General features: G+C 40.7%; 51 protein-coding genes and 1 pseudogene (1 of these 52 running past the window's edge). 15 read left to right on the forward strand and 37 right to left on the reverse strand.

The genetic code is table 11. From position 1 onward, the window contains the following. The 6 genes and pseudogenes from K8F54_RS09845 to K8F54_RS09870 all read right to left on the reverse strand — a co-directional run. Positions 1-402: pseudogene (locus K8F54_RS09845) on the reverse strand (subtilisin); the annotation flags it as partial. A 147-nt stretch (positions 403-549) separates the two neighbouring features. Beyond that, the gene (locus tag K8F54_RS09850) at positions 550-1554 is read right to left on the reverse strand and encodes an NAD(P)H-dependent glycerol-3-phosphate dehydrogenase (RefSeq protein WP_290790232.1); all 1005 of its coding nucleotides are present in this window, start codon (positions 1552-1554) and stop codon (positions 550-552) included. 312 nt (positions 1555-1866) lie between these two features. Then, entirely contained in the window at positions 1867-2457 is a 591-nt protein-coding gene (gene nadD / locus K8F54_RS09855; RefSeq protein WP_290790234.1) for a nicotinate (nicotinamide) nucleotide adenylyltransferase, read from the reverse strand. Beyond that, on the reverse strand, positions 2457-3050 hold the full coding sequence (gene gmk, locus K8F54_RS09860; protein ID WP_290790236.1) for a guanylate kinase: 594 nt from the start codon (positions 3048-3050) through the stop codon (positions 2457-2459). The genes nadD and gmk overlap by 1 nt, the downstream gene beginning before the upstream one ends. Next, entirely contained in the window at positions 3050-3907 is an 858-nt protein-coding gene (locus K8F54_RS09865) for a YicC/YloC family endoribonuclease (protein WP_290790239.1), read from the reverse strand. Before K8F54_RS09865 ends, gmk begins: the two co-directional genes overlap by 1 nt. A 128-nt stretch (positions 3908-4035) precedes the next feature. Then, positions 4036-4995 carry an alpha/beta fold hydrolase gene (locus K8F54_RS09870; RefSeq protein WP_290790242.1) on the reverse strand — a complete coding sequence of 320 codons (960 nt, stop codon included), beginning with the start codon at positions 4993-4995 and terminating at the stop codon, positions 4036-4038. 86 nt (positions 4996-5081) lie between these two features. Between K8F54_RS09870 and K8F54_RS09875 the strand changes: the two genes are divergently transcribed. Continuing rightward, positions 5082-5555, forward strand: a complete 474-nt coding sequence (locus tag K8F54_RS09875) for a thioesterase family protein (protein ID WP_363299627.1) — start codon at positions 5082-5084, stop codon at positions 5553-5555. Positions 5556-5568: 13 nt separating this feature from the next. Here K8F54_RS09875 and K8F54_RS09880 read toward each other — a convergent pair whose 3' ends face one another. Genes K8F54_RS09880 through K8F54_RS09895 form a run of 4 tightly spaced genes read right to left on the reverse strand, consistent with a single transcriptional unit; the run spans position 5569 to position 8440 of the window. After that, a complete protein-coding gene (locus K8F54_RS09880; RefSeq protein ID WP_290790248.1) occupies positions 5569-6453 on the reverse strand; it encodes a DMT family transporter in 885 nt (294 codons plus the stop codon). Then, entirely contained in the window at positions 6453-6809 is a 357-nt protein-coding gene (locus K8F54_RS09885) for an ArsC/Spx/MgsR family protein (RefSeq protein ID WP_290790251.1), read from the reverse strand. The genes K8F54_RS09880 and K8F54_RS09885 overlap by 1 nt, the downstream gene beginning before the upstream one ends. Before the next feature lies 1 nt (position 6810). After that, positions 6811-7572, reverse strand: coding sequence for a DUF3298 and DUF4163 domain-containing protein (locus tag K8F54_RS09890; RefSeq protein WP_290790253.1), 762 nt, complete (start codon positions 7570-7572; stop codon positions 6811-6813). 4 nt (positions 7573-7576) lie between these two features. Beyond that, entirely contained in the window at positions 7577-8440 is an 864-nt protein-coding gene (locus tag K8F54_RS09895) for a class I SAM-dependent methyltransferase (protein ID WP_290790255.1), read from the reverse strand. A gap of 124 nt (positions 8441-8564) precedes the next feature. Between K8F54_RS09895 and K8F54_RS09900 the strand changes: the two genes are divergently transcribed. Further along, on the forward strand, positions 8565-9704 hold the full coding sequence (locus tag K8F54_RS09900; protein ID WP_290790257.1) for a cystathionine gamma-synthase: 1140 nt from the start codon (positions 8565-8567) through the stop codon (positions 9702-9704). 69 nt (positions 9705-9773) lie between these two features. On the opposite strand, the gene K8F54_RS09905 is transcribed toward K8F54_RS09900, so the two are convergent. Further along, on the reverse strand, positions 9774-10574 hold the full coding sequence (locus K8F54_RS09905) for a glutamate dehydrogenase (protein ID WP_290790259.1): 801 nt from the start codon (positions 10572-10574) through the stop codon (positions 9774-9776). Between the two features lie 249 nt (positions 10575-10823). Here K8F54_RS09905 and gdhA point away from each other — a divergent pair, with 249 nt between their 5' ends. The 5 genes from gdhA to K8F54_RS09930 all read left to right on the forward strand — a co-directional run bounded on the left by gdhA (position 10824) and on the right by K8F54_RS09930 (position 18830). After that, the gene (gdhA, locus tag K8F54_RS09910) at positions 10824-12167 is read left to right on the forward strand and encodes an NADP-specific glutamate dehydrogenase (RefSeq protein ID WP_290790261.1); all 1344 of its coding nucleotides are present in this window, start codon (positions 10824-10826) and stop codon (positions 12165-12167) included. 154 nt (positions 12168-12321) lie between these two features. Next, positions 12322-14628, forward strand: a complete 2307-nt coding sequence (locus K8F54_RS09915) for a two-component regulator propeller domain-containing protein (RefSeq protein ID WP_290790263.1) — start codon at positions 12322-12324, stop codon at positions 14626-14628. Next, a complete protein-coding gene (recO, locus tag K8F54_RS09920; RefSeq protein ID WP_290790265.1) occupies positions 14628-15344 on the forward strand; it encodes a DNA repair protein RecO in 717 nt (238 codons plus the stop codon). The genes K8F54_RS09915 and recO overlap by 1 nt, the downstream gene beginning before the upstream one ends. Before the next feature lie 5 nt (positions 15345-15349). Further along, the gene (locus K8F54_RS09925; RefSeq protein WP_290790268.1) at positions 15350-17758 is read left to right on the forward strand and encodes a TonB-dependent receptor; all 2409 of its coding nucleotides are present in this window, start codon (positions 15350-15352) and stop codon (positions 17756-17758) included. A gap of 97 nt (positions 17759-17855) precedes the next feature. Next, on the forward strand, positions 17856-18830 hold the full coding sequence (locus tag K8F54_RS09930; RefSeq protein ID WP_290790269.1) for a class I SAM-dependent methyltransferase: 975 nt from the start codon (positions 17856-17858) through the stop codon (positions 18828-18830). Positions 18831-18865: 35 nt separating this feature from the next. On the opposite strand, the gene acs is transcribed toward K8F54_RS09930, so the two are convergent. Genes acs through K8F54_RS09945 form a run of 3 tightly spaced genes read right to left on the reverse strand, consistent with a single transcriptional unit; the run spans position 18866 to position 21922 of the window. After that, a complete protein-coding gene (acs, locus tag K8F54_RS09935; protein WP_290790272.1) occupies positions 18866-20773 on the reverse strand; it encodes an acetate--CoA ligase in 1908 nt (635 codons plus the stop codon). A 10-nt stretch (positions 20774-20783) separates the two neighbouring features. Further along, positions 20784-21326 carry a GNAT family N-acetyltransferase gene (locus K8F54_RS09940; RefSeq protein WP_290790275.1) on the reverse strand — a complete coding sequence of 181 codons (543 nt, stop codon included), beginning with the start codon at positions 21324-21326 and terminating at the stop codon, positions 20784-20786. Continuing rightward, positions 21323-21922, reverse strand: coding sequence for a GNAT family protein (locus tag K8F54_RS09945; RefSeq protein ID WP_290790277.1), 600 nt, complete (start codon positions 21920-21922; stop codon positions 21323-21325). The genes K8F54_RS09940 and K8F54_RS09945 overlap by 4 nt, the downstream gene beginning before the upstream one ends. A 235-nt stretch (positions 21923-22157) precedes the next feature. Between K8F54_RS09945 and ssb the strand changes: the two genes are divergently transcribed. Next, positions 22158-22493, forward strand: coding sequence for a single-stranded DNA-binding protein (gene ssb, locus K8F54_RS09950; RefSeq protein ID WP_290790280.1), 336 nt, complete (start codon positions 22158-22160; stop codon positions 22491-22493). Positions 22494-22561: 68 nt separating this feature from the next. Here ssb and K8F54_RS09955 read toward each other — a convergent pair whose 3' ends face one another. The 6 genes from K8F54_RS09955 to K8F54_RS09980 form a co-directional block, all read right to left on the reverse strand. Continuing rightward, a complete protein-coding gene (locus K8F54_RS09955) occupies positions 22562-25168 on the reverse strand; it encodes a T9SS type A sorting domain-containing protein (RefSeq protein WP_290790283.1) in 2607 nt (868 codons plus the stop codon). 152 nt (positions 25169-25320) lie between these two features. Further along, positions 25321-25791 carry a phage tail protein gene (locus tag K8F54_RS09960; RefSeq protein ID WP_290790287.1) on the reverse strand — a complete coding sequence of 157 codons (471 nt, stop codon included), beginning with the start codon at positions 25789-25791 and terminating at the stop codon, positions 25321-25323. Between the two features lie 30 nt (positions 25792-25821). Beyond that, positions 25822-27327, reverse strand: a complete 1506-nt coding sequence (locus K8F54_RS09965) for a phage tail sheath C-terminal domain-containing protein (protein WP_290790289.1) — start codon at positions 27325-27327, stop codon at positions 25822-25824. Positions 27328-27621: 294 nt separating this feature from the next. Beyond that, complete coding sequence (metG, locus tag K8F54_RS09970) at positions 27622-29691, reverse strand: methionine--tRNA ligase (protein WP_290790292.1); 2070 nt, start codon at positions 29689-29691, stop codon at positions 27622-27624. Between the two features lie 117 nt (positions 29692-29808). After that, the gene (locus tag K8F54_RS09975; protein WP_290790295.1) at positions 29809-31431 is read right to left on the reverse strand and encodes a DUF1501 domain-containing protein; all 1623 of its coding nucleotides are present in this window, start codon (positions 31429-31431) and stop codon (positions 29809-29811) included. A gap of 6 nt (positions 31432-31437) precedes the next feature. Beyond that, positions 31438-32907 (reverse strand): DUF1800 domain-containing protein, encoded by a 1470-nt coding sequence (locus K8F54_RS09980; protein ID WP_290790298.1) that lies wholly within the window; start codon positions 32905-32907, stop codon positions 31438-31440. Between the two features lie 122 nt (positions 32908-33029). On the opposite strand from K8F54_RS09980, the gene K8F54_RS09985 reads away from it, so the two are divergent. Continuing rightward, positions 33030-33926, forward strand: a complete 897-nt coding sequence (locus tag K8F54_RS09985; protein ID WP_290790300.1) for an LD-carboxypeptidase — start codon at positions 33030-33032, stop codon at positions 33924-33926. A 70-nt stretch (positions 33927-33996) separates the two neighbouring features. Further along, complete coding sequence (locus tag K8F54_RS09990; RefSeq protein WP_290790303.1) at positions 33997-34356, forward strand: YraN family protein; 360 nt, start codon at positions 33997-33999, stop codon at positions 34354-34356. A gap of 106 nt (positions 34357-34462) precedes the next feature. Here K8F54_RS09990 and mfd read toward each other — a convergent pair whose 3' ends face one another. Together mfd and K8F54_RS10000 are read right to left on the reverse strand one after the other, a co-directional pair. Next, positions 34463-37807 carry a transcription-repair coupling factor gene (mfd, locus tag K8F54_RS09995; RefSeq protein ID WP_290790306.1) on the reverse strand — a complete coding sequence of 1115 codons (3345 nt, stop codon included), beginning with the start codon at positions 37805-37807 and terminating at the stop codon, positions 34463-34465. 28 nt (positions 37808-37835) lie between these two features. Beyond that, positions 37836-38981, reverse strand: a complete 1146-nt coding sequence (locus K8F54_RS10000) for an aminotransferase class V-fold PLP-dependent enzyme (protein WP_290790308.1) — start codon at positions 38979-38981, stop codon at positions 37836-37838. A 92-nt stretch (positions 38982-39073) separates the two neighbouring features. Between K8F54_RS10000 and K8F54_RS10005 the strand changes: the two genes are divergently transcribed. Then, positions 39074-39502 (forward strand): TerB family tellurite resistance protein, encoded by a 429-nt coding sequence (locus K8F54_RS10005; RefSeq protein WP_290790310.1) that lies wholly within the window; start codon positions 39074-39076, stop codon positions 39500-39502. A 40-nt stretch (positions 39503-39542) separates the two neighbouring features. Here K8F54_RS10005 and fbp read toward each other — a convergent pair whose 3' ends face one another. Then, the gene (fbp, locus tag K8F54_RS10010; protein ID WP_290790313.1) at positions 39543-40547 is read right to left on the reverse strand and encodes a class 1 fructose-bisphosphatase; all 1005 of its coding nucleotides are present in this window, start codon (positions 40545-40547) and stop codon (positions 39543-39545) included. Between the two features lie 86 nt (positions 40548-40633). On the opposite strand from fbp, the gene K8F54_RS10015 reads away from it, so the two are divergent. From K8F54_RS10015 to K8F54_RS10025, 3 genes are read left to right on the forward strand one after another with little or no spacing between them, the layout of a single operon-like run. Beyond that, positions 40634-41113 carry a GNAT family N-acetyltransferase gene (locus tag K8F54_RS10015; RefSeq protein ID WP_290790315.1) on the forward strand — a complete coding sequence of 160 codons (480 nt, stop codon included), beginning with the start codon at positions 40634-40636 and terminating at the stop codon, positions 41111-41113. Next, on the forward strand, positions 41114-42370 hold the full coding sequence (locus K8F54_RS10020) for an aspartate kinase (RefSeq protein WP_290790318.1): 1257 nt from the start codon (positions 41114-41116) through the stop codon (positions 42368-42370). A 48-nt stretch (positions 42371-42418) separates the two neighbouring features. Beyond that, complete coding sequence (locus K8F54_RS10025; protein ID WP_290790321.1) at positions 42419-44233, forward strand: lysophospholipid acyltransferase family protein; 1815 nt, start codon at positions 42419-42421, stop codon at positions 44231-44233. A 7-nt stretch (positions 44234-44240) separates the two neighbouring features. On the opposite strand, the gene K8F54_RS10030 is transcribed toward K8F54_RS10025, so the two are convergent. Beyond that, the gene (locus K8F54_RS10030) at positions 44241-45209 is read right to left on the reverse strand and encodes a YitT family protein (RefSeq protein WP_290790324.1); all 969 of its coding nucleotides are present in this window, start codon (positions 45207-45209) and stop codon (positions 44241-44243) included. Positions 45210-45271: 62 nt separating this feature from the next. Then, positions 45272-46762 carry a carboxypeptidase gene (locus tag K8F54_RS10035; protein ID WP_290790327.1) on the reverse strand — a complete coding sequence of 497 codons (1491 nt, stop codon included), beginning with the start codon at positions 46760-46762 and terminating at the stop codon, positions 45272-45274. A gap of 96 nt (positions 46763-46858) precedes the next feature. On the opposite strand from K8F54_RS10035, the gene K8F54_RS10040 reads away from it, so the two are divergent. Continuing rightward, positions 46859-47611 (forward strand): DUF5995 family protein, encoded by a 753-nt coding sequence (locus K8F54_RS10040; protein ID WP_290790330.1) that lies wholly within the window; start codon positions 46859-46861, stop codon positions 47609-47611. A gap of 82 nt (positions 47612-47693) precedes the next feature. Here the strand turns inward: K8F54_RS10040 and K8F54_RS10045 are convergent, their stop codons facing one another. The 12 genes from K8F54_RS10045 to K8F54_RS10100 all read right to left on the reverse strand — a co-directional run. Further along, entirely contained in the window at positions 47694-48653 is a 960-nt protein-coding gene (locus tag K8F54_RS10045) for an MBL fold metallo-hydrolase (protein WP_290790333.1), read from the reverse strand. Continuing rightward, the gene (locus tag K8F54_RS10050) at positions 48650-49087 is read right to left on the reverse strand and encodes a cupin domain-containing protein (protein WP_290790336.1); all 438 of its coding nucleotides are present in this window, start codon (positions 49085-49087) and stop codon (positions 48650-48652) included. The genes K8F54_RS10045 and K8F54_RS10050 overlap by 4 nt, the downstream gene beginning before the upstream one ends. An 87-nt stretch (positions 49088-49174) precedes the next feature. Continuing rightward, entirely contained in the window at positions 49175-49885 is a 711-nt protein-coding gene (locus K8F54_RS10055; RefSeq protein ID WP_290790339.1) for a hypothetical protein, read from the reverse strand. A 35-nt stretch (positions 49886-49920) separates the two neighbouring features. After that, positions 49921-51444 (reverse strand): tetratricopeptide repeat protein, encoded by a 1524-nt coding sequence (locus tag K8F54_RS10060; protein ID WP_290790341.1) that lies wholly within the window; start codon positions 51442-51444, stop codon positions 49921-49923. Between the two features lie 134 nt (positions 51445-51578). After that, positions 51579-51770 (reverse strand): hypothetical protein, encoded by a 192-nt coding sequence (locus K8F54_RS10065; RefSeq protein ID WP_290790344.1) that lies wholly within the window; start codon positions 51768-51770, stop codon positions 51579-51581. Between the two features lie 84 nt (positions 51771-51854). Next, the gene (locus tag K8F54_RS10070) at positions 51855-52643 is read right to left on the reverse strand and encodes a DUF6090 family protein (protein ID WP_290790347.1); all 789 of its coding nucleotides are present in this window, start codon (positions 52641-52643) and stop codon (positions 51855-51857) included. A gap of 6 nt (positions 52644-52649) precedes the next feature. Beyond that, complete coding sequence (locus tag K8F54_RS10075) at positions 52650-53702, reverse strand: proline iminopeptidase-family hydrolase (RefSeq protein ID WP_290790349.1); 1053 nt, start codon at positions 53700-53702, stop codon at positions 52650-52652. Between the two features lie 23 nt (positions 53703-53725). Then, on the reverse strand, positions 53726-54613 hold the full coding sequence (locus K8F54_RS10080; protein WP_290790352.1) for an ester cyclase: 888 nt from the start codon (positions 54611-54613) through the stop codon (positions 53726-53728). Between the two features lie 96 nt (positions 54614-54709). Then, positions 54710-55285, reverse strand: a complete 576-nt coding sequence (locus K8F54_RS10085) for a Pycsar system effector family protein (protein WP_290790356.1) — start codon at positions 55283-55285, stop codon at positions 54710-54712. 28 nt (positions 55286-55313) lie between these two features. Next, positions 55314-56354 (reverse strand): adenylate/guanylate cyclase domain-containing response regulator, encoded by a 1041-nt coding sequence (locus tag K8F54_RS10090; RefSeq protein WP_290790359.1) that lies wholly within the window; start codon positions 56352-56354, stop codon positions 55314-55316. Positions 56355-56356: 2 nt separating this feature from the next. Next, a complete protein-coding gene (locus tag K8F54_RS10095; protein ID WP_290790362.1) occupies positions 56357-56728 on the reverse strand; it encodes a response regulator in 372 nt (123 codons plus the stop codon). A gap of 6 nt (positions 56729-56734) precedes the next feature. Beyond that, positions 56735-57671, reverse strand: partial view of an ATP-binding protein gene (locus K8F54_RS10100; RefSeq protein WP_290790365.1) — the 3' portion only. It continues 4886 nt past the right edge of the window; only the last 937 of its 5823 coding nucleotides appear in the window; the start codon falls outside the window, past its right edge; the stop codon is at positions 56735-56737.

The raw sequence follows: 57671 nt of genomic DNA on the forward strand, positions 1-57671 counted from the left end.
TTGCAAGCTAGATAGTTTGTAGCCCATTTGTGAAGCCACCGATCTAATCGCTTGCTCGGCAGTTAAACTGGCCGAAGCACTTTTTACTGTTGCCGAAACATTGTTCAAGAAGCTGTTGTGCGAAACGATTACTTTACCAGAGCGGTCAAAATGTACACTGGATTCGGTTCCGTATACTTCCAAGCCATTAATCGCCTGTCGCAAATATACGTGTCTAATTCCACTGGTCCGACTTACATGTTCTGCCGTAATAACATAATCGGCACTTTTTTGTTGAACAAGTTTTGCTAATGAAATTGTTGATGGTTCGACTGCGTTGGACTCACCTTTTTCTGATTTCTGTGCCGAAAGGGGGATACTGCAAAAGCACAGAAACAAACATAGTAGTTTGATTCTTTTCATGATTTTGAAATTCAAATAGTTAGTTGGTCTAAGATATGTTAAAAATTTCTTAAATGAAACGAAGCCAATAAAAAATTCGTCCAAAATATTCACAATTCAGACGAATTATGAATATATGACACTTGAGAACTCTTTTTGTATAAAAAACTAATTGAGTTTTTCGGTTAGTTTTTGAAAGACAAGTTTTGGGTTTTTGTTTTCGTAGAGAATTTCAAACACTGCATTGATAATGGGTGTTTTAGCGCTTTTTTTCCCTTTTTGTAAGTTGAGGTGGTACGCGCTTTTGGTTGCATAATATCCTTCAGCAACCATACTCATTTCCATTTGAGCACTTTTTACCGTATATCCTTTGCCAATCATGTTTCCAAACATCCTATTTCGGCTAAAGACGGAATATCCTGTCACTAATAAGTCACCCAAATAGGCAGAATCATTAATATCCCGCTTCATTTTATGCACTTTTTTCACATAACGTTTCATTTCCCGGATGGCATTACTCATGAGTACGCTTTGAAAATTATCACCATATCCCAACCCATGTGCAATTCCGGCTGCAATGGCATAGATATTTTTCAGCATGGCGGCGTATTCGGTTCCAATAACATCATCACTTATAGAACACCGTATATAATCACTGCTGAGGTAACTTGCCACGAGTTTGGCTTTTTCTTCATCTGCACAAGCAATAGTCAAATAAGACAGTCGCTCCAAGGCCACTTCTTCGGCGTGACAGGGACCCGTAATCACTCCTATATTGTGAAAAGGAACACCTCTATGTGTGTTAAAATGATCTCCTACTATGAGACTGGTTTCGGGGACAATCCCTTTGATGGCCGAAAAGACAATTTTTCCATCGAGAGAGGTGGTGAGTTTGGCCAGTTCTTCGTGCAAAAAGGCAGAGGGGATTACAAAAATAAGATAGTCGGCATAGTCCACCATTTCATTTATATCATTACTTAACCGAAGCTGAGACAACTTAAATTCAACCGAGCTTAAATAGTTGGGATTGTGTTGCTCCTTTTTTATATGCTCCAAGGCATACACACTCCGCATATACCAACCTACTTCTTCCAAATTTTCACAAAGCATTTTTACAATAGCGGTTGCCCAGCTTCCGCCTCCAAACACGGCAAATTTTGGTGTTACTGACATAGATTGGTTTTAGTTATATCAAAATTAAGCAATAAAAATGGATTGTATGCCGCTGAAAAACAGTCATGTGCATTTTCAACTTGGACCGAAAACCCTTACCTACAAATATTTAACATTCGATTATGATTTTTAAGACAATGAAAACTTCGAGTTGTACGTTATCAATGACAACAAGCTTGTATTTTTCTATAATAGCAATTGGATACGTGCCCAAGTGAGGATAGATAATACAAATTATAAAAATATTTAACGCTTTTTGGTTGGTTATTTAGTTGAGACCGCTCCACTAGTTTCTTATTAGTCGGGGCGGTTTTATTTGTAGAAGTTCATTTCATCCAGATATTTCCAAACCTCAAAAGGAAGCATGGGTCGAATATTTTTTCCGGCTTTTATACTGTTTCTAATAAAAGTGGAGGAAAGCTCCATGATGGGTGCATTGATCGTTGTAATCTTAGGATGCTCATTAAATCGCGAAGCTACTGTGCCTTCAGATATTCTTGGATATACATAGATGGCATAGCGTTCTAGGATGACTTCATAATTTTTCCATTTCTCAAAGCTCTTCAGATTATCTTGACCCATGATAAGACAAAAAAGGTAATCGGGAAATTTTTCCTCGAGATAGGTCAGTGTATTCACTGTGTAATTTGGTTGGGGTAAACCAAATTCTACATTACTGGCATTTAACTTTGGGTAGGCTTCCACAGCAATACGAACCATCGATAGCCGGTGCACATCGTCTAAAAGTGTTTTCTTCTTCTTATGTGGGTTGTGCGGGGTAACGACCATCCAAACTTCGTCCAAATCGCTGAACTCTACCATATGGTTGGCAATAATCAAATGCCCTATATGAATAGGATTGAAGGTGCCAAAATAAAGTCCGATGCGTTTATTGGAAGTCATTATTTTATTTCTGAAGTGTCTTTCTGAATAAATGCTGCGACGAGATCATGGGACTGTTGTAACGCCACTTTCAAATCGTTGTTTTCAATGATATAATCAAATTGTGGCGCTGTAGCTAATTCGACCGAAGCCTTTGCAATACGCATATTGATGCGTTCATCACTTTCGGTCTTTCGTTTTTTTAACCGAATTTTTAACTCATCGATACTCGGAGGTTTTACAAATACGGCCAAGGTTTCTTTAGGATATTTTTTCTTGATTCGAAGTCCGCCTGCCACATCAATATCGAAAATTACATTTTTTCCCATCGCCCAAATGCGTTCTACTTCATTTTTCAAGGTGCCATAAAAATTATCGCGATAGACTTCTTCCCATTCCAAGAAATCGCCATTCTTTATGTGTTGTTTAAATTCTTTTAACGAAATAAAATAATAATCCTTCCCATCTTTTTCATGATCGCGAGGGTTACGCGATGTGGCCGAAACAGAAAAATCCAAGTTCAGGTCAGGTTGCTTTAACAAATGTTGTACGATGGTGGTCTTTCCACTTCCCGAAGGTGCCGAAAAAACAATTAACTTTCCTCCTTGTGTCATTACAAAACGTTTAAGGCCTGTTCTTTTATTTTTTCCAGCTCATCCTTCATTTGCACCACCAATTGCTGCATAGGAGCAAAATTGGCCTTGGATCCAATTGTGTTTATTTCACGACCGATTTCCTGTGAGATAAACCCTAATTTTTTACCATTTGAATCGTTGGATTGAATGGTTTCGGTAAAATAATCGAGGTGATTTTTTAATCGGACCTTCTCTTCGGTGATATCGTATTTTTCCAAGTAATAGATCAATTCCTGTTCGAAACGATTTTCGTCTACGGTCTCTGTTAACTCACTTACGGCTTTTCGCAGGCGTTCCCTTACGTTGTCTATGCGCTCCCCATCCATTTCGATGACCTGATTCAATAAAACGGCGATATTTTCGATACGCTGTAAAAAATCATCTTCCAAGACCTTGCCCTCGTCGGTACGATAGGCTGTAATACCAACAAGTGCTTCGCCTATGGCCTTGAGAATGGCGGCAAACTCCTCCTCGTCAATTTCGTCGCGTTCTGTTTTTAATGCATCGGGCATACGGATGGCCATTTTTAATAATTCAACAGGATCTCCATCCACCACCTTAGCAAGTTGTTTGATGTATTGTTTGACCACCGTTTCATTCACTTCGGTGTTGGTAGCTTCGCCGGTAATTTCAACAAATAGGTTAAAATCTACCTTTCCACGGACCAATGATTTGGCAAGGATATTTCGCATATCCAGTTCCTTTTCGCGATAGGAAGAAGGGACGCGTGCATTCAGATCGAGATTTTTACTGTTCAACGATTTGATCTCTACTGTTATTTTTTTGGAAGGCAACTGAATTACAGACTTACCGTATCCTGTCATGGACTGAATCATACACCAATGTTAAAATTGTGGCAAAGGTAGTAAAATTAGGGCAGGTTATCTTGGGTTATCATTTTTGTAATAGTGTCAAACCTGATGCTTGAATGCGCATCTAGGTCCTTTCGGGAACATATGCCAGATCACGCTTCATTTAGAAATTCGAGGGTTCGTTGCTCGCTGTAATAGACAGAGTTAGTAGCGTGAAACCCAACATGGCCACCATATTTGGGAGTTTCGAGATAAATGTTCTTACGTGTTGAAGCAAGCTGGATAGGATAGCAGTCGGGGGAAAGAAAAGTGTCGTTTAGGGCGTTTAAGAGTAGCACCGGTATTTTTATATTGGGAAGAAACGCGGAGCTGCTGTTTTTTTCATAATAGTCAAACGCATCTTTAAATCCATGTGCCGGGGCTGTATAGATCATGTCAAAATCTAACAAGGACTTTATTTTTTTAAGATCGGACGCCTTCATTTTTTCTGGATATTGAAGCATTTTTGTTTTATACTTCTTTTTTAGATCATATAAAAAGGATGTACGATATACCCAGTTGTAGAACTGCCCAAGGGATTCTAACGAACCCTTTAGGCTAAGAGGAGAGGAAATGGCAACCCCTTTTTTTATTTCCCTCGGAAGAGATTCACTTTCCCCTAAATATTTCAGCAATAAATTGCCTCCCAAACTAAAGCCTACGAGTACGATTTCGACATATTGATCTTTTTTCAGAATATGATGTATCACCGCATCCAAATCATCGGTCCTTCCCGCATTATACGATGGATATTTTGAATTGAGTTCCCCACTGCAACCTCGATAATTCACAGCTGCTATGTCCCAATCGTTCTGTTGTAAAACACGAGCCTGCCCTTTCATATAGGTGCGCTGTGCATTGCCTTCAAGCCCGTGTAGCAAAATCGCAACTCTTTTTGACTGTTTTTTCGAAAAGGACCAATCGATGTCCAAAAAATCTCCATCGGGTAAGATCACACGCTCGCGTTCCTGTGCCAATTTCGGATTGGGTCGTAACTTGGCCGAATAAATGGTCGAAAAATGACCGTTTTTAAAGATAGCATATGGAGCATATGTACTTTTTACAAGAGGCATGTTAGTTTGATAATTTTAACAGAATTGAAACAGAAATACGAAGTTCACTAGACGAAAGTAGGTTAAATTTGCAAAAAAAGTTAAAGATGTACACAAAAGAATTTGAAATACGCTGGAGTGATGTGGATGCGAACCGTCATTTGCGAAACAGTGCTTATATAGATTTTATGAGCCATACACGTATGAGTTATTTTCTGGAGAGTGGTTTTGGACAAGTGAATTTGGCAAAACTGAACCTAGGGCCGGTGGCACTTTATGAGCATATGTATTATTTTAGGGAAGTATTCCCCGGCAAACCCATTCGTGTAAGCTTGCAGTTAAAAGGAATTTCCAATGACGGTCGTTTTTTCCAATTTTCACACAATTTCTACGATATACAGGGGCGTAATCTAGCACGTTGTGAAATGCTGGGTGCCTGGATTGATCTGAGCACGCGAAAATTGACTTACCTTCCGGAAGAACTTTTTGCAAAAATGAAAGCACTCGACAAAACAGATGACTTCAAGATTTTGACCAAGGAAGACACACGAAAGCACAGTCAATTTCCGAAAGATATATAATAGGCCAACTATTTTATCTGGGTTTTCGCGAAGAGAGAAAGACCCCTGTAAAAATTAGGACTGCGGCCAAAATGCGCAGCGGAGTAATAGTATCGGCTCCTGCCATGACAGCAATAAAGGCGGCTAACAACGGTTGTAAGTACATAAAGGCTCCAATGGTCGACGGACTTAATTGTTTCAACGCATAAATATTGAACAAATACGTGAGCACGGTTGTCGCAATGACGACGAACGTAAGCCTCCAAATCGCACTGAATTCTAAGGTTGTCCAGGAAACATCTGTAAATTCTTGAATTCCAATAGGTAAATTCATTACGAAGGCAAATAAAAAGAAGAATTTCATCAGCGTAATTGAATTGTACTTCGCCACCAAGGGTTTAACCAAAATGAGGTATACCGAATAAGATGCTGCGTTCACTACAAATAATAGATTTCCCAACGGAATATTAGGGGCATTGGGTTGTGTTTTTAGGCCAAACAGTATAAGTGCTAATGCCCCGGAAAGACCCAAGCCTATCCCTATGGATTTTAACCAGGTGATCTTTTCTTTTAAGAATATGGCCGATAAAACAAGTAATAAAACGGGTGCGACCGTTATAACCACTGAGCTATTTATTGGAGTGGAAAGACTTAAGCCCTTGAAGAACATAAGCATATTGAGCACCATTCCAAAAAAGGCACAGGCTAAAAAACGAAACCAATCCCTTCGATCTACCTTTTCGGAAGGCAGGAAAAGACTTATAAACCAAAAGACAAAGGCCGCACCCGAAACCCGCAATAGAATAAATCCGAAGGGTTGTATTACATCGGGCATGAGTCCTTTTGCGATGGTGTGGTTAGCCCCATAAATAGCACTAGCCGCTGTGGCTGCTAATAAGGCGAGGACTCTTTTATTCATTAGCTTTGGTGGATTGCTTCTTTTGCAGCTGCGACTACTTTTTTACTATTTCCTATAAAGATTTTGTCACCACTTACAATGACAGGGCGTTGCAAAAAAGTGTAATGCTCCAACAGCAGTCTTTTAAAATCGCGTTCGGTCAAAACTTCATCTTTCAAGCCGCGTTCTTTGTATAACTTTGCCCGCTTGCTAAACAATGCTTCATAACTACCCGCCATTTTTGCCAAGGCATCGAGTTGTTTTACAGTAAGCTCATCTTCCTTTATTTCCTGTTTTTCGAATTCCGACGGCAGATCAAGCGCTTTTATGATGCGTTTGCAAGTGTCACAGCTAGCTAAATAATAAATTTTCTTCATACTATTTGACCGTTAAATAGGGTAGTGCTTCTTGGAGTGGTATTTCCAATTCTATGGGGCCGTCGGCATAACTGGCAATATCGTATTGATTGTATCGAAGAATGACATTTTCTTCTGTAAAACCTATTGTTTCGGGTAAGGAAAAGACGTCGTCTTCAAACCAGAACCCTGTATTGTTAATGGGCTCGTCTTCCCCAATTTGATAGGCCTCCCGAAACTTTTTTTCGGCAAAAGCGGTAAACGCTGTCTTGTCTTTAAATAATTTTTCGGTTGGGATTTCTTCGCCCGACAGCGGGTTAATATTCATAAAAATAGTACTTCCGTATCCGTGAGCCCCTCCGGTGAAGAGATAAGTCCGCATTTCGAAGGATATAAGCATATCGCTTACATAATCTTCTCGGACACTGACTTCGGCAAAATATTCGCCAACCATATCCGGAAACTCGTCCTTGTCGGTACGATACATTTCAATAAACCCGGAAATGGCTTCGGTAATTGAAGTTGCTTGTGGATCATTTTCCTCATCTCCTAAGTACAATGCATTGAGAATATAGGATTTGATCTTTGTATTTATTTTTTCTGAAATGATTTCATCCCCAAATATTTCAACATACGAAACTGTCACTTCGGGACAAGAAACATTTTTACATATAGCCATGTCCGCTTCAGTAATGGTTTCCGAAGCAAAAGACATGGGAGTCTCTTTTTTACAACTAAGCGCAAAAAGGAGCACGAATGATAAAAGTAGTATTCTATTTGTCATATAGTTAGATACTTATTTTTTTAGGACTTGTATAGGTGATCACTTGACTTCTCGCTATGGGTAGGTGCATAAAATGAGGAATTACTTTTTCTAGCTGAAATGCAACTCTTCTAAATTTTCTATTCCATTTTCCATTGGGCAGTAGCCTATGAAAACGTTGTATTCCGCCGATTGGTACCACAGCGACTTCCGAAAAAAAATCTTTTCCGAAGGTTTTGTAGTGCTTTGACGAATTATCCCTAGCAGGATGCGGATCCTTTGCTTCCCATGCTTTGAACTTTTTCTTAAGTAGTTTCGATGGTCGTCCGGGAACAGGAATTATCCATCGAATTTCATCTAACAGCCTGCTATTGACGGCAGGTTCAAAATATCGCACTATGCCATTTGGCTTTAAAAGCTGTACTATTTTTATTGTAAATTCTTTTTCTTGATGGTAGGTTAGATGATGGACAAATGCTTTTCCTACAATAAAATCGAAAGCGTTGTGCTCTAAATCGGCTTCTAGAAAATTCCCTTCAACGAAAGTGAGGGGGTATTCAAATTCAAAGTTTGTATTTAACTTTCGAATAATAGAACCACTTACCTGCGAAATATCATTGGCGTACACCTTAGCTCCTAGAGCGGCCATCACAGCTGCATTGGTGCAGTCTCCACAGCCTAATTCTAGAATTTTCTTACCCTTGATCTTTTCAGCAAAATTATCTTGATAAAAACCTACCCAGCTCGTATCGGTCTTAATGGCGTCTTCAAAAAAACGGTCGAAATTATTAAGTTTTTTTAGAATCCCATTGATATTCACATTCGCGTATAATTTATCGTAATGTGCCTCATTCTTTATAGCATTTTGAAGGGTACTCTCGGTTCTCATTAACAGCAGATTATTTGCAAAAGTAACTATAAATATTCACAGGAATTGGCAGGGCGAACAGTTCTCTTTAATTATCCCAATAATTGTAGAAAAGAATTACTTTTGTTGCTCAAAACAAGACTTCATGAAATTCAATACGAAAACCATACACGGCGGACAAGAACACGACAAGGCCTATGGTGCCGTCATGCCACCGATATATCAAACATCAACCTATGCGCAAACCACTCCGGGAGGGCATAAGGGATTTGAATATTCTCGCACACACAATCCCACTAGAGCCGCATTAGAACGATCTTTTGCGAGTTTGGAGAACGGAAATTACGGCTTGGCCTTTGCCAGTGGTTTGGCCGCGATAGATGCGGTCATCAAATTGTTGAAACCCGGTGACGAGGTGATTTCCACAAACGATCTATATGGAGGAAGTTATCGTCTTTTCAGGAAAATATATGAAAATTTTGGTGTAAAATTTCATTTTATAGGAATGGAAAACGCCGCGAAGATCGAAGATTATGTGAATGCCAACACAAAACTCATCTGGGTTGAAACTCCCACCAACCCTATGATGAATATCATCGACATAAAAGTATCGGCGGCCATTGCGAAGAAGCACAATATCATATTGGCTGTAGACAATACCTTTGCGACTCCTTATTTACAGCGGCCCTTGGATTTGGGAGCCGATATTGTTATGCACAGTGCCACCAAATACCTTGGGGGACACAGTGATGTTGTGATGGGTGCATTGGTGGTAAAAGACAAGGAGCTGGCCGATCGATTATACTTTATCCAAAATGCGAGCGGAGCGGTTTGTGGGCCACAGGACAGTTTTTTGATGCTACGCGGTATTAAAACATTGCATGTACGTATGCAACGTCATTGTGAGAATGGTAAGAAGGTAGCCGAATTCTTGGCGAATCATCCTAAAATTGAAAAAGTATACTGGCCAGGGTTCCCCAGCCATCCCAATCATGAAATAGCGAAAGCACAGATGGATGATTTTGGAGGAATGATCTCTTTTGTGACCAAAGGTAATAACTATAGCGAGGCCATACGCATTGTTGAAAACATGAAGTTGTTTACACTGGCAGAAAGCCTAGGAGGTGTTGAAAGCCTATCGGGACATCCGGCAAGCATGACACACGCAAGTATCCCAAAGGAAGAAAGGGAAAAGACGGGCGTTGTGGATGCATTAATTCGATTGAGCGTTGGTATTGAAGATGCCGATGATCTTATCGCCGATCTAAGGCAGGCAATAGGATAGAAAAAATATGATGTAACAAAAAGACCCGAGCTAAAACTCGGGTGTTTTTATTTATTCAATGTATAGAATTTAATCTAGATAATAGATATATCCAAGATTCAACCAGTAGATCCAGTCGTTCGCCTTGTTTTCGGGTACGGGAACCGTACCATTGTTCTCCAATGAAGGATTTAAACCATCCACCCAATTCGAGAAATAATATTGCCAGCGGCTATCAAGCATTAAATCACTCAGCGGAGATAATTTATATCGAACACCGATACTTCCCACCACAGACCAGGTGGAGTCACCCTCTAACTGAAATGAGTTGATATATTTAGGGGGTGTTGTAATAGGAGTGTTCAACGGTCCTAGTTCACTATATGCATCCGGGTCGAAACTTACCCAATGTACACCAAGACTTATAAAAGGTGCTAAACTTCCTGGACGTGCGGCAAAATCTCGAATACTTAGAGGGAAATACTCCAATTGCGATCCTATGTCAAAAACCGTAGTAGATCCTTTCATAGCTCTTAATTGATCGGCCGTAATGCTAGTTCTATCCGGATCTACCCACTTTCCTAAGTGCTCCAGATTGGTTTTGTGATAGTCAATTTCATTACGGATCTTAAAGTGATCGTTAAAAAAAGTATCTCTGGTATAACAATTACAATCGGCTCTATATGAAAAGTTAAGGTAGTGGATCAATCCAACACCAAAACCAACATTTCCGGAGTTTGTTTCGATATCATTTCGAACCCCATAATCCGAATAGAATGCCACGGGTCCCGTGATAATTCCTACTTCATGTGAAAAGCCAAATTGACTGTAAACATCTTGTTTGGCACAAATCAGAAAGAAAAATACCAACAGCAATAATCTGGTATTCATTGTATTTTAGGTTTAGATTGAGACGTAACAAATATATAAAAACATATCTAACAGCGAAATATTCTCTTGTTTTTTAGTGTATTCAAAAAAAAACTGCGCTGTTTTTTACCATATAAACTATATTTGTTCCCTAAATAACGAAAACCTATAAGTTTAAGTATCAATTTGGTTAAAAAACGATGTTGAGCCAACTTCTTAAGGATTTAAATTTATAGACACGATTCATTTAATTATAACTAAAATAAACAGATGAAACAAAGTATTAAGGACTTCATTTCTCAAGTTGAAAAGTCGAACCCAAATGAACCTGAATTCATGCAGGCAGTTACTGAAGTGGCTGAAACAGTGATCCCATTTATAGAAGAGAACGAAAAATACCAAGGGAAAAAATTACTGGAACGAATGGTGGAGCCGGAGCGCAGCTTGATATTTCGGGTGCCTTGGACAGACGATAAAGGAGAAATACAGGTGAACCGCGGGTACCGAATAGAATTTAACTCGGCTATTGGTCCATATAAAGGAGGGTTGCGTTTTCACCCCTCTGTGAACCTGAGTATTCTTAAATTCTTAGGCTTTGAACAAACGTTTAAAAATAGCTTAACTACACTGCCAATGGGCGGTGGTAAAGGGGGATCCGACTTTGATCCAAAAGGAAAGAGCGATGCCGAAGTAATGCGATTCTGTCAGAGTTTTATGACGGAATTGTCAAGACATATTGGGCCTAATACAGATGTACCTGCGGGAGATATAGGCGTAGGAGGAAGAGAAATTGGTTTTATGTTTGGTCAATACAAACGAATTCGAAATGAATTTACAGGTGTGCTTACTGGGAAAGGGCTGTCGTATGGTGGGTCTTTAATACGCCCGGAAGCAACAGGATATGGAAATGTATATTTTGCTAAGAATATGTTAGCAACAAAAGGGGAGAGCTTCAAAGGAAAGACAGTGGTGATTTCCGGATCCGGAAACGTTGCACAATATGCAGCACAGAAGGCCATGGAGTTTGGTGGGAAAGTGGTTACTTTTTCAGATTCAGGAGGGTATATTTTGGATGAAGAGGGAATTTCTTCCGAAAAACTTGCCTTCGTTATGGAGCTTAAGAATGAAAAAAGAGGACGTATAAGTGAGTATACGGCTAAATACCCTTCAGCAAAATATATTGCCGGTGAACGGCCATGGGGAGTACCTTGTGATATTGCATTGCCTTGTGCCACTCAGAATGAGTTAAATGAAGCAGACGCAAAAATATTGGTTAAAAACGGTTGCAGCTGTGTTGGTGAAGGGGCTAATATGCCATCTACTCCAGAGGCAGTTACCGTATTCCAAAACGCAAAGATTCTTTTCTCTCCTGGAAAAGCGTCCAATGCAGGCGGAGTTGCAACTTCTGGATTGGAAATGTCTCAAAACTCATTGCGACTAAATTGGACGGCTAAAGAGGTAGATGAGAAATTACATAATATCATGAACGATATCCATGCTGCTTGTGTAAAATATGGGAAGGACGGAGATGGATACGTGGACTACGTCAAGGGTGCCAATATTGCAGGTTTTGTAAAAGTTGCTGAAGCGATGCTAGCCCAAGGGGTAGTTTAATGGACAATGAATTTGAAAATTTCACCTCCTAAACAGGATTAAAAATGCTCAATTCTATAAAAAAAGGTTGTCTCAAAAAGACAGCCTTTTTTCGTTCCAATCCTGCAATAAATAGTATTTTAGCGTGTTATACTACTTGAAAAAACAACTCTTAATGAAGCAACTGGCAGCTACCTTATTATTCTTGCTCTCTGTAATAAGTTCGGCACAAAATTTTGAAAACCAATGGGACGGACATTTCTCATACACTTCGGTAAAAAGTATTTCTCAGGGGAATGACAGGATATATGCCGCTGCTGAAAATGCGGTGTTTACCTACGACTTAAGCACGCAAGAGTTGAATACTATCTCGTCTATTAATGGTCTTTCGGGGGAATCCATCACGACGATCTACTACAGTGAAAATTATAATTTGCTTGTCATTGGGTATGAAAATGGACTTATTGAGATTGTTTTAGACGGCGAAGAAAATATTTTGAAAGTAGTTGATATATTGGATAAGCAAACCATCCCCCCCGATGGAAAACGAATTAATCACTTCAATGAATTCGATGGGAAGTTGTACATCGCTACGGGCTTTGGAATATCTGTGTATGACCTGGCCCTGCTAGAATTTGGAGATACCTATTTTATTGGAGATTTTGGATCGCAGATCAACATCACGCAGACAGCGGTTAAGGAGCCTTTTATCTATGCAACCTCTTCGCAGCAAGGGGTTTTTAGGGCCGAAGTGGCGAATCCCGATTTAATTGATTTCGCTGAATGGACCAATGTGGTAGGAGGTAATTATCGAGGGATTCAGACCTTGAATTCTGAAGTATATGCACTAAAAAGTAGCGGAGAAGTATATCGCGTGCCAGATGCTGGCGCGTTTGTATTGGTGACTAATTTTTCTGAAGCGGTAGTAGATTTCCTAGTAAAGGGGAACACACTTACAATTACAACTACCAACACTATTCAGGCTTATTCCGAAGGATTTGTTCAATTGGCTTTTGTAGGAAGTCTTCCAAATTTTGAATACGAATTGCAATCGGGTCTTACGTTTAACAATACTTTCTATTTAGGTACTACAGAGATTGGGATGCTCATTGTCCCGTTTGGGAGCAATCAAGGAGAGCAAATTCTCCCGGATGGACCGCTACTAAATCAGCCGTTTGCAATCGATGCCTCTCCTGGGCAACTGTGGGTGGGCTATGGCGATGTGACTGTAAATTTTAACCCATATCCGTTGACAAAAAGGGGAATAAGTAATTTAAGGGACGATACTTGGACGAATATATCCTATGATGAATTAGAAGCAGCCGTTGGCGCGGAGGTTACGGATATCGTAAAAGTAAATATTAACCCGAAAGACCCAAATGAAGTTTTTATGAGCTCTTTTGAAAAGGGCCTATTAAAAATTATAGACCAGACGCCAACCATTTTATACGATGAAACCAATAGTGGGCTCACGCATGCATTTGTTCCTCCCAACAATGGGGACGCAGGAATTAGAATTTATGGATCCGATTTTGATAGAGAAAACAATCTCTGGTTTGTTCAGGCCTTTAAGGATGAAGCCTTAATAAAACGCACCCCGGGAGGTCAAATTCAGTCTTTTGATGTCTCAGACGTCGTTGAGGGAACCAACGAGCCGGGATTTAGTGATCTAAAAATTAGCCGAGAGGGTTTTGTTTTTTTTGGTGCTTCAAGACATGGTTTGGTGGGGTATAACCCATCAACGAATGCATTTAATATTATAACCGACGGTGGTGTAGGGAGTGGAAATTTGCCAACTAACAATATTCGGGCACTTGCATTTGACAACCAAAACAGATTATGGATAGGTTCATTAAATGGGCTTCGGGTATTATTTAGCGTGGGAAGTTTTTTCGAAGAAGGCGCTAATACCGATGCTCAGGCAATTATCATCTTAGATGGTGATGTCCCGCAGGAGCTCTTATTCGAACAGTCTATTACCGATATAGAAGTGGATGGCTCGAATAATAAATGGATTGCTACGGCTACTTCAGGGGTGTTTTATTTGTCTTCGAATGGACAGGAAACCTTACTTCGGTTTACCAAGGATAATTCACCACTTCCTTCAAATAATGTACAGGATATTGCCATAGACAATTTAAACGGAACCGTATATTTTGCTACAAAGAACGGATTGGTGGCTTATAATGGAACTTCAACAGCACCAAGAGACAATCTGGAAGGGGTTTATGTTTTTCCAAATCCGGTACGCCCGGGGTTTATGGGAAATGTAACTATAGACGGCCTCACCGCAAAGGCGAATGTAAAAATTACCGATATTGAAGGGAATCTGGTGTTTGAAGATACCAGTGAGGGAGGAAGTATTATATGGGATACGACAGCATTTGGCAAGTACCGTGTTGCTTCAGGGGTATATTTAGTGCTAATTACAACAGACGATGCATTAGAAACCAAGGTTTCCAAAATAATGATCATTCGTTAATGGAAGTTACTACAAGGGCATTGGTTTTTTCAGCAGTAAAGTATGGAGAAGCCGATCTTATTATCAGCTGTTTTACGGAAAAAGAGGGCCTCAAAAGCTATTTGCTGCACGGGATATTAAAATCGAAAAAGGGAAAGCTTAAAACTTCTTATTTTCAGCCACTAATGCAATTAGAGTTGGTAGCAAGTCACCGGAATAAAGGAGGATTGGAGCGTATCAAGGAGGCAAAAGTGGTGTCACATTACAACACATTGCATACACAAGTGTTAAAATCGGGGATGGTGTTATTCTTAGCGGAAATGCTAAAAACTTCAATTAAAGAAGAAGAATCAAATCCTACTTTGTACAGTTATTTAGAGCAATCACTTTTCTGGCTGGACCAACACGAGCAGATTGCCAATTTCCATATTTTTTTCCTGTTAAAACTCACTGCCTATTTGGGGTTCTATCCGGATGCGTCAAACAGTGAGGGTGAGTACTTTAATTTAATGGAGGGTAATTTTCAGGAAAGACCGTTCGGGGTTTACTGTGAAAAAGGCGCCAATGTTGCTGCTTTAAAGCGTTTTTTCGGCATAGATTTTGATGCCATTCCGCAGATTAAATTAACCAAAAAAGTACGTTTAGAAACCTTGGATTTGCTCTTGAAATATTATCAATTGCATATTCAGGGATATCGAAATCCGAAATCTCTTTTGGTACTCAACCAACTATACTAATTAGAATGAAGTTATCATTACTACTCACATTTTTTGTGCTAATAGGTCATCTAGTCTCGGCGCAATCCATTCAAGTTTTAGAAGAAAATTCAAATGAGCCAATAATTGGAGTTGCTCTTTTTAACGCTGATCAGTCAAAGAGCGGGGTTACCGATTTTGATGGAAAAGTTGATATATCGGCCTTTTCGATGGATGAAACCATCCATTTTCAGCATATATCGCATGTCAAAAGAGCTTTGTCTAAGAGAGATATCTTGGATGCCGGTAATAGGGTGTATCTTATGGTGGATGCCAGCGCATTGGATGAGGTAGTGCTCTCCGTGTCTAAATTCGGACTTAAAAAGAAAGACATATCTCAGCAAATAGTAAGTGTCTCGGCAGCTGATATACAGTTTGAAAACCCACAAACGGCTGCAGATCTGCTTCAAAACAGTGGACAAGTATATGTCCAAAAAAGTCAGTTAGGAGGCGGAAGCCCCATGATTCGTGGATTTTCAACAAACCGATTGCTAATGACCGTTGACGGTGTGCGCTTTAATACCGCTATTTTTAGAAGTGGAAATGTACAAAACGTTATTAGTATTGATCCATTTTCTATAGATCGTACCGAAGTCATTTTAGGGCCAGGAAGTGTTGTTTATGGGAGTGATGCAATTGGTGGTGTCATGAATTTTTATACAAAAAGGCCAAAATTTTCCTTTGAAAAGGGAATGACGCTAGGAGGTAATGTTTCGGCGCGTTATAGTACTGCCAATGAGGAAAAAACCGGACATGTTGACTTAAATATAGGCGCTAAGGAATGGGCATTTCTTACCAGCATCACCTTTAGTGATTTTGACGATCTGAAAATGGGAAAATACGGCCCGGACGATTACTTACGCCCGGAATATATAGAAATAGTGAATGGAGAAGATGTGGTAGTAACAAATCCAGATCCGAGAGTGCAGGTGTCTACAGGGTATCACCAGATCAACGCTATGCAAAAAGTACGGTATATGCCATCCGAAAAATGGGATTTTGACTTGGGATTGTTTTATACCACCACGGGTGACTATCCTCGATATGATCGCTTAATACGAAAGCGGAATGGTAATTTGCGAGCCGCTGAATGGTACTACGGTCCGCAAGAATGGATGTCGGGCAATTTACAAGCTAAAAACAATGCCTATAACGGAGGGATTTATGATGAAAGTATTATAACAATTTCCTACCAACGCTTTAAAGAGAGCCGACACGATCGAGATTTTGGAAAACCAACACTGTTTGAAACCGAAGAAATTGTATCGGCATATAGTGGGGCATTCGATTTCGAAAAGGATTTTAACAATGGTAAACTATTTTATGGTGTCGAATATGTTTTCAATAAAGTAAACAGTGAAGGAAGTAATACCGATATTACTACAGGGGTTTCTCAACCGGATACTTCTCGTTATCCCGATGGGGCAACTTGGCAATCAATGGCCGCTTATGGAAGTTTACAATACAATTTGGTTGAAAACCTTTCATTTCAGGCCGGACTTCGTTACAATCATATTATTTTAAAAGCTGCTTTCGATAGTCCATTTTATTCATTTCCATTTAAAGATGCCGATATTGAGACAGGAGCGCTAACCGGAAGTGCAGGAATTGCTTGGCAACCTAGTGAAATATTGGGATGGCGATTAAATTTTGGAACTGCCTTTAGAGCCCCTAATGTGGATGACGTAGGTAAGATTTTTGACAGCGAACCGGGGAGTGTTGTGGTGCCTAATCCCGATTTAAAGCCCGAATACGCCACCAACGGTGAGCTTGGTGCAACACTAAATTTCGACAATATAGTGAAGTTGGATGTCGCGGGTTATTATACAGTTTTAGACGATGCATTGGTGCGTCGTGATTTTAATCTGAATGGTGAAACAGAAATTGAATATCAGGGAGAACTGAGTAATGTTCAAGCAATTCAGAATGCCGCCAAGGCTGAAATCTACGGATTTGAAGCCGGAATAGAGGTGAATTTTTGTAAGTCACTACAGCTAACCTCTCAGTATAATATGGTTGATGGATATGAAGAAGAAGACAATGGAGACCATTCACCAATTAGAAGTGCCGCGCCACAATTTGGCAATACCCATCTTAAGTTTACTAACAATAAATGGAAATTCGATGCCTATGTTGAATACAATGGACAATTCGATTTTGAAGACCTCGCAACCAGCCAGGCGGCGAATGACTATCTCTATGCAAAAGACGGAAATGGAAACCCCTATGCTCCTCGGTGGTACACTTTGAATTTCGGCGCACAATATAATCTCACAAAAGCCCTTCTGTTAAATGCAACCCTGGAAAATATCACCAATCAACGGTACCGCCCATACAGTAGTGGAATTGCAGCTGCAGGAACCAATTTGATTGTTTCGGCCAACTATAAATTTTAATCGTGAAGCCTTGAGAGTTAAACAAGCTCCTGCTTCAGAATAAACTCCACAGATTGCGCTATATTTGCCAAAATTAAATGGATTTTTAGGCTGTACTATGCGCTGGATTACTTTAGATGATTTTATTGATGTGTATTCAAAAGTAGTTCAACGTGGAACACACTTTCTTTTTAGCAAATTTACAATCAATTCTAGATCGAGGACTAAAAGCGCCTTTGATAATACCTTTTCACAATCTTCAAATTGGTGGATTATCCCACAGGTGCGGGAACGCTGGAATTTATTAATAACGGGCAAGGCCCACGTGAATTACAAACAACATCTAGCCGAAACCTATTTTAAAGAAAGAAAAGAAGTTCGTGTACTTTCATTGGGATCTGGAACTTGTACCCACGAATTGGAGTTGGCAAATTTTTCATCTTTTGGAGAGATTGTATGTGTAGACATTGCTGAAAACAGATTGCAACAGGCTGAGAAGGTGGCGCAAGAACAGGGATTGAATAACATTCATTTTATTTGTAGTGATCTCAATGCGTACGAGTTTCCGCCAAACTACTTTGATATGGTTTTGTTCAACGCTTCACTACACCATTTTGAACATGTTGAGCAACTTTTATCAACTCAGGTGAAATCTACCTTAAAAGAAGAGGGGATGGTGGTTATCAATGAATATGTAGGCCCCAATCGTTTACAATATCCGAAAGAACAAATTAAGGCGGTTAATAAGGCGCTTAAACTAATACCTCCCCCATATAGGAAACGTTTTAAGACGAATTTATCAAAAAATAGATATTACGGAAGCGGTGTATGGCGTATGATAATTGCCGATCCGAGTGAATGTATAGACTCCCAAGCAATACTACCGGCCATTCATTCACATTTTACTACGGTAGAGGAAAAACCCTATGGAGGCAATATCTTAATGAGTACCTTAAAAGATATAGCACATCATTTTGTAAACCCCAATCCCGAACAGGAAAAGATACTTGAAAGTCTTTTCACCTTTGAAGACACATATCTGCTTCATCATGAGAGTGATTTTGTATTTGGGGTGTATTCAAAAAACAATTAGTTATTTGGTTTAAAGCGTTGGGAGATCCTTATTACTTAGATCGAATTTTCTATAATTTCCTGAACCACTTCAGGATTTAGTAATGTACTGGTATCACCAAGGCTTTCGGTTTCTCCACCTGCGATCTTCCGCAGGATGCGTCTCATAATTTTCCCGCTTCGGGTCTTAGGAAGACCATTGGTAAATTGGATCTTCTCTAGTTTGGCAATTGGGCCAATGTGTTCAGTAATAATCTGATTGATTTCCTTCCGAAGATTTTCATGATTCCGTTGCTCTCCCACTTCCTTTAGGATCACATACCCATATAGTGCATTGCCTTTTACATCGTGCGGGAATCCCACAACAGCGCTCTCGGCCACGGCTGGGTGTTCATTGATTGCATCCTCAATGGGTGCTGTCCCAAGATTATGGCCCGAAACAATAATCACATCGTCAACGCGACCGGTAATTCTATAATATCCCGTACTGTCCCGTAAAGCACCGTCGCCGGTAAAATAATTATTAGGAAAGGTCGAAAAATAGGTGTCTTTATACCGTTGATGGTCGCCCCAAATAGTACGGGCCATAGAGGGCCATGGAAATTTAATACACAGTCGCCCGTCCACTTGTTTTCCTGAAATTTCTTTACCGTTTTCGTCCATCAAGCAGGGTTGAATTCCCGGAAGGGGTAGTGTTGCGAAGGTAGGGATAGTAGGTGTTGAAAAAGGTATTGGCGAAATAAGAATCCCCCCTGTTTCGGTCTGCCACCACGTATCCACAATGGGACATTTCTTTTTGCCAATATTATCGTTGTACCAATGCCAGGCCTCTTCGTTTATGGGTTCGCCAACCGTGCCAAGAATTTTAAGAGAGGAAAGCTCGTGGTTTTCTACAAAACGCAGTGATTCCTTGGCGATAGCTCGAATGGCCGTTGGGGCTGTATAGAATTGTGTTACTGCATGTTTTTCAACAATCTCCCAAAAGCGACCATAATCGGGATAGGTAGGGACACCTTCAAATAGTACCGAAGTGGCTCCATTTGCCAACGGACCATAAAGAATATAGCTATGTCCCGTAATCCAACCAATATCGGCGGTACACCAATAAACGTCGTTTTCACGGTATTGAAACACATTTTTAAAGGTATAAGCAGTATAGACCATATAACCGGCCGTGGTGTGTACCATTCCTTTAGGTCGCCCCGTGGAACCGGACGTATATAAGATAAATAGAGGGTCTTCGGCATCCATGATCTCTGCCGGGCACATAGAGGAAGCGGCGTCCAGTAAGGGTTGTAACCATAAGTCTCTGTCTTTTTTAATGTTGACAGCACTGTCTATTCGTTTTGCAACTAAAACGCTGGCCACGCAGGGACAATTTTCCAAAGCCTCATCGACGATTCCTTTGAGATCGATTGTTTTATTACCTCTGAAGGCACCATCACTAGTGACCACCATTTTGCATTCACTATCGTTAATCCTTGTCGCGAGTGCAGTTGCCGAAAATCCCGCAAATACGACAGAGTGAATCGCACCGATACGGGCACAGGCCAACACCGAAATAGCCAATTCGGGGATCATAGGAAGATAAATACATACGCGATCGCCTTTTCGAATTCCTTTACTTTTTAAGACATTGGCAAACTTACACACCTGTTCATGTAATTGTTTGTAGGTAATATGTTGTGCGCTTTCCTCCGGGTTATTGGGCTCAAATAAGATGGCCGTTTTATTTGCCCGATTAGTGAGATGTCGATCAATACAATTTTCTGTAATGTTGAGCTTTGCTCCTTTAAACCAAGCTATTTCAGGTTTGGTGAAATCCCATGAGAGAACTTCAGTCCAGCGTTTTTGCCATACAAAATGTTCTTCGGCTATTTCTTCCCAAAAGGCCACAGGTTCGCGAACCGACTTTCGGTATACCTGAAAATACTCCTCTAAATTTTTGATATGATAATTGCTCATAAAGGGGCGTTTAATAGTTTCTTTTATCTTCTTCTAAGATAGCATATTCAAAATTATCGGCCCAACCCGATGATAATGGGAGAATCTTTCGGCAGTGTCCTTCGCGGCTCATCCCCACTTTTTCCAGTATTTTAATAGAAGCTTCATTTTTTGTCGCTACTCCGGCTGTAATTCGGTGTAATTGTAGCGTTTCGAAGCCAAAACTAATTACTTTTTTGACGGTTTCGGTGGCATATCCATTTCCCCAAAATTTGGGTAATAGACTGTAATGAATTTCTGCTTTGCTATATTTTTTTGAAGAAAGGTGCATTCCAATTTCACCGATAAACTCATCAGTGCTATTCAGTTTGATGGTCCAAGCATAAATAGAACGTTCCTTACGTTGTTGATCTTTTAAAATGGGCTGTAACAATTTTTGAGTTACAGAAAGCGTTTTTGGGATCCCAATGGTATTAAATGCTGCGACAGCGGGATGTTGATTCATGTTGTGAATGTGTTTGATATCTTCTGAAGTAATTTCAGTAAGGCATAAACGGTGTGTTTCCAAATTCATAGTTTAATTGTTTCAGCCAGTGTATTTTTTACCGAAGCATACCATTCGTCCTTTAAGATGCTCAACACAATGCTGTCTCGTCTTCCCGAAGCACTTTTGCAATTGCTTCGCAAAATTCCTTCAACGGTACATCCAATACTTTTCATAGCGGCAATACTTCGTAGGTTTTTGGCATCGGCCCGAAATTCTACGCGCTCCCAGCCCATGGTTTCAAATGCGAATTCAAGAAGCAAATATTTACAGTTTTTATTGAGACCGGTTCCTTGAAATTCACTACCGTACCAGGTATATCCTAATTGCGCCGTATTGTGCTGCTCTTGAATATCATAAAATCGAGTACTGCCTACGTATTTGTGATGTCGTTTATCAAATACGACAAAGGGATAAGCTGTTTTTTCTGTTCTTCCTTTTAGGGCTAATTCTAAGTATTTTTTTAAATTTTCCACACCATTGGCAGGTGTGAGTGAATAGTCCCATAGGTGGGGTTCATAAATGGAGTAAATACTTAATTGCTCTAGGTCTTCCATTTTTATAGGGCGGAGTTGTACGGCGTCATTTTCTAGAATATAGGTAGCGGTACTGTCGAAGTTTCCCATTGAATTTTATTAAAAAATGAAGTTACAATTAAATTTTTATAAATGTTTTCAGAAATAGTGCAAATTTGTAAAAGGCCCAAAAACAGATAGATACATGATTACAAATGATTACAAGTAACTATAATCGATAGTAAATACGTAACAACCGATTCGTATTTGGTTTGTGTTTCATATTTGCAGTGTTGAATCATCGTGGTTCAAAGTTCTTAACTGTTTAACATTAAAATTTTGTATTATGAACACACTTAGAAACAAAGTACAGTTGATTGGAAATTTAGGAAATGACCCGGAAATTATCACCTTAGAATCCGGAAAGAAATTGGCCAAATTTAGTATCGCAACAAATGACACTTACAAAAATCAAAAAGGAGAACGCGTTACCGATACCCAATGGCATAACGTAGTGGCCTGGGGCAAGACCGCGGAAATTATTGAATCCTATGTCACCAAGGGAAAAGAAGTAGCCGTTGAAGGAAAATTGGCGCATCGCTCTTACGATGACAAAGATGGCAACAAAAAATACATCACCGAAGTAGTATGTAGTGAGCTATTGCTTCTGGGAAGTAAGTAGTTGTCGATAAAAAAAGGGGAGTTTTAACTCCCCTTTTTTTATTTTTATCTCAAAGACATTGCATTTGACTATCGTACCAAAAGCCTTTTTGTCACCTCAAAATTGTCCCCCTTCAATCGTATGAAATAGAGTCCTGACCTATATTCTGAAACATTAAAAGTAATCTTATGTTTTCCGGCGTTGAATTGACCTTCATACAAAGAGGCCACCTTTTGCCCTAATAAAGAAAATACCGTAACAGAAACATTTCCGAGATCACTTTCAAGAAGCAGGTCCAAATAGACAAGTTCCGATGCCGGATTGGGAGATAGTTTTATGTCTGATACCAAATCAAATTCGGCCACAGCCAAAGGATCGTTTACAAAAGACCTTTCCCAAATTCCATGTCCATGTGTTGCGATTCGCAACTTTCTGTTTAAGGGCGAGACGTTTAAATCGTAGACCATGGTAGCCTCTGGCAAGGCTTCGGCAAACGACTCCCAGGATGCGCCTCCATCTTCCGAATAGTAAACACCCAGATCATTGCCTACGTAAAGATCACTAGAATTTAAAGGATCAATGGCAATAGTATTTGTGGGTATATCGGGAAGAATTCCATCAATGGCCGTCCAATTTACACCTCCATTAATCGATTTGAATACATGATCCGATCCGAATCCCGAGAATACGGCATACACGATATTATGATCGTTTGGATCTATCTCGATGTCCTTGCATACACGATTTGGCAATCCGTTTAATACGGTAAAACTCTGTCCTCCATTGGTCGATTTCAGTATTTTAGGAGGTCCTCCCCACGTTCCGAAGGGATCTCCCACCGTAGCTACATACACCACATTTTCATTGAAGGGCGAAATAGCTATTTTCATAATTACGTTGCCTCCATCAACCGATTGATTCGCCGTAGGAGCCCACGTTGCCCCAATATCAGTCGACTTATATAGTATAGTGCCTCCGGCATACATCACATCTTGATTTGAAGGAGCTAGCTCATACGGAGCCGAAAAGGCCGTATAATCATTGGGCTCTAAGTTAGGGCCAATATTGAAAAAGGAATCACCTCCGTTTACTGATTTAACAATATTCAATCCCTGCCACGAACCAAATACTATGGAATCATCGTCTTGATGCACAGAAGCCGACATTCCGTCACCGCCAATGACTCGCCACCAAGAAGGTTCACCCTTATAAATATAAGAGGCATTGTCCTGTGCTCCACCCATACAATAATTTGGATCTTGTGCCGAACTTGCCATATCGGCGTAAAATTGGGTGGTTTGAAGTCCTCCATTCAATGTGGTATATGGAATTTCTCCATCCTCCGACACAAACACACCGCCATCTGAAGCCATATAGACCTTGTTATTTAGTGGGTGATAATAAACTGCGTGAATGTCTGAATGCACATAATTTGGGAGTCCTTCCGGCTCAGTAACCAAAATTTGTCCCATGGACCAGGAGTTTGCTGTTTTTGCTAAGAAGTTTAATCCTGTGTCAGTAGACTTCCAACCTGAAATACCAACATATAGCATTTCATTTTGATTCATTGGATTCACTGCAATGTCATGAGAATACCAACCCTGATATTGAGCAATATTTTGATCATTTATTTTGGCCCAATTGACACCTCCATTGCTCGATTTGTATAAACCAGCCGGCGTAGTAGGATCTGTATTAAACCATCCTACCTGAATAGAAGCATAAATTGTATTGGTGTTTGAAGGATCAATTTCAAGTTTTGCATTACCGGACCAAGCTGCAATTAATCCTGGATCTAACAATTCGTTAAAAGAATTTCCTCCATCGGTCGATTTAAAAATACCGCATAGGTTAGGATCCAGTGCATTGTTAAAATTACCTTGTGTAACGTAGAGTGTATTTCCATTCGAAGGATCAATTTCTATATCAATACAATTCAACTCATTGAAAACCAAAGACCAGTTGTCACCACCATTGGTGCTTCGATAAACACCATCTGTGGCAGCTGCAAACATAATTTGTGAATTCTGCGGATGGATAACGATATCTTGGACTCCTTTGATTTCGTTCTCATCAAAGACCAGTACATGAGACCAATTAGCACCTCCATCGGTTGATTTGAGGATACCAATACCATAGGTTCCTCGAGTGAGACGCACCGTAGTTCCCGGTTCGGCAAAACCAATTCCGTAGGTCTCACCGGTTCCAATAACGATTGTATTTGGAATGTTTTGATCTATAGCTATAGCTGCAACACCCAGCACCGGAAATCCGGTTGGCACATACTCCCATGCATTTTGACCCAATCCTTGACTATTGGTTCTCCACAATCCACCACTAGCAGATCCGGCGTAAATAATATTTTCATCGGTAGGGTGAAAGGCTAAACATAGCATCCTTCCTCCAATATTTATAGGTCCCAATGATTCCCATTCGCCTATTACAGATTCTTGCGAATCGAAGATAATTTTGTTTTCATTATAAGCTTCCAAATATTTTGAGGTTGGGACATAATTATTGGGATAAGCTCTTTCGAAAGACCACGCATCTAAACTTTGACCCGCTCCTGAAGTTTTAACTTCTGATGCCTCAACCTTCGTTTCAATCTGTGACTTATTGTCTTGCTTAAAAAGCAGACTTACAGCAAAAACAATACAAATTAATCCGACAATGGAGGGTAAAACTTTATTTTTCATAGTGGGCTGATTAAAAATAGATCGTATTAAATGGAAAATAGGAATCGAAATATATCGAAAGTTCATTAATCTAATTCGTTTATACGATAATCCCGATAATCATTTCCATATTGTGAAATACGAAATCGATTGGGAATCAATAATTTAACATATTAAACTCCCGCCACTTCAAAATAGCCATAAGCAAACTCCAGCGATTCAATGAGCATCTCATTGTTCATTGAGTTTAAATCGGCAACAGCCCATTTTACTGGCCAGGCATTGACAAATTTCCAGACCATTACAGGCAAACCATTTTCATTCAGCAGGGAGACGATAATTGTTTTAGGTTCAATTTGGTTTGTAAGATTCCCACTCAGGGCATCCATACACCAGACAGCCAGTTCCGAATTATTAGGGACCATCCCTCTCTTTAAAATGAGATTCGAGTGTTTTACAGAGGTAGGAATTCTATGTTTAAAACTATTGTTCCCACCTTCTGTTATTTCCTCTGTATCCATCTCCATGGAAATCCCGGATACTTCCTGAAAGGAAACCGTATTGTCTTGTGACCCTAATTGCACTGAAAAGTAGAACTTTGGTACAGGCCAAGTAGCGTCTTGTTTTGAACCATCATCTGCCATGATTTTTAGTTTTTAATAGTAATATCGTATTTATGTTCTTTGCATTTGCTGTTCAAAAGAGATAACTATGAATTCAGCAGGACGCGACAAAGCAACTGCTAATGATATTCGCATTATACCGTTTGTGATGTCCTGAACTGTCATTGTTGTGCCTAATCCAACAGAGACTGAAAAGGCATCTGCCGGCTTTGGCCCTACCAGACCACCTTGTCGCCATAGGCCGGTTAAAAAATTTTCAATCATACTTTGCACCTGAGTCCATGTATTGGCGTCGTTACTAGCAAATACATAGGCTTTGCACGCATCTTTAACCGATTGTTCAATATAAATAAGCGATCTGCGGACATTAATATACCTAAAATCGTTGGAGTTGCCATCAAGTGTTCTGGCACCCCAAACAAGGGTCCCATGGCCGGGAAAAGTTCTTATGGCACAAACCGACTTTCCATTTATGGGTACATTCAAATCTTGTTGCGTATCGTGATCTATGTTTACTGCGGGCTTGACCACACTTTGGACGGCCACATTGGCGGGTGCCTTCCAAACGCCCTCGTTGTTATCTACAGCCGTGTAAATTCCTGCCATAGCGGCACTAGGAGGTAACAGGTTCAACTTTTTCTGAATTACCTCCAAAACCAATTTATAAGTAGCACTTTGATTTGATAAGACGACATGTGCCTCGTTTCTTGAAGTTTCTTGAGCACCGGTGTTTGTCAAATTAGCTATCAAAATAGCCATTCCGGATTCTTGGTTCAACGCTGAGACCGGAAATTCCTGGTTCAATAAATCGATTAATACACTTAAGGCTGATTCTGTGAGATGGTCATATGAAATATCAGAAAACTGATAGATCGATGTATGTAGCCAGGGATAATAGGCCGCTGCATAGCTGTTACTGCTTGACATAATTCCGCCCACACCATTCCTAAACGAATCAATACAATTCGGGTTTTGTTGAAGATCTTCAAATCCATTTGGGATGTCTAAAATGGACACCTTATCCTTCGTCTCAGCGCAGTGATTGATCATTTTATTTGCAATATCATAGGCGCTCTGGTCATCAAAAATAACGGCATCCGGGATTACTAGTGCAGTTGGTTCCGTTTCATTTTTGAGAAGATCTATGGCATTGGTAAACTTTGTTTTGTCTAAAAGAGAGGTATAATCGCCAATACTCATCACAAAACAATCGGTACCACCATTTGCGTAGAATAATTTCATAGCCGCATGCAATTTGAACAAAGCTGTGGTTGGATTCAAATTATAACCTTGCGAATTGGCTGTCGTAAAATCCGGATCTGTTGTAGTGGAAACTATATCGAATTTTGTCCGAGGCGGATCTTCGCCAAAAACAGTTAGAAAATCTGTAAGGGAGGAAAGTCTGAAGGCCATGTTTAAGAGGCTAGTTCCGTTGTGCGAAGTGTTTTGGGTATATCCAATGAACACAGGAACAGCAGTTGGAATAGGCACTACCGAATTCCCAAAAGCATCCAGCTCTTGAATATATACACCCGGTGTTTTCATTTTAGCCGACATATTTTTGATTTAAGTTAGACATATATGATAATTTTCAAGCTGCTTGTCACTGCAATCTCCAACCATTTATAAAATTCTATATTCCTTTCTTGTCTCTATTGGACTTTAATTAAATAGCTAAGCAAACCACAATATAGAATTTTAGGAAATAGGAATAACACTAAAGACACTACAATCCAATAGGTGCTTATGCGTAATTCATTCGAAATTACTTATAAACTTAGTTTACTATTAATAGGTAACTACTTATTTGGATTCTCAGAAGTATTAAAAAAAGAAACGATGGAGGGAGGATTAATTTATAGTAGCCCCGTTTACCACACTGTCGGAATCGGGATTGACAAATACCAATTTCCCTTCCGGGGTTTCGGTCATAAGGATCATGCCTTCACTGTCCACACCCCGCAAAGCTCTTGGTGCCAAATTGACCAAGACGGTGACTTTTTTGCCTATAATTTCTTCAGGAGAAAAACTTTCAGCGATTCCTGAAACAATGGTTCGCACATCAATTCCGGTATCGACTTTTAACACTAAAAGCTTTTTCGCTTTCGGCATTTTTTCGGCTTCAAGGATCGTTCCCACTCGCATGTCTAATTTCGTAAAATCGTCAAATTGAATAGTTTCTTTTTGAGGGGTTACAGTTGCGTTCATCACTTCGTTTGCTTTTTTACTGGCTTGTAATTTGTCTAATTGTTGCTGAATTTGCTCGTCCTCTATTTTACTGAAGAGTAATTCTCCCTTACCAATGGTATGACCGGATGGGAGCAGGCCTTTCTTGGATGCCACATGGGACCATTTAAGGGCGGTCTTTCCTTTCCCAATATTTAAAATGACTTTCAGTTTGTCTGAAGTGAACGGCAAGAAGGGTTCACTTAAAACCGCCAAGGCCGAAGCAATCTGCAGTGCCACGTACATAACAGTTTTCGTTCGTTCTTCGTCCGTTTTAATGGTTTTCCAGGGCTCCTCATCGGCGAGGTATTTGTTTCCAAGGCGGGCCACATTCATCAATTCCATCTGTGCTTCCCGAAAACGGTAGCGTTCAATCGAACTAGAGATTACCGCAGGATAGGCACGTAATTCTTTCAAAACTTGTAGGTCTACTTCAGAAAGGGAACCGGGTTTCGGCACCACGCCTTGATAATACTTTTCAGTAAGGACAACCACCCGATTGATAAAATTTCCGAAAACGGCCACCAATTCGTTATTATTTCTAGCTTGGAAATCACTCCAAGTAAAATCATTGTCCTTGGTTTCGGGAGCGTTTGCCGTGAGGACATAGCGCAATACATCCTGTTGGTTTGGAAATTCTTTCAGGTATTCATGCAACCATACCGCCCAATTTTTGGAGGTAGAGATTTTGTTTCCCTCTAGGTTTAAAAATTCGTTAGCGGGCACATTATCAGGTAGAATATACCGTCCATCGGCCTTTAACATGGCGGGGAATATGATGCAGTGAAATACAATATTGTCCTTGCCAATAAAGTGTAATAACTTGGTACTTTCATCTCTCCAATAAGGCCTCCAGTCTTTTCCTTCACGAATCGCCCATTCTTTTGTGGCCGAAATATATCCTATTGGTGCATCAAACCATACATACAACACCTTGCCTTCGGCACCTTTAACGGGTACAGGGATACCCCAGTCGAGATCTCTCGTTACCGCACGTGGTCGTAACCCATCATCGATCCATGATTTGCATTGCCCATAGACGTTGGTTTTCCAATCTTTTTTATGTCCCTTGATGATCCACTCTTTTAACCAAGCTTCGTACTGATCTAAGGGTAAGAACCAATGCTTGGTTTCTTTTAGCGTAGGAATAGCTCCTGTAATTGCACTTTTCGGATTGATAAGATCGGTGGCGTTGTGGGAGGTGCCACAATTTTCACATTGATCACCGTAGCTTTCTTCAAAACCGCATTTGGGACAGGTACCTACGATAAAACGATCTGCCAAAAACTGTCCCGCTGCCTCATCATAAAATTGTTCGGTTACTTCTTCAATAAACTTATTATCATTGTATAGATTTTCAAAAAAATGAGAGGCTGTTTTGTGGTGTATTTCAGCCGAAGTACGGGAATAGTTATCAAAGGAAATTCCGAAGTCTTCAAAAGATTGTTTAATAATAGCGTGATATTTATCCACCACCTGCTGCGGTGTAATACCTTCTTTTTTAGCCTTAATGGTAATTGGCACACCATGTTCGTCACTACCACATACAAAGACGATATCCTTTCCTTGTAAACGTTGATAACGCGCATAAATATCGGCGGGCACATACACCCCCGCTAAATGACCAATATGAACCGGGCCATTGGTATAGGGCAGTGCTGCAGTGATGGTGTATCTCTTGATCGGATCTTTCATAAAGAAAGCTAGTTTTATTGGAAAGCACAAAAATAGGGATTTTATCTTCGGAAGAAGACATCCTAAAAGAAGAAAAGTCTTCAACTTCACGAAGACTTTTCAGAAAAATACATTCAGCTATTTTATCAGGATGGATTTACTATAAAATTGACCACCCAAGCTAATTCTGTATATATATTGGCCATAGCTTAATCGCGTATTAATTGCCGCCCGAACATCTATGGTATGTCGGCCTTGAAACAGCACTTCATTTTTGAGGGTTCCTATTTCTCTTCCAAGAATATCGTATAGTTTTATATCCACATGTGCGGTTACGGGCATTTGCAATTCGATATAGGTTCGATTGTTTTGATACACGGCCACATGCGAAAGTGTTGAAACGTCGCTAAAGTCGGAAGTCGATAAGGCCTGGCAATTTAGCCCTAGGTCTAAGGTGTCATAGTTCTGATTTAACAAAATGGTATTTACCACCGAAGGATCCAAACAAAACCAATCGGTCAAGACACTTGAATAAACGTTTCTGAAATCGGTCGTTGGAATTAAGTTATCATTCCCGTCCCACACATTCAGATCGGGATGGACTCCTACAAAACCGCTTCCGTTTAATCCGCGACCAAACAACATTACCGGAGATGCCGCACCATGGTCGGTTCCGTTGGAGCCATTTTCGTAAGGACGACGGCCAAACTCAGAAATGGTCATTGCCAATACATTGTCCTGCATGCCGGTCGCATCCAGATCGTCGTAAAAGTTTTTAATCGAGTTGGACAGATCCTCAAGCAAGGTTCTGTGATCTTCTATTTGGTTGGCGTGGGTGTCAAAACCTCCCAAAGTTACCATATATACCTTCGTCCCAAGTCCGCCTTTGATCAATCGTGCGATGATCGCCAGCTGATTTGCCAGCTCTTCGTCTGCATAGGACACATCGTTGTTAGCCGCCAAATAGGCATCATGGATTACATCGGCATAAGTAAAAGTTGTATTTGTTGTGGCGCGCATAAAGAGCAACTTATCGCCATAAACACAATCGGGTATATTAATAACATCGTGTAACGCTCCATTTGCCGCAATATTTGCCAGCTGCGCCGGATTTGCTACCGAAAAGGCGTAATTGGATTCCACGCCATCAAAAATGAGGTTTCCAAGGCTTCCAATTTGTACAGCAGGCGGAATATCGGGTGGGTTGATTATATAATCGGGATACAGATCTTCAAAATAACGACCCCACCAACCGGTTGGTTCGAAGTTGATATCGTCTGTCGAGGCCCAAATGTCGGAAGAGCGGAAATGCGACAGGTTTTGTTCGGGATATCCTACGCCGTGGATCACCTTCATATTTCCATCACCCCAAACCGATTCTAAACTACTCATATAATTGGGGATCGCAAAGTCGGCATTTAAATTGAGCAGGTCGCTCTGTTGGTGTTTTATGGTAGGCCTCAGATTGGCATAGGTGCCATAATCGTATACAGGAACTATGGTGTTTAAGCCGTCGTTCCCTCCTTTAAGTCGGATGATCACAAGTATGTTGTCATTTTCACTTTCCGAAAGCGCGATTGACAAGGGGGATGCCTTGGATGCAGAAATGGCGCTGTTGGCCAATACCATACTTCCGGCTCCGGCCAAACCCAATGCCTGAATAAACGAACGCCGATTCCAAAGCGAATGCTCCTGATCGTGAATATGCTTATCTTCTGTCAAGTTTTCAGTAGGTTTTGGTATATGGTCGTGGATACACATAGCAGTTTATTTAAGTTGAAATTCGGGCATTCGGGCAATATGCTTTAGTAAAAGGGACACCTGAAAAGGTGCTTCAGACCAGCTTAAATTCCACAGGCCTTCGTCGTAGTAGTTTTGCGGGATTTCCCATTTAAAGATATCGGTCGCGATATCATAATCTTCCGGGGTATACAATTCCTTCGCTAGAAAATGATCTACCAAAACTCGGGTGATAAATTCGGGATCGTTACTATCATTGGTGAGATCGCGTGCTAGATCGGTAAAGGAAAATTCATGTCCGTTAACAAACAGATAATCCACATATAACTCCATCAAAATCCAACGCCCCGATAGGGTGGAAGAATTGATCCAAGTTTCGTCCCGCTGCCAACCCGAAACATCGGGGGGATTAAATATCTCCTGCCCCATGAGTCCGGTGTAATACACAAAAGCGTCCATAAGGGTATCGTCGTAAAAGAAATCGGATTCGTTCGTAAAATGAAACATTACGTCGTATGGACTCTTGATCACTACGCCAAGTGCTCGTTCATCGAAAAAGTGCTGACTTTTAAACAGTTGTTTAAGCACAGGCACTAATTCGAAATTATTGTTAATTAAGGTCTGAGAGAGTGGTTGAATTATATTCTGTTCAATCATGGTGTCAACATCGGGGCTTACAAAAAACTGATATAGCTTTTTACACATATTGAAGGCAATTTCACCACCTCTTTCCTGAAAAAGAATAGTAATCACATCCTCGTAATCCCATGCTCCCGTCTGGTTGAAAATAGTTTTTGAACCTGTGTCGTGGGTTGCCACATCGAAATAGATCGCGGCTCCTGGTTCGGACCAGTGATTATAGCCGGTTAAGGCACGTGCCGTTTCGGTAATATCGAATTCGGTATAACCATTTCCTTCACCCAAGGTGAATAATTCGTATAACTCCCGGGCATAATTTTCATTCGGATTGAAGTTGGTATTCTCAAAGCCATTGAGATACAGAAGCATGGCTGGATTGATACCAATATCATGTACAAAATCTTTAAAATTTCCTACGCAATGCGACTGAATTATATTGTAATACTGAAATAAATACGGGGCATAAAAATAGACTTCCAGCTCGGTCACAAAGTGATTGGTCCAAAAAAAGGTTAGTCGGCCGCGGAGATCCTCCGAAATAAAATCGTTGGCGCTTTGCAAGCGCCAATCGAGGATATATTGTTCATTTTCAGTTTCAAAATCTCCGAAATCACTTACGGCATAATTCCCCCAAAAAGGAGTTGCAGTTGTCGGCAGGTTAAAAGCTCCGTCTACGAGATTGTCTATAAACTCACTCGGACTAAGTGCCAAAGCGGCATCCACAGCAGCTTGGGCTGCTCCAAATCCTAGGCGACGATACACATGCTTTACCTTGCTAACATTCCAAGGATTTGGTGCGCTAGGTACATACGGAGCAAGCGTAGCGGTATTGCACGAGAGGGAGGTAATGGCTTCCATAGGTGTTCATTTTACAGGGATTGCGGCTTTTAAAAATACTGAATAATAGCTACTTACAAAATATTTGATCTATTTTTAACGAAATAGTTTCATTTTTTGTTGCCAGCACGTACATTTAAGTTATGAAGACACCGCCTTTCCTGAAACCCGGAGATACCGTTGGAATTGTATCGACCGCCCGAAAGATTACAAAGAAAGAGCTGCAACCATTTTTTTCTCTTTTGCATGATTGGGGACTCCATTTTGAACTCGGAAATAGTATTGGTGCCGAAGCACATCAATTTGCAGGAGATGATGTGGTACGAGCAAACGACTTTCAGCAAATGTTGGACCATCCAAACATAAAGGCCATATGGTGTGCTAGAGGGGGATACGGAACAGTGCGTATTATTGATGCACTCGATTTTTCAGAATTCAGAAAAAACCCGAAATGGATCATTGGTTATAGTGATGTTACCGTATTGCATTCACATGTTCACAACTTTCAAATTGAAACACTTCACGCCAATATGGCCATGGAGATCGAGACTAAGACCGAAGCGACCCGATCTTCCATAAAAAAAGTACTTTTTGGAGCCTCTTATAAAATTTCATACCCTTCAAAAGGAAAATTAAATACGAACGGGGTTGCCAAAGGGCAGCTCATTGGAGGAAATTTATCCTTGTTGTATTCCTTGTGCGGAAGTCCTTCAGAAATTGACACCCAAGGTAAAATACTCTTTATAGAAGATCTGGATGAATACTTGTATCACATAGACCGAATGCTACAAAACCTGAAGCGCAATGGTCTGTTTGACAATGTGGCCGGGATTATCGTAGGGGGGATGAGTGATATGCGAGACAATACAATTCCGTTTGGAAGGACTGCTGAGCAAATCGTTTTCGATATCGTTACCGATTACAATTTCCCTGTCTGTTTTTACTTTCCGGCGGGACATATACACGATAACAGAGCATTGATCATGGGTAGAACGGTCTCATTAACTGTTCAAGATAAAAGCGTAACTTTACAATTCTAGGGATATTTCACCCGGAAGCCATTGAACTCTCCAAAACACAGTCGTAGTATTAAACGTGAAACCGTAAAGAATGGCGTATCACAACGAATTAGGAAAAATAGGAGAACAATTGGCGGCAGATTATTTGCTTCGGAATGGCTTTGCCATTTTAAAGCGCAATTTTGTCTTTGATAAGGCCGAAATTGATATCATCGCACAGAAGGACAACCAGGTCATCATTGTTGAGGTGAAGACTCGAAATAGCGACTATTTTGGAGATCCACAGGACTTTGTTTCCAAAGGGAAGGTCAAGTTATTGGTCAAGGCCGCAAACGAATATATGATCGCCAATGATCTAGATTTGGAAGTTCGCTTCGATATTATTTCAGTCCTAAAAAATAAAACAATCGAAAGCGTAGAACATTTTGAAAATGCCTTTTATCATTTTTAGCATGTGAACATGGTTCCATTGTATCCAAGGGGTTCATTGACACCCCTTCTGAAGTTTGGTTTGCACAAAATTTAAACTTCAGAAACCAAAAAAACCCGCGCACTTTTTATTGCTGAAATTTTTGAAATGCGGTAAGTATTTTTTGGACGGAAGTCATATGTTCAAAGGTCAAGAGCAATCGGAGTCCGGTCCGGGTTTCTTTTTCCTTCATTTTAACGGTTTGTGCATGCTCCTGCACAAACTGAAGCACCTTGGTAAAAGCGGGACTTTGATAAAATGCACTTTGCTGGTCGCTCACAAAATAACCCACGAGCTTCCCTTTTTTCATCACCACTCGTTCCAGCCCCATGGAAATGGCAATCCATTTAATCCGAACACTGTTTAAAAGATCTACTGCGGGCTTGGGCAATTCTCCAAAGCGATCCACCAATTCCTGTTCAAATTTCTGAAGCTCTGCTTCAGTCTTCAATTCGTTTAATTTAGTGTATAGATTAAGGCGTTCGGTAATATTGTTCACATAGCCGTCCGGGAAGAGCAATTCGAAATCGGTATCGATCACCATTTCTTTTACGTAGTCTTTTTTCTGATATTCCGGAGCGGTATAGAGATCTTTGAATTCCTTCTCTTTTAATTCATCGATCGCCTCTGCAAGGATCTTTTGATAGGTTTCAAAACCAATCTCATTGATAAATCCGCTTTGTTCACCCCCTAGTAAATCGCCCGCGCCTCGAATTTCCAAATCCTTCATCGCAATATTCAAGCCGCTGCCTAAATCACTAAATTGTTCCAAGGCCGTAATTCGTTTTCGGGCATCATCGGTCATGGCCGAATCGGGAGGTGTTATAAAATAACAGAACGCCTTTTTGTTGCTTCGCCCCACACGTCCCCGCATCTGGTGGAGGTCGGATAGGCCAAATTGATTCGCGTTGTTAATGAACATGGTATTGGCATTGGGCACGTCCAAGCCACTTTCGATGATGGTGGTCGACACTAGGACATCAAATTCATTATTCATAAAGGCCAGCATCAAATTCTCCAACTTTTTACCTTCCATTTGGCCATGACCAATCCCAATCTTGGCATCGGGAACCAATCGTTGGATCATGCCGGCCACTTCTTTAATATTTTCAATGCGATTGTGTACAAAGAATACCTGTCCGCCGCGCGAAATTTCATACCGAATGGCATCGCGAATGGTTTCTTCCGAAAAACGGATCACATGGGTCTCCACCGGGTACCTATTGGGAGGAGGAGTTGTAATAACAGAAAGATCCCTTGCCGCCATCAAACTAAACTGAAGCGTTCGAGGAATTGGTGTTGCTGTTAGGGTAAGTGTATCCACATTTTCCTTGATAGTCTTTAGTTTGTCCTTTACCGCCACACCAAACTTCTGTTCTTCATCGATAATAAGCAGGCCAAGATCTTTAAATACAACCGATTTGTTAACCAATTGATGTGTACCGATCACAATATCCAACCTTCCACTCTTAAGATCTTCTAAAATCGTACGACGCTCTTTGGTAGTCCTAAATCGATTGAGATAATCCACACGCACCGGCATTTCGGCCAATCGTTCGGTAAAGGTTTTATGGTGTTGAAAGGCCAAGATGGTCGTGGGAACTAATACAGCGACCTGTTTTCCATTATCGACAGCCTTAAAAGCAGCGCGAATGGCGACCTCTGTTTTTCCGAAGCCCACATCGCCACAGACCAGGCGGTCCATAGGACGTTCGCTTTCCATATCGCGTTTCACATCTTCGGTCGAGGTAATCTGATCTGGGGTGTCTTCATAGATAAAGGAAGATTCTAGTTCTAATTGCAAATACGAATCGGGAGCATAAGCAAAGCCTTTTTGCAGGCGTCGTTTCGCATACAGTTCAATTAGATTGAAAGCGATCTCCTTAACACGGGTCTTGGTTTTTTGTTTGAGTTTTTTCCAAGCAGCACTTCCCAATTTATAGATTTTGGGCGCCGTACCGTCCTTCCCGTTGTACTTGGAAATTTTATGAAGCGAATGAATGCTGAGATACAGAATATCACGGTCCCCATAGATTAATTTTATGGCCTCCTGTTTTTTTCCTTCTACCTCTATCTTTTGGAGCCCGCCAAACTTCCCGATACCATGATCGATATGGGTGACATAATCCCCTACTTCCAAATTGGTGAGTTCTTTTAAGGTAATCGCCTGTTTTTTGGCGTAGCCATTCTTTAACTGAAACTTATGGTAACGTTCAAAGATTTGATGGTCTGTATAGCAAACATATAGTCCGTCATGGTCGATAAACCCCTGATAAAGTGGAAATACAAGGGTTTCAAACTGATCTACTTTTTGTTCGGCATCTTCAAAAATGTCATGAAACCGTTTGGCTTGTTGTTCGCTGCTGCAGAATATATAATTCTTATATCCAGTGGCCGTATTGGCATTTAGGTTTTCGATAAGCAGATTGAATTGCTTATTAAATGAAGGCTGGGGGGAGGTATGATACTTAATCTGGACCGGATAGTCCGGGTCCTGTGTTGCCGAAAGCTTGACCGTTGTAAATTCTGAAAGTTGTTTTTTAAATAGCGCGGAGGTGCAAAAAAGCTCCTCGGGTCTTGTCGCAGCTATTTCTCCTTTTATTTCTAAAAATGTGTCTGTTGCCTTTTTGAAGAGCTTGTCGATGCTACTGAAAATTAGTTCCTCATTTTTGTGGAATACCACGGTTTTAGCAGCAATATACTTCAAAAAGCCTTCCCGCTTTTCTTCCATCATTTTGTCGGCTACATTGGGAATGATGGCGACCTTTTTCACCTGTTCCAAGGACAGTTGCGTTTCTACATCGAAGGTTCGAATACTGTCTACATCGTCGCCGAAGAATTCGATGCGATAAGGCTCATCGTTGCTAAATGAAAAAACATCCAGAATACCACCACGCACCGAAAATTCTCCGGGTTCGGTCACAAAATCGGTGCGCTTAAAGTGATACGCGAACAACACTTCATTTACAAAATCGATGGTAAGATTGTCGTTCACTGAAATCTTCAACGTATTCTTTTCAAGCTCTTTTCGGGTCACCACTTTCTCGAACAAGGCTTCGGGATAAGTAACGATGAGCGCCGGCTTTTTCCGTGAATTGATACGGTTTAACACTTCGGAGCGAAGCAGCACATTGGCATTGTCTGTTTCTTCTATTTGATAGGGTCTTCGGTAGCTTCCAGGATAAAAGAGCACGTGCTGATCTCCCAATATATTTTCAAGATCGTTGAGGTGGTAGGCGGCCTCTTCTTTGTCATTCAGAATTAATAAAAAGGGTAGTTCGGTGGCTTTGAAAACTTCAGCAATTATCAGCGATGTCGCGGAGCCAACCATACCCGAAACGCATATATTGGATTCGGATTGAGCAATAGCTTTCCCTAGTTTTCGGGTGGCCGAAGACTGTGCAAAAAGCGAAGAAACCAAGGCTTTGCTCATAAAGGCGCAAAGATACTACGCTGTATTTTTAAATAAAACAAGAAATGAGTTTTTCTATGTCTTCTTTACTATTATAAACATTGGGGGAGACTCGAATAGCATTGCCTCGATAGGACACAAAAATATTTTTAGATGTTAAACATGCCTTAATTCGCGCAATGGAGTGGTTGTCTTTAGGATAGACTCCAAATAAATGTTGGGCGCGAAACTTGGGATCTTCCACGAAATAATCTTTGGTGTTCAGCTGCTCTAGCGCTTCCCTTGTAATTGAGCTACAGTACTCCTGAATGGCTTGCGGAGTCCATTCCAGCAGTTGTTTAATGGCTTCCGAAAGCATTGGAGTTAGTATGAAATTACTGGATTCCCCCACATCGTATCGCGTGGCCTTTGCCTTAAAGGTATCGTTATAATTTACCAGATTTGAAAAATTTTCACTGCCCTCATGGTTCATCCAATTGTTCTCCAACGGATTTCCATGGTGAAACCGTTCTCCGAAATAAGCCAATCCAAGGCCATAGGCTCCCAGTAACCATTTGTACCCGCCACAGATAAGGGCATCGGGTTGAACTTCACCAACCGAAAAGGGCATGGCTCCTACACTTTGGGTGCCATCAATAATAAGATAGGCTCCTTCTTCGGAGCAGCGTTTCCGAATTTGTTTCAAATTAAAAAAGGTGCCATCGGCCCAGTGTACGTTTGGAATTGCGACTACTTTAGTTTTTGGCGTGATGGCTTCTAAGACCGCTTCGTTCCAACGCTCGGCACGGCCTACAGTAAGAGCAGGGGCCACGACGGTTTTTACAACTACTCCTTTTTCAAGTTCCAGTTGTTTCCAGGCGTAGTAATTGCTCGGAAATTGTTCTTGCAGTAGTACCACCTCATCACCTGGAGCGAATGAAATGTTCTTGATCACCGTAGCAATTCCGTAGGAAACCGAAGGGATTATTGCAATACACTCGGGATCCGGAGCCTCAATTAATTGTGCAAACCGCTCTTTAAGGATTCTTTTTTCCGAAAAGAAATCACTTTCGGAAATTAAATAGGGAGTTGCTTTTTTCTGAAGATGTTTTATACCAACTGCTTCAACAGATTGCAATTGGGGAGCCATATACGACCCGTTTAGATAGGTAATATCTTCGGGCAAACGAAACAAATGTTTTTGATTGGTCAGCATGGTTTTAAGATAATAGTTTAAACCGAATTTTCCGAGGCGATTTCAGATAAAAGTAAAATACTAATTTTATATTTGCAGTATAAAATTGAACTATGTCATTTACCGATTTATTTGAAAGTGGAGAACACTCCAGAAATTTAGGACATTTTGCTTCTATCGTTAGCATTGCCGCTGTGGACGGGGTAATTAGCCCTGAAGAAGAAAGGATGTTAAAGCGATTTGCCCGAAAATTAGATATTACAGAAACCGAATATGGTCAGGTGTTAAAAAACCCGAAACAGTTTCCTATTAGTCCGCCAAACTCAGCCGATAGACGGTTGGAACGTATGCACGACCTGTTCGAGATGATATATGCAGATCACGATATCGATGATGATGAACGCAACTTGATTGAGCGGTATGCGATTGGTTTAGGGTATACGCATGATCTCGCTTCCAAATTGATCAAGCGATCCATTGAAATATATGAAGGAGGACTCGATTTGGAAGATTACCGTTATTTATTAAACAAGAAGAAGTAAGCCTTTTTGAAAAGGGATTTCTTTAAAGGGAAGTTTACCCTTAGCCTTTTTGCATAAATTCCTCTGCCTTATCTACCATTAATTTACTTCCGCAGAAGAAAGGAGCTCGTTGGTGGAGTGTAGTTGGTTGAATATCCAAGATGCGTTCAAACCCGTTGCTGGCCTTGCCTCCTGCCTGCTCGGCTATATAAGCCATAGGATTACACTCGTATAGTAGTCGCAATTTACCTTCCGGGTTTTTAGAAGTATTTGGGTAAATATAGATGCCCCCTTTAATCATATTTCGATGGAAATCAGATACCAAAGAGCCAATATAACGTGAAGTGTACGGGCGATCACCTTCTTCCAACTGGCAATATTTTATATAATTCTTCACCCCCTGTGGGAAGTGAATATAGTTTCCTTCATTCACCGAATAGATAGTTCCCGATTCCGGGATTTTCATGTTCGGATGGGACAAATAATAGGTCCCAATGGCAGGGTTTAGTGTAAAACCGTTTACACCGTGCCCGGTGCTGTAAACAATCATTGTTGATGTTCCATAGACAATATAGCCGGCAGCCACTTGTTTGTTTCCGGGTTGCAGGAAATCTTCTATTGTTACCGGAGTTCCGGACGGAGTCACTCTTCGATAGATTGAAAAAATGGTTCCTACCGAAACGTTGACATCAATATTGGAAGAACCATCCAAGGGGTCCATTAGGACCACATATTTGTTGTCGTTTTTTTGGTTACGCCCTTTGATGGTGATAAAATCATCCTCTTCTTCACTGGCAATGCCACAAACGATCTCTCTGTTGGTAAGTGTTTTGATAAACACTTCGTTGGCGTAGACATCTAGTTTCTGCTGACTTTCTCCTTGGATGTTGGTTTCTCCCGCATTCCCAAGTATATCAACCAAACCGGCTTTATTGACCTCGTGGTTGACCACCTTGGCGGCCAAACGTATCGAATTGATTAGTCGAGACAACTCTCCGGAAGAATATTGAAATTCACCTTGATTCTCAATAATAAACTCGCCTAAGGTTTGATTCTTTTTTGCCATTGTGAAGGGTATCGTAATGTGAATTTGCCGCAAATATCGTGATTTTTAAGAAAATGAACCGATATTTGTCACGCAAAACGAACGTCATGCGTATAAACATCCGAAATGCGACAAAAGAAGACATGTCAATGGTCCGTGACCTTATTGTCGAACTCGCCGTTTTTGAAAAAGAACCCGATGCAGTGGAAGTCAGCATTGATGATTTACAAAAGGCCGGATTTGGTGCGACGCCAAAGTTTAGCTGCTTTGTTGCGGAGGTAGCCGGGGAAATTGTTGGAATGGCTTTGGTCTATTTTCGGTTTTCTACCTGGAAGGGACCTACGTTACATCTAGAAGACCTAGTGGTAAAGGCAAGTATGCGTGGAAAAGGAGTTGGAGAGGCCTTGTATGCCAAAGTCCTGCAATTTGGACATGATAAAGGGGTAAAGCGTGTGCAATGGGAAGTATTGGGGTGGAATGAAGGCGCGATAAAGTTTTATGAACGAAGCGGAGCTAAGGTATTGCGAGATTGGCATGTGGTACATATGGATGAAACCGGTATGAAAAATTATATTGACAATTTATAGATGAAGATCTTCAAATTTGGTGGGGCATCCGTAAAAGATGCCGAAGGTGTTAAAAACTTAGTAACCGTTTTAGAGAAAACGGAAGAGAAAAATCTTGTAGTTGTGGTTTCGGCCGTGGGCAAAACAACCAATGCACTCGAGGAGGTAGTACACAACTATTTTTCAAAAAGCGAAGCATTAGAGGCTTCAGTAAGCGAAGTATACGATTATCACTATCGAATCCTCTCAGATTTATTTCCTAACACATCGCATGAAGTGTATGGAAAGATCAATCAGTTTTTTAAGGAACTAAAGGGCTTTTTGAAAAGGACAAAATCTAAAAATCACGCCTTTGTGTACGATCAGGTGGTGTCTTTTGGTGAATTACTCTCAACAACTATTGTTTCGGCTTATCTTCAGGAGGTTGGGATTAAGAATACTTTTTTGGATGTTCGCAACTGTATCTGTACCGATGCGAATTACCGCGATGCTAACGTGAATTGGGAACTCACGCAACAGGCTATTCAAAACAACGTATCAAACAAAGGAATTACAGTGACCCAGGGGTTTTTAGGTTCTGAGAATACAAATAATTTTACCACAACACTTGGTCGAGAGGGGAGTGATTATACAGCGGCTATTTTCGCGTATTGTTTAAACGCTGATAGTGTGACAATTTGGAAAGACGTTGCGGGCGTGTTGAATGCAGATCCTCGATATTTTTCGAAAGCCCAATTATTACATCATATTTCATATCGAGAGGCGATCGAATTGGCCTTTTACGGCGCAACAGTTATCCACCCGAAAACCTTACAGCCTTTGCAACGAAAGGAAATTCCACTTTTTGTAAAGTCCTTTTTGAATCCAACAGCGCCTGGAACCTGCGTGGGCAAAGGTGTTTTACTAGATCCGTTGACGTCCTGTTTTATTCTGAAAAAAAATCAGGTATTGATTTCACTTTCTTCTTTGGATTTCAACTTTATGATGGAACATCATATAGGTGATGTATTCAAGTGGTTGCACGAATACAAAATGAAGGTAGAGCTTATACAGAATTCGGCCATAAGCTTTTCGGTCTGTGTCGATAATAAATACGACACCCTAGAGCTACTTCTGGCAAAACTTCGCGAACAATTTAAAGTCAAATGGAACGAAGGGGTGACCCTTTATACGGTTCGCCATTCTAAACCTTCAGAAATTAAAGCACTTACCGAAGGTAAAACCGTATTATTAAAGCAGGAAAGCAGAGAAACCGTACAGGTGGTTGTTAAAGAATAGTACAGATTCTTTCGCTATATTTGTGTTTCGTAATAACCTAACTACCTGATGGGACTAGTCAATGCCAAAGAAGTAGCGAAAGCTATCAATGTCGATAAATTCGGCTTTATTGGTACTTCAATGAGCTGGATCCTCATGAAGCTGCTTAACATCACTACCATGAATAAAATTTATGATAGGAATAAGCACTTAAGTGATTTGGAATTTATCAATGCTTTATTAGACGAATTTGAGGTCAAGTTTGAAATTCCAGAGGAAGATTTAAAACGCATCCCGAAAACAGGTCCGTTTATTACAATTTCTAACCACCCTCTGGGTGGGATTGACGGAATTCTTCTTCTGAAATTATTATTGGAGCATCGCCCCGATTTTAAGATCATTGCTAATTTTTTGTTACATCGTATTGAGCCTCTAAAACCCTACGTAATGCCGGTAAACCCTTTTGAAGATCGAAAGGATGCCAAAAGTAGTGTCATGGGGTTTAAAGCAGCACTTTCCCATTTGCGTGAAGAACACCCGCTGGGAATCTTTCCTGCCGGTGAAGTGTCTACCTATAAGGACGGCAAATTGGTGGTGGATCGCCCTTGGGAAGTAGCGGCGATGAAGTTGATTAAAAAGGCCGAAGTGCCCGTGGTACCCATTTATTTTCACGCCAAGAACAGCAAATTTTTCTATCGATTGGCAAAGATGAGCGATACTCTGCGAACCGCCAAACTGCCTTCCGAGCTGTTAACTCAGAAAGAACGCGTGATCAAGGTGCGAATTGGAAATCCCATTTCTTTAGAGGATCAAAAGGAACACGAGAGTTTGGATGCTTTTACCGATTTCCTTCGGAAGAAGACTTATGTATTGTCAAATCCATTTCAGAAAAAGAAATTATTAGATACCATCCCCAAGAATCTCAAATTTCCGAAGCCGCCCAAAAAGATAGCTGGCGCCATCTCGGTTGAAAAGATGGAATCCGAAATAGATGCCCTGCGAATAGCAGATAAGCGGTTGTTGGTGAGTAAAAATTACGAAGTATTTCTGGCGCAGGCAGACCTTATTCCCAATATTTTGCAGGAGATAGGTCGTTTGCGGGAGATCACCTTCCGAGAAGTGGGGGAAGGCACCAACAATGCGACCGATCTCGATAAGTTTGACAGTTATTACCACCATATGTTCTTGTGGGATAACGATGCGAGGAAAATGGCGGGAGCGTATCGCATGGGCTTGGGATCTATGATTTTTCCACGCTTTGGGATCGATGGGTTTTATTTGCAAGACCTGTTTCGGTTCGAACCCGAATTGTATTCCATGATGAGCAAATCCATTGAAATGGGACGTGCCTTCATCATTAAAGAATACCAACAACGACCAATGCCTCTGTTCCTCCTTTGGAAAGGAATTGTACATACTACCTTGCGCTATCCGGAACATAAATTCCTTATTGGAGGCGTGAGCATAAGCAATAAATTTTCAGAATTTTCGAAGTCCTTGATGATCGAATTCATGAAATCGAATTACTACGATCCCTATGTGGCACAATATATCAACCCTAAAAAGGAATTTAAGGTAAAGCTGAAGGATGCCGACAAGGACTTTATTTTTGACGAGAGTGAGGCCGATCTCAATAAATTCGATAAGATTATCGACGAGGTGGAACCCGGAAGTCTACGCCTTCCGGTACTTATTAAAAAGTACATCAAGCAGAATGCAAAGGTGGTTGCGTTTAATGTAGATCCGCTTTTTAACAATGCAGTAGATGGCCTTATGTATATTCGTATTGCCGATCTTCCCGAAAGTACCGTAAAACCCGTGATGGAAGAATTTCAAGCCGAATTGGAACAGCGGTTTGCCAATAAGACCGGGGAAGAAGAGTAAATAAGTCCTACTTTAAAGGTCGTTTTTTGATCATCCCGCCCTTGGCATCTTTGATACTGTGCATCACTATAAAGGCTTTTTCGTCTATTTTATCCACTTCGGTCTGTAAACGGGCGAGTTCCAATCGCGTAATAAGGGTATAAATAATATCGATTTTCTCCAAATTCTCACCGCGTTTTCCAAAGCCTCGTTTGCCAACATATACCGTACAGCCCCTACCCATCTTCTCGATAATAGCCACCCGGATTTCGTCGTATTTTTCAGAAATGATTGTCACACCAACATACTCTTCGATACCGGAAACTACAAAATCGACTGTTTTAGACGCAGCCAAATACGTAAGCATCGCGTAAAGTGCTGTTTCCACGGAAAAAATATAGGCAGCTACTCCAAAGATCATCACGTTAAAGACTAGAATCACATCCCCAATCGTGAGCGATGATTTTTTGCTGATAAAAATGGCCAATACTTCGGTGCCATCAATGACTGCACCCCCCCGAATGGCCAAACCTATTCCCAGCCCTAAGAAAAATCCTCCAAAGACGGCAATCAACAATTTATCATCGGTAATCGTGGGAAGCACGATAAAGTGAACAGATATTGCTAAAACTATGATGGCCACAAGACTTCTTATGGCAAACTGTTTGCCAATGGTAGTAAGGCCCATAAAAATAAAAGGGGCATTAATGGCAATTAAAAAAATGGAGAGTGACAGGCCTGTAATTTCGGTAAGAATAAGAGAAATCCCGGTTACACCCCCATCTATAAAGCCATTCGGTAGTAAAAAGCCCTTTAAACCGATACTCGCCGCCCCAATTCCCAACAAAATAAGACTTGCATCTTTAATAAGGTGAAGGGCCTCAATTCTTGTGTTTCTGAATTCTTTTTCAAATTGTTTCTTGGGCAATGGAAGCCGCTTTTTTTTCAGCTTATTTTTAGTTGCCTGGGTAAGTATATATTGAAAAATTGCATTCATCTAGTTGGAATTATGGTTTGGGCAAAAGATACTCAAAAATATAGCGAACAGACCGTGTTCTTTTAATATTTTGCCGACTTTCCCTTAGCCGCGGTATTTAAAATAAATTCTCGTAAATGGTCATTGGCAGCTTTTAGATCCTCTCTGCGCAGATACATCATATGTCCACTTCGATAGCCTTGAAAACTGAGACGATCCTTCAACTTTCCACTTGGGTCTATTTGCCACATGGTATACTTAGCGTTAAAATAGGTGGTCGCTCCATCGTAATAACCACTTTGGAACAGCACATGTAAGTATGGGTTTTCGGCCATTGCCTTCCGCAGGTCATCCCTCACATTATTATCCTCATTGTTCCATGGATGGACCGGACCAAACATATTGTATTTGGTATCGGTTTTAAAGTTGAGGTGCTCGCGCAAATAATAGTTGATTGCAGGCGTAAAGGAGTGCAGCCAAGAAGTAAGTTCGGCACTGTAATCGGGCCCATTTCCGGCTTCGGTCTTATCCAATCCTAAATAGCGGGAGTCCAATCTTCCGATGCTATATCCGCTCTTGTCTCGCAATAATTCCTTCCAAAAGAAACGCGTTGGCACATCCAGATTGTGCTGAAGTATCGATTTTTTGGAAAGTCCCGAATAGTACGCCATCTTTTCGGCAACGGTATTCTTTTCGGTTTCACCTATAAATCCACCCTTGGCCAATGCAGGCATTAGGGTGTTGATCGCATAATTTTCGGCCTCGGGGAGAATTTCTAAGAGGTCTTTTTGTTGTAAGGCTGAGGGTAGCATCTTGTGATACCAGGCAGCTGCTGTAAAATAAGGAAGATTTAAGGCTGAGGCCACTGCTGCATCACTATTGAATACTTGATAGTCGGCCGGGGAAACCATTATCACTCCGTTTAAATACATCCATTGCGCTTCCTGAAGCTCTAAGGCCAATCCCGCTACACGGGTGCCACCGTAGCTTTCGCCAATAATATATTTGGGAGAACGCCAGCGATTGTGACGGCTCATAAAAGTGTTTAGCCAAGCTGCGAGATACTTAATATCGGCATTGATTCCGAAGAACTTATCGCGATCTACCTCTTTGCCACTTTCCGGAATGGTTCGGGAATATCCTGTATTGGCAGGATTTATAAAAACAATATCGGCCACGTCGAGTACCGAATAGGGATTCTCACTCACACCATAGGGTTGTACGGGATAGCCTTCATCGTCTATGTTCAAGACCATTGGACCTGTATAGGCAACGTGCATCCACACAGAACCAGAGCCCGGACCCCCGTTAAATGAAATGAGTAACGGGCGTGTTTCATTATTGCCCGCATTGTTGCGTTTGTAGTATGTAAACTGAAGTGTGGCAATAGGCTTACCTAGTTCGTCCCAAACGGGTTGCATTCCGGCCGTGGCGGTGTAGGCAATTTTAGCTCCATTGATCGTGGTGTTGTGCTGGGTTACAATCACAGTATCCATAGGAATGGTTCGGTTTTGCGCCGTTGTAATCGCTAAAGTAATTATGGCAACAAAGAAGGTGGTGGTTAGTTTTTGCATGGTATATATAATTGATAAAACAATTCAAGATTAGAGATGTAGTCCAAATATACTAGAATATAATTGTATTTTTAAGTGTAATTAACCAGCTGCTCTATGAATTTAGCCACGACCATCGACGAGGTGATTTATATCTTAAATACAATCATTACAACTGAAACTCAGGCAGGGAGTAACCTAGCTTTTTTCCCTGTATTGTATAAGAAGGTGACCGAGCGAATAAAAATTGGAATTGAAGCAAATGAATTTGAGAATAATGCCCGAATGGAACAGTTGGATGTCCTTTTCGCAAACAGGTATTTGGAATCCTATCGCCAGTTTAAAGCAAAGGAAAAGCCCACCGCAAGTTGGGCCTGTGCCTTTGAGGCAGCCGGTAATTCAAAACTGCTTATTATGCAACAATTGTTGTTGGGGATCAATGCACATATTAATTTGGACTTGGGTATCGCGGTCGCAGAAACAGTTGGAGAGCAAGGCAATTTAACCGATTTCGAAAATGATTTTAATAAGATAAATGCGATTCTCGCAAGCATGGTAGCCGATGTAGAGGATCGTATCTCCAAAGTGTCACCCATGTTCCTATTATTGGACAAGGTGGGAAAGGGCAAAGAAGACAAGGTAGTATCCTTTAGTATTAATGTAGCGAGAGACGGGGCCTGGCTCTTTGCCAATCAGTATTATTTTTCGGGCAATAAGCCCCAAGAGATTGACAATAGAGACACCATCATTGCAGCCTTGGCTACTAAATTAACCACTACCAAAAACAGGTGGCTTCGATATGCTATTCGGTTTATACGATTTTTTGAAATGAAGAATGTGGCAAAGGTTTCGGAAATACTCGACAACTAGGGTAAGTTCGAATTCGCCCTTCAATAAAATTTTGTGGGGGAAGGAGATTAGGACCAAATAGACAATGTCTTATGATATTTGATCAAAGTACAAAAAGGCTGTTGATTGTAGCAATGTGGAATCCGTTGCCAATAACGGTCTTATAGGCCTTGCTATTGGTGTCAATGACTGGATTGGTATGGTTAAAATGAATAAAGTGTATTTTTTGTTTTTCTGAAGCGGGTAATCGGTTAAACAGTTCCATACTTTCAGTGATAAAGGGATGTGGTATTTCTGAAATATCCCGTGTGTTGATTTCATCGCCCGAATAGAAGGTGGCATCGAGAAAGGCATAGTCTACTCCCGAAATGGCTTCAACAATGGAAGTTTCCCATTTGGACCACTTATCAATATCGGGAATAAAGAGGGCTTTCTTGGCAGGCCCTATTATTTGATAACCAACGGTTTCTGAAAACTCATCGCGATGCGGTACGGTGAATGGTATTACCGAAATATTGGAAGTTAGCCGTAGTTTTTTTTGATCCTCCAACGGCTGAAGCGATATGTTGTTTTGATTGACTAACTGACTCCAAGGTCCATTAGTTTCCAAGAATTGCTTCATACGAGGCATGGCATAAACAGGTATGTTCTGAGCGTTGGTGGCTTCTTTTCCCAGATACATTAATCCGGTGTAATGGCCTATATGGGCGTGGGTGAGAAAAATTCCGTCTGGCAGCTCATTTTCAGAATAGGCAAATTGTTTCAGTTTTTTTGCTTGTGAAGTTATATCCGGGGTAGCTTCAAAAAGGAAGGTTTTGTTGTTTTGAGGATCTACAATCCCAAGAGAGACCACTTTCCGAAGGGAATCTGGATTTTCAAATAAATCTTTACAACAGTCCTTTTTACAGGCTATGTGTGGTGATCCGGCATCCTGTAAGGTTCCTAAAATAATCAGCGTTGTTTCGGTAAGAGGAGGAAGTGCATCCACCTTTTCTATGGTAGTTTTTCTTTCTTCCTTACAAGCAAGTAGTACGAGTACACAAAGAAAATAATAATGCTTCATTCTTTAGGTTCCATAATTAAAAACACCGCGGTGCTATCACCAATGTTCAATACTTCATGCTGCGTTATATGATCCTTGGAAAACGAACTTCCTGTGGGCACATTCACTTCCCTAACACCTGTGGTATCTTTTATTCTGAATTTACTCCCCTTGAGGGTATATCCAATATGAGGTGCATGGTAATGGCGTTCGTGTCCTACGCCCGGAGGAAAGGTGCATTTTAATACGCGAAGCTTCGAAGTTTCCTCAATCACTTCACAAACAGCCTTATTGTTCCAACCCGCCTCCAAAGGATCGGGCAGCGTGTTTTTGGTTTCACATCCCATAAACATCGCCATTGTTAACAGGCTTAGGATATATCGTAATCGAGTATTTTGATTGTGTTCTGAAACTGGCATCAAGAGCTTATTCTTTAGGTGCTTTATCTTCTTCATTTTTCACTTTTCGATACTTAAAATACAAACGCACCCCGAGACGTGCAAAGAGAATAACGGCAATTACAGTTATAATGTCAACAGTGCTCATTGGTATTTTTGAAGTTCGTTTTTGATTTCATTTTCGGTGCGATCTAAAACAGCGTTAAAGGTTAAAAGGTAATCTATTTTCGAGTGATCGGTTTCCAATTTAAGGTTGATTAAATTTTCTAACTCGAGGTTATTGAAAAAGAAGGAGTAATCTGTAGGCGAATTAATTTCGACCATGTCCTTGTCCCTGGCCATTTTTGCATAGTTCAGATTTTTAACGACAAAGGGTTCGATAATGCCACTGAGTTGGGTATTTGCATAGCCTTCGACCACAGCTCCAAATTTTAAGAGCTGTTTTATCTGCAATAGGTGTTCTTTCAATCTGACATTTTTTAATTCTGAAATATTCCTGTCGTTGAGAAATTCGCTTGTGGTAGGCATGTCATTGGCTACCGAAATGACCTTGGATAAGCCTTCCAATGAGTTGTAGATTTGTCTGATGGAATCGGGATCTTTAAGTTGCATCAAATACAAAGAGCGCTTGTTGCTTGACACGACTACCGAGTCGATAAAATTGGACTTTCCTGCTACCCATTTTTTGGTGCTTGCAATTTCTTGTAACATCCTTTCGCAGGTATCCTTGAGTTCGTTATTTTGGATCCGCTGGGTGTTCCAGGTGTTGAGTTGTAAGGCTATTAATATTCCAACAACAACCAATACAATTTCACCAATAGCGTATTTAACATACTTGGCAGTTTTGTTCTCCATTATTAAATTTTGACGAATATGACGGAATAATTTAATCAAAGAATACCAGCTTCTGTATTTGCTATTCCTTTTAATGTAAGGCGTCTTTTAGGTGCCATTTTCAAGGTTAATTCATACTGCACCTTCGCCTCGTCCTTTCTTCCCTGTTTCAACAACCAATCTGCGTATAATTCACGTGTAGGTTTTTGAATTTGAGGTGGGCCATAGCTGTAACTTATGCTTTTTTGCAATTCGATGGAGGTTAGAAAATTTTGCTCGGCCAAGGTAGTGTTTTTGTCCAAATCGGCTAGTAGTGCCTCCAATTGGTGTTTTCGGGCTAAGACCTCGGTCAGGTCGGTCTGAGTAACGTCCTCCCGGGTCGCACTGGAACACAGTTTTGCTGCACCTTCAGAAACGATAAAAGAGCCACGGTTATGATCATTGGTGACAACCTTAACAATGCTATCCAATTGTGCTCTGTCGCCTTTGGTATAGGCTTTCATGCCTTCTAGAAAGAGGTATTGCGAGCGAATGCTCTCGTTTAAATTGGAAATATCGACCGGGATGTCGGCAATTTCACTTTCCCATTCGTTGGTCTCGACTAAATAGGTCCCTTTTAAAAACACAAGATGTACTCTGGACCTTATGGAGGGTGTTTCAGTAGTGTATTGTTGCATTTCTTTTACCAGTTTTAACGCCTCTTCTTTTTGCCCATTCTGAAGGTATCCATATTCCAACCAGTGAAACGCGTGGTATCCGCGCGCATCATTGCCAAGGCCTTTTGCCTTCATTCTATCAACACTTGCTTTATACGAATCGATGTTAGACGCGATTACATTGTCCCACATCCCCATTGCCACAAAAATATGTGAGGGCATATGCAGGGCATGGCTCGCATCGGGGGCTACTTTTGAATAGGCATGTGCCGCATCTAAAGCCAAGGTAGCGTGATTGGGATCGTCGTACGAATGGATAAGATAATGGAGGGCTCCGGGATGGTTGGGGTTTTCCTTGAGAATTCCTTGTGCGATCAAGGCTCCTTTTCCATATAATTCGTCGTCACGACCTTCCGGGACTGAAGCCAACAGTGAAAGTGCATAAAAAGCGGCCACTTCGTGATTGTCGGGATAGACCTGTGTAAGTTCCTCCATAAATACTGCATAGGCTTTGTCGCGTTCTGTCTTTTCTATTTTCGGGCTATATAAAAGCTGGACGGCAGCAATTAAGTCTTGCTCCAGTTTGCCTGATTTTTTAGTATAATCGAATTTGCTCAGTTCGTTTAAGACTTCCGTGGCACTTTCGTAATCCTGTTCAGACCAAAGACTGTGGTTATAGGTCATGGCTTCTCCCCAATACGCCATAGGCATTTCGGGATCTAGTTCGCGCGCCTGCTGAAAAGCTTCGCGGGCATCATCGTATTCGAACGAATGTAGCAGTAGCAACCCTTTTTCAAAAAGTGGTTTCGCTTCGGTCTTCCCTGAAACATCGATTCGGACTACACCCAAATTCTCAGTAGATTCTTTAGGTTGCTTACAAGAAAAAACAAAGAATAGGATGGCGAATACTAATAGAGGTCTCATAATACGTTGGTTACATAGTTTCTTTAAAGATAAGACTTCTTCCGATTAGTACAAGAAGGACAAAAAGCAGTCGCTAAAATTGTATGCAAAACACTTGCCATGGCCTTCGCTCCAGCCCGATATCACACATTTTTCTAGCCTGATTTGCCATCGCCGTCAATATCGGTCTTGGTGTGTGACTCCAAAGCTTCGAGGGTTTTTCTGAGCAATGTTTGTGTGGATTCCAGGTCCTTTTCTAATTGTGCGACGCGTTCTTCCAGACTGTCCGCCTGATTTTGTTGTTTCTGTAATTCATCCTCTTGTATCAAGTCCCAAAATATTCCCATAAGGCTATTGTATTAGTTATTGGTTTGTTTATCGGTGTTGTTTTCCATGAATAAGCTTATTAAGCATACGGCGGAAGAATTTTATCATTTTGCAATTTCCTTGTCAATTAATGAAATCAAATTTTGAATGTATTGGACTAAATTTTGGTGAATTCCTGCTAAATATCCATTATTCATAAAAGAGAGCCGAAGACCATTTTTAAATTTCTCATTGTGATGTTGCCACTTAGCATCTTCAATAAGTTCCTCTTGTAAAGACGGGGCGATATCTGCGGCGGTTAATCTTTTTGGAAATCCGAAGGAGGGTTTGGTTAAATCAAAGAATCCAAGGGACACCATATTTTCAACATGTGGGTCGTATAAATAGGTTTCGTATTCTCTTCGCATATGGTTTTCGCCCAAAGCAATGGCTACATAAGTTTTGTCTAATTCTAATAATCCATTTTTAATGGAATTGTTCTTAATAAAACTAAGATTACCCGAACTCAATAATTCTTTAAAGGTATTGTTGTTAGGGACAAAGGTATTCCATATAAAAACCCGCTCGTATGTATTGGTATATTGCTGAACATCTTCAATAGATTGGGGCTCATCTCCATTTATCAATGCAGCACTTGCTGCGGCTTTTTGAAAACGATATTCTGCAAGTTGGGTGTTGTTTTCAATTTCACTAACCAAATCTGCTTTTAGATTTTTGAGAAAGTTTACTTCCACCGCTCTTTCTTTTCTTCTCTCATTCCAATTGTTAATCTGCAAGGCAATCAAGATTCCTATTACCACTAGGATTATTTCACCGATGGCGTAAAGGAGGTATTTTGAGAACTTGTTCTCTTTAACAAGTCGTTGACGGATTTTTCGAAAGAATTTGATCATAATAGGCTATTCAAACGAACCAGTATCGACGTCTTTAATGAATTGAATCACCCCTTCAAAATAGTTTTTCTGATCGTCGTATTGTGACAAATGACTTCCGTTAGGACATAATAAAAAACGCCCTTTCTGAACTTCAGTCGCCATCCACTCCATATATTTTGGATCCATGGTATCGTAGGTAGCGCCGATCATTAAGGTAGGAACTTTGATTTCTTTCAGCTTGGCTGAAACATCCCATCCTTTCAATGAAGCATCCCCAGTCACACCAAATTCGCTATAGCCTTGCATGGCGATATAAATGTTTGGATTTAGGTGTTTCATGGCACGGTTGACCGACTCGGGCCACTTGTCTAGGGGCATTCGCAGTACATGTTCCGTATAATAATGTTGGGTCACCAATTCGGCATAACGGGGATTGCCAAAATCTTCTTTTGCCTCCATGGCTTTTATTTCGGCATAGACATCGGCTGGTAATTGCGGGCCGAGTACTTCGGCGGCGTATTTTTCATATTCAGGGATACTGGCCATCATATTTGAAATGAGCAATCCTTTTAAGTTGTCTTGATATTTTAAAGCGTATTCCATGGCAAGAATACCTCCCCAGGATTGCCCAAGGAGGTAAAAATTGCTGCTGTCCATGTTCAATGCCTTTCTCACTTGCTCCACTTCTTCTACAAAATGTTCGATAGTCCAAAGTGTAGCATCATTGGGTTGATCGCTATAATACGAATCCAACTGATCATAATACACGTATTCTATGCCTTCCTTCGGGAAGTAGCCGTCGGCACATTCGAAGAATTCGTGCGTGCCACCTGGGCCACCATGTAACAAGAGGACCTTTATCTTCGGGTTGTTCCCCACTCGCTTAGTCCAAACATTAAAAGTCCCTTTCGAGGTGTTAATGGGTATCATTTTTATGCCGCCGGTAAATTGATCATCGCTATTGGAATAGTCCAAATACGATGTATCACAATCGGATTCAGTGTTCAAATCTTGTTTTTCGGCACAGCCCGTTATGCTGAGCAGAAAAACTGAAGCAATCAAGACAATTGATTTCATAAGTTGGTGCTTTAAATGTTCAATTAATTTCTTCCTGTCTCGTGCAATTGTTTTGTATCTACATATTGCTGAAACGCAATTACCTTTCCGTCCTTAAGCGTCCATAGATGAGCGGCCTGTGCGTTAATACTCTTTCCGGTTGCTTTCACTTTCCCTTTATAGCGAAGTGTTGCCAACACCTGCTCGTTTTCCATATTGTGAAGTTTTATATCATTTAAAGTGAAATTTTCATATGCAGCGATCACCCGTTCAAAAACGCCTTTTAAAACGGCATCCGGACCAATATAGGGGTTGCCATCGGCTAAGGCATTACCTTCGGCTTCGTTCCATTCAACTTTCGCGTCCAAAGCGGCTAATACAGCCGGAACATCTCCCTTGCCAAAGTTCGTGTACAGATCGCTAACTACGGTAATATTATCTGCATTCAGTAAAGGATCAATCCCCAATTGTGCCATAAAGGCCAGATTGTCCATAAAATCCTGTTCTTGGGCGATTTTGCCGTCTTTCATGACCGCTATGGTGGAACCTTCTACTTCTACCGCTTTTCCTGTGGCCGGAATTCCAAAAAAGTCACCACTATGCGTACCTTTAAATTTCCAGTGTTTAACCAGTTTATCTCCTTGTCCAAAGATGTCGACGATGGTAAAATCGGGATTCGAAAAGCCAGTTGTAAAGTTGGAATAATAGTCTTTAAATGCTTCGATACCCACCACATTTTCGGGATTGGTGATCAGGGTAATCTCAGGATCGAAGTTCGTATCGTTGATAAGATCCAGCTTTCCTTCATTAATAATTTCATCCCAGACAGTGGTATACTTGGTAATATTGTCTTCCACTTGTTTGTTTGGATTGTTACAGGCAGTTAGCAGCACAAGGGCTGTAACGAATAGTAATTTAATAGTTGTTTTCATTATGTTATTGGTTTAGTTAATAGTTAATTCTTTAAAATACTTTCATAACCCGCTCTAGGAAGGTCAATATTTTCTCCGACTTGACCTTTACTTTAATCATAGGACCACTGTTAAGATTATATAATAGGACGCGGTTATAAATAAGACGATAAGACCGAGTGCTAATAATCGAATAGCTCTTTTTACATTTCTGAATTTCCAAGCGGCAATTTTTGAAATGATATAAATTTGTTCACCTAGTTGGCCAAAAAGTTGCTCTTCATCAACACTAACCTTGTAAAAGGTTTTGGCGAATTCCTTGATACTTCCGAATTTGGAAATGACATCGCCAAAAAAGAATATATTCTTATCGTAATTACCTTCTATTTTGGGAATAAAACACCGCACACAATAGAATATGGAGGCAGCCGTACAGAAAAACCAAGCTCCAATAAGTACATATAGCATAGGGTTATTGGATGTGGCATCGAAGATTCCATCTATGCTTTGAAAAATAAAATTTAACAAAATACCATAAAAGGAGAGTATAAGTCCGGCTTTGAGCTCGGATGCTTTAATGAGGCTCGATATGTAATTGATACTTCCCCAATAATGATCGACAAGTTCTTCAGTGTGCGCATTTTTTGAATAAGGCCTTTGAGCCGATTCGGGTGGTAGTTCTTGCTCTTCCATTAGGACATATTATTTAATTAGTATATTGTTATTCTTTGACTTCATAAATTGTTAGCGGATGGACTTTATTTTTTAGATTGATGACACCAACTTTTTCGCAGTGAAATGATTCTTTTACTTTTTCGTAACAAGTTTCACAGATAATAATCTGGTTTTCCCTTGCCGCATCCTGTAAACGCGCCGCAGTATTTACGGTATCCCCAATGACGGTATAATCCAATCGCTTTAAACTTTGAGAACCAATATTTCCCGAAATCATTTCGCCGCTTTTAAGGCCAATGGAAACCTTGGGTTTAAATTGTAAATCGACTCCTATGGCCGGAAGTTTCTCGACTTTGTGACAAATTGCCAACGCAGCATCGATAGCTCGGTCTAAATGATAGTCTCCTTTAAATACAGCCATAATTGCATCTCCTATAAACTTATCTATATAACCTTCCTGTTCCATAATTTCCTTTACCATTTCATCAAAATAAGAGTTGAGCATGGACACTACAGTATCGGGAGTGGCGGTCTCGCTAATCGCGGTAAAGCCACAAATGTCTATAAACATCACCGTTGCTTCAATGGTGTCATTGGACATGATAGTAGATTCGAACTCTTTGTTACCCATAAAGTTGAGAACATTTTCATCTACATACATTTTTAAAATATTATTCTCTTTAATCGCTTTGAGTGTTTCTTTTACTTGCTTGGCATGCTTTAGCGTTTTTTCCATCGTAAGCGTAAGATCCTCAAAATTGATGGGTTTGGTAATAAAATCGAAGGCACCACGATTCATAGCGGTACGGATGTTTTCCATATCACCATAGGCCGAGACAATAACCGATTTTATTAATGGATTGGATTCGGTCAACTTTGTAAGTAGGGTTAAGCCATCCATTTCGGGCATATTGATATCGCTCATCACAATATCAATTTCCGGTTCGACAACCAATTTTTCCAAGGCGACCCGTCCATTTTCAGCAAAATAAAACTCATATTCACCTCCACGAATTTGTTTTCTGAATTTCTGTTTGATAAGCGTTTCTAGATCGGCCTCATCATCTACTACTAAGATCTTTGACATAACTAATTGTTTAGTAATTTCTCCTTTAACATTTTAAAATCTACCGGTTTGGTTAAAAAATCATCTGCGCCCAAACGTTTGGCAGTATTGAAATTTTCATCATCACCGTATGCCGTGACCATCATGACTACCGGGGGAGGTGCTTTGTACGTATTCTTAATTTTTTCCAACAATTCCAAGCCGCTCATCCCTGGCATATTGATGTCGCTTAAAATCAAAATGGCCTCATGTTCCATAGCATCTAACAGCTTTAGTGCTTCTTCTCCTGAATAGGCAAACATAAAGGTAAGTTCCTCATTTCTAATTTCCTTTCGGAAGCGTTGAAGAAATAAATCCTTTACGTCTTTTTCGTCATCTACTACGAGTATTTTCATGGTTAGTTATTTAGGTATTATTATTTTAAATGTTGTTCCTAGTCCTTTTTTTGTCGCTACTTTTAATTCGCCCATATGCCCTTTACTTACAATGTCGTAACTCATTGACAAGCCCAAGCCCGTTCCTTCTCCAGTGGGTTTGGTGGTAAAGAAAGGTTGGAATATTTTATCCATTACCTGCTTCGGAATACCATTGCCATTGTCTTTTACTGAAATTACAACCTGATCTTTCAATTTTTTTGTACTCACCGAAACGATGGGTTTAAAATCTGAATCTTTGGACGTTTTTTTCTTTTCATTACAGGCGTAGAAGGCATTTGTGATTAAATTCAATATCACTCTTCCCATATCCTGTGGGATGATTTTAATTTTGCCAATGGACTCATCAAAGTCTGTTTCCAGTGTGGCATTGAACGATTTGTCCTTAGCCCTCAAGCCGTGGTAGGCCAATCGCAGATACTCATCTGCTAACTTATTGATATCGGTAGCTTCTTTTTCGGCCGTACTTTTTCGGCTGTGCTGAAGCATTCCTTTTACAATGGCATCGGCGCGTTTACCGTGGTGGCTTATTTTTTCGAGGTTTTGTTTGATATCGTTCGCTATTAATTTAGCTTCCTCCAATTCTCCTTTTTCAATTTCTTCGTTCATTTCGTCAATGAGTTCGTTACTCACTTCAGAAAAATTATTAACGAAGTTCAACGGATTCTGAATTTCGTGAGCGATTCCGGCTGTGAGTTCCCCAAGCGAAGCCATTTTTTCAGATTGGATGAGTTGTTTTTGGGTGGCTTGCAAATCTGAAAGCGTATTTTCAAGTCGTTGTTTTTCAGCGAGTAGGGCCGAAGATTGTTTTTCTTTTACTTGCAGATCTGTAAAGCGCTGGTAGGCAAATGTGAAGACATTGCGGAAACGATCTAAAATGTTCTTCTGATCCTTGCTTAGCTCG

Origin of the sequence: Altibacter sp. (genome assembly GCF_019913785.1) — a bacterium.
Taxonomy (GTDB): domain Bacteria; phylum Bacteroidota; class Bacteroidia; order Flavobacteriales; family Flavobacteriaceae; genus Altibacter.

What these genes read in the sequence shown, in the direction of transcription:
- K8F54_RS09880 (WP_290790248.1), bottom strand. Translation starts at nt 6,453, where the DNA reads ATGAATAAAAGAGTCCTCGCCTTATTAGCAGCCACAGCGGCTAGTGCT.
- K8F54_RS10045 (WP_290790333.1), bottom strand. Translation starts at nt 48,653, where the DNA reads ATGAAGCATTATTATTTTCTTTGTGTACTCGTACTACTTGCTTGTAAG.
- K8F54_RS10060 (WP_290790341.1), bottom strand. Translation starts at nt 51,444, where the DNA reads ATGAGACCTCTATTAGTATTCGCCATCCTATTCTTTGTTTTTTCTTGT.
- K8F54_RS10080 (WP_290790352.1), bottom strand. Translation starts at nt 54,613, where the DNA reads ATGAAAACAACTATTAAATTACTATTCGTTACAGCCCTTGTGCTGCTA.
- K8F54_RS10020 (WP_290790318.1), top strand. Translation starts at nt 41,114, where the DNA reads ATGAAGATCTTCAAATTTGGTGGGGCATCCGTAAAAGATGCCGAAGGT.
- K8F54_RS10095 (WP_290790362.1), bottom strand. Translation starts at nt 56,728, where the DNA reads ATGAAAATACTCGTAGTAGATGACGAAAAAGACGTAAAGGATTTATTT.
- K8F54_RS09930 (WP_290790269.1), top strand. Translation starts at nt 17,856, where the DNA reads ATGCGCTGGATTACTTTAGATGATTTTATTGATGTGTATTCAAAAGTA.
- K8F54_RS10015 (WP_290790315.1), top strand. Translation starts at nt 40,634, where the DNA reads ATGCGTATAAACATCCGAAATGCGACAAAAGAAGACATGTCAATGGTC.
- K8F54_RS09865 (WP_290790239.1), bottom strand. Translation starts at nt 3,907, where the DNA reads ATGATTCAGTCCATGACAGGATACGGTAAGTCTGTAATTCAGTTGCCT.
- K8F54_RS10050 (WP_290790336.1), bottom strand. Translation starts at nt 49,087, where the DNA reads ATGAAGAAGATAAAGCACCTAAAGAATAAGCTCTTGATGCCAGTTTCA.
- K8F54_RS09890 (WP_290790253.1), bottom strand. Translation starts at nt 7,572, where the DNA reads ATGACAAATAGAATACTACTTTTATCATTCGTGCTCCTTTTTGCGCTT.
- K8F54_RS09980 (WP_290790298.1), bottom strand. Translation starts at nt 32,907, where the DNA reads ATGGAAGCCATTACCTCCCTCTCGTGCAATACCGCTACGCTTGCTCCG.
- acs (WP_290790272.1), bottom strand. Translation starts at nt 20,773, where the DNA reads ATGAGCAATTATCATATCAAAAATTTAGAGGAGTATTTTCAGGTATAC.
- K8F54_RS10075 (WP_290790349.1), bottom strand. Translation starts at nt 53,702, where the DNA reads ATGAAATCAATTGTCTTGATTGCTTCAGTTTTTCTGCTCAGCATAACG.
- K8F54_RS10025 (WP_290790321.1), top strand. Translation starts at nt 42,419, where the DNA reads ATGGGACTAGTCAATGCCAAAGAAGTAGCGAAAGCTATCAATGTCGAT.
- metG (WP_290790292.1), bottom strand. Translation starts at nt 29,691, where the DNA reads ATGAAAGATCCGATCAAGAGATACACCATCACTGCAGCACTGCCCTAT.
- K8F54_RS10065 (WP_290790344.1), bottom strand. Translation starts at nt 51,770, where the DNA reads ATGGGAATATTTTGGGACTTGATACAAGAGGATGAATTACAGAAACAA.
- K8F54_RS09870 (WP_290790242.1), bottom strand. Translation starts at nt 4,995, where the DNA reads ATGCCTCTTGTAAAAAGTACATATGCTCCATATGCTATCTTTAAAAAC.
- nadD (WP_290790234.1), bottom strand. Translation starts at nt 2,457, where the DNA reads ATGACTTCCAATAAACGCATCGGACTTTATTTTGGCACCTTCAATCCT.
- K8F54_RS09905 (WP_290790259.1), bottom strand. Translation starts at nt 10,574, where the DNA reads ATGAATACCAGATTATTGCTGTTGGTATTTTTCTTTCTGATTTGTGCC.
- K8F54_RS09900 (WP_290790257.1), top strand. Translation starts at nt 8,565, where the DNA reads ATGAAATTCAATACGAAAACCATACACGGCGGACAAGAACACGACAAG.
- K8F54_RS09895 (WP_290790255.1), bottom strand. Translation starts at nt 8,440, where the DNA reads ATGAGAACCGAGAGTACCCTTCAAAATGCTATAAAGAATGAGGCACAT.
- K8F54_RS10005 (WP_290790310.1), top strand. Translation starts at nt 39,074, where the DNA reads ATGTCATTTACCGATTTATTTGAAAGTGGAGAACACTCCAGAAATTTA.
- K8F54_RS10085 (WP_290790356.1), bottom strand. Translation starts at nt 55,285, where the DNA reads ATGGAAGAGCAAGAACTACCACCCGAATCGGCTCAAAGGCCTTATTCA.
- K8F54_RS09985 (WP_290790300.1), top strand. Translation starts at nt 33,030, where the DNA reads ATGAAGACACCGCCTTTCCTGAAACCCGGAGATACCGTTGGAATTGTA.
- K8F54_RS09885 (WP_290790251.1), bottom strand. Translation starts at nt 6,809, where the DNA reads ATGAAGAAAATTTATTATTTAGCTAGCTGTGACACTTGCAAACGCATC.
- mfd (WP_290790306.1), bottom strand. Translation starts at nt 37,807, where the DNA reads ATGAGCAAAGCCTTGGTTTCTTCGCTTTTTGCACAGTCTTCGGCCACC.
- K8F54_RS09940 (WP_290790275.1), bottom strand. Translation starts at nt 21,326, where the DNA reads ATGAATTTGGAAACACACCGTTTATGCCTTACTGAAATTACTTCAGAA.
- K8F54_RS10030 (WP_290790324.1), bottom strand. Translation starts at nt 45,209, where the DNA reads ATGAATGCAATTTTTCAATATATACTTACCCAGGCAACTAAAAATAAG.
- K8F54_RS10000 (WP_290790308.1), bottom strand. Translation starts at nt 38,981, where the DNA reads ATGCTGACCAATCAAAAACATTTGTTTCGTTTGCCCGAAGATATTACC.
- gmk (WP_290790236.1), bottom strand. Translation starts at nt 3,050, where the DNA reads ATGACACAAGGAGGAAAGTTAATTGTTTTTTCGGCACCTTCGGGAAGT.
- K8F54_RS09915 (WP_290790263.1), top strand. Translation starts at nt 12,322, where the DNA reads ATGAAGCAACTGGCAGCTACCTTATTATTCTTGCTCTCTGTAATAAGT.
- K8F54_RS09960 (WP_290790287.1), bottom strand. Translation starts at nt 25,791, where the DNA reads ATGGCAGATGATGGTTCAAAACAAGACGCTACTTGGCCTGTACCAAAG.
- ssb (WP_290790280.1), top strand. Translation starts at nt 22,158, where the DNA reads ATGAACACACTTAGAAACAAAGTACAGTTGATTGGAAATTTAGGAAAT.
- K8F54_RS10040 (WP_290790330.1), top strand. Translation starts at nt 46,859, where the DNA reads ATGAATTTAGCCACGACCATCGACGAGGTGATTTATATCTTAAATACA.
- K8F54_RS10090 (WP_290790359.1), bottom strand. Translation starts at nt 56,354, where the DNA reads ATGTCAAAGATCTTAGTAGTAGATGATGAGGCCGATCTAGAAACGCTT.
- K8F54_RS09955 (WP_290790283.1), bottom strand. Translation starts at nt 25,168, where the DNA reads ATGAAAAATAAAGTTTTACCCTCCATTGTCGGATTAATTTGTATTGTT.
- K8F54_RS10070 (WP_290790347.1), bottom strand. Translation starts at nt 52,643, where the DNA reads ATGATCAAATTCTTTCGAAAAATCCGTCAACGACTTGTTAAAGAGAAC.
- fbp (WP_290790313.1), bottom strand. Translation starts at nt 40,547, where the DNA reads ATGGCAAAAAAGAATCAAACCTTAGGCGAGTTTATTATTGAGAATCAA.
- K8F54_RS09945 (WP_290790277.1), bottom strand. Translation starts at nt 21,922, where the DNA reads ATGGGAAACTTCGACAGTACCGCTACCTATATTCTAGAAAATGACGCC.
- K8F54_RS10035 (WP_290790327.1), bottom strand. Translation starts at nt 46,762, where the DNA reads ATGCAAAAACTAACCACCACCTTCTTTGTTGCCATAATTACTTTAGCG.
- K8F54_RS09975 (WP_290790295.1), bottom strand. Translation starts at nt 31,431, where the DNA reads ATGTGTATCCACGACCATATACCAAAACCTACTGAAAACTTGACAGAA.
- K8F54_RS09850 (WP_290790232.1), bottom strand. Translation starts at nt 1,554, where the DNA reads ATGTCAGTAACACCAAAATTTGCCGTGTTTGGAGGCGGAAGCTGGGCA.
- K8F54_RS09990 (WP_290790303.1), top strand. Translation starts at nt 33,997, where the DNA reads ATGGCGTATCACAACGAATTAGGAAAAATAGGAGAACAATTGGCGGCA.
- K8F54_RS10055 (WP_290790339.1), bottom strand. Translation starts at nt 49,885, where the DNA reads ATGGAGAACAAAACTGCCAAGTATGTTAAATACGCTATTGGTGAAATT.
- K8F54_RS09965 (WP_290790289.1), bottom strand. Translation starts at nt 27,327, where the DNA reads ATGTCGGCTAAAATGAAAACACCGGGTGTATATATTCAAGAGCTGGAT.
- recO (WP_290790265.1), top strand. Translation starts at nt 14,628, where the DNA reads ATGGAAGTTACTACAAGGGCATTGGTTTTTTCAGCAGTAAAGTATGGA.
- K8F54_RS09925 (WP_290790268.1), top strand. Translation starts at nt 15,350, where the DNA reads ATGAAGTTATCATTACTACTCACATTTTTTGTGCTAATAGGTCATCTA.
- gdhA (WP_290790261.1), top strand. Translation starts at nt 10,824, where the DNA reads ATGAAACAAAGTATTAAGGACTTCATTTCTCAAGTTGAAAAGTCGAAC.
- K8F54_RS09875 (WP_363299627.1), top strand. Translation starts at nt 5,082, where the DNA reads ATGTACACAAAAGAATTTGAAATACGCTGGAGTGATGTGGATGCGAAC.